The following is a 57408-nucleotide window of genomic DNA, read 5'->3' as shown; positions in this document are numbered from 1 at the left end:
GCCGCACTGGACGTCCTCGGCTACGAGCGTCCCGTACGGCTGCGTCAGCGCAGCGCCGGGCTCGTCGGGCTGATAACCCCCGAACTGGACAACCCGATCTTTCCCGCGCTCGCGCAGGTCATCGGGCAGGCCCTGACACGACAGGGCTACACCCCCGTGCTCGCCACGCAGACCCCCGGCGGGTCCACCGAGGACGAGCTCACCGACATGCTCGTCGAGCGGGGCGTCTCCGGGATCATCTTCGTCTCCGGGCTGCACGCCGACACCACCGCCGACATGACGCGCTACGACCAGCTGCGCGGCAAGGGTGTCCCGTACGTCCTCATCAACGGCTTCTCCCCCAAGGTGCAGGCCCCCTTCGTCTCGCCCGACGACCGGGCCGCGATGCAGCTGGCCGTGACGCACCTCGCCGCGCTCGGGCACACCCGGATCGGGCTCGCCGTGGGCCCGAAGCGGTTCGTGCCCGTGCTGCGCAAGATCGAGGGGTTCCAGCGCGGGATGCGCGAGCGGCTGGGGCTCTCCCCGGAGGAGTCCGAGGCGCTGATCCAGCACTCCCTCTACACCCTGGAGGGCGGCCAGGCCGCCGCCGGCGCCCTGATCTCCGCCGGCTGCACGGCCGTCGTCTGCGCGAGCGACATGATGGCGCTCGGCGCCATCCGGGCCGCCCGGCAGCAGGGGCTCCAGGTCCCCCGCGACGTCTCCGTGGTCGGTTTCGACGACTCCCCGCTCATAGCGTTCACCGATCCGCCGCTGACCACGATCCGCCAGCCCGTGCAGGCGATGGGGCAGGCGGCGGTCCGGGCGCTGCTCGAAGAGATCGGGGGCACTCCGGCGCCGCACAGCGAGTTCGTCTTCATGCCTGAGCTGGTCGTTCGCGGTTCAACCGCTTCTGCCCCGAGTCAGGGGAACCCCTGACGTCCCTCCCCCTCAGGACGGAGCGTGTGCGCCTCGAACCCGTCGGAGGGATGATCGGACGGAGGGAATGGATCTGGCAGACTCTCCCCCTATGGGTGAAGCGACCGTGAAAAGTTTGGAAGACCGGACGGCGGCCGGCCCGTCACCCATGTCGGACGGTGGCGGGGTGCGAGCCCGCCTTCGCACGCCACGACGACCGCGGATCTGGTTCGAGATCCTGCTCATCGGCGTCAGTTACTGGACGTACTCGCTCATCCGCAACGCGGTACCGGAGCAGAAGGCCCAGGCGCTGAAGAACGCCGACTGGATCTGGGAAGTCGAGCAAAGCCTCGGGCTCGCCTTCGAGGAGACCGTCAACCATGCCGTGAACTCGGTGACATGGCTGATCGTGTCGATGAACTACTACTACGCGACCCTGCACTTCGTCGTGACCATCGGTGTGCTCGTGTGGCTGTACCGATGGCAGCCGGGCCGTTACGCCGCGTCCCGTACGGTCCTGTTCGCCACCACCGGTGTGGCCCTCGTCGGTTACTACCTGTATCCGCTCGCGCCGCCCCGGCTGATGAACGGCCAGTCGTTCATCGACACGGTCCTGGTCCACCACACCTGGGGCTCGATGGCCTCGGGCAACCTCAAGCACATGTCGAACCAGTACGCGGCGATGCCGTCGATGCACATCGGCTGGTCGCTGTGGTGCGGTCTCATCATCTTCGCCCTGGCTTCGGCGCCGTGGGCGCGCATCCTCGGTCTGCTCTACCCGGCCGCCACCCTGGTCGTGATCGTGGCCACCGCCAACCACTTCTGGCTGGACGCGGTGGGCGGCATGATCTGCCTCGCCTTCGGCTTCGCCCTCTCGTACGTCTGGTACGGCTCCACTCCGAAGAGCCTGCCTAAGCTGGTGGAACCGGCGGCTCCGGTGGCCCGGGGCGGCCCACGGCGGTCCCTGGCGGTCCGCGAGGAGGAGTCCGAGACGGAGTCCGAGAAGGAGCGCGTGGCCAGATAGCAGCGGCGCCGACCGGTCACCCCCGGTGCGTGACGCGGCCGCCCGTCACCGTGAAGCGGATCGGTGCCTGTTCCGTCTCGTCGGCCGGGGCCTCGGCCGGGTCGACCGTGAACGCGGTCAGGTCCGCCCGGTGGCCGGGGGCGATCCGGCCGCCGAGCCGCTCCTCCCCCGCCGCGACCGCCGCGTGCGTGGTCAGGCCCTCCAGGGCCATCAGGCCGGTCAGCCCGTGCCGGGCGGAGGCCGCGCCGCGCGGGGCCTGGGCGGTGGCGAGGACCTGGCGGGCGTCGTAGTGGGCGATGGGCCAGTCCGAGCCGAGTGCCAGGTGGGCGCCCGCCTCCCGCAGGTCCCGGCAGCGCCAGGCGCGGTCCGCCCGTACGTCGCCGAGCCGCTTGGACCACTCGTCGGTGTGGTCGGCGCGGGTGTACGCGGTGTGCGGGGGCTGCATCGAGGCGACGACGCCGAGCGCGGCGAACCGGCCGAGCTGGCCGTCGGGAACGGTCTCGATGTGCTCGATCCTGTGCCGGGGCCCGCCGCCGCCCAGGGCCTCCACGGTGTCCAGGACGTGCCGGACCGCCGCGTCGCCGATGGCGTGCGTGGCGGTGCCGATCCCGGCCTCGTGGAAGTGGCGTACGGCGGCCGAGTAGGCGGCCGGGTCGGGCCAGAAGGCGTCCGTGCCCTGGCCGTGGCAGTCGGCGTGCTCCAGCCAGGCGGTGCCGCCCTCGACGGTGCCGTCCATGAAGAACTTCACGCCGCCGACCCGCCACAGCCGCCCGGACCGCTCCTGGAGCCGTACCAGCTCGTCCAGGTCGTCCGTCGTCGCTCCGGGCATGCACCAAGGCGCGAGCCGGAGCCGTAGCGGCAGGTCGCCCTCGGCCTCCACGGCGGTGAGCAGCCCGGGTACGTCGTGGCCGCCGAGGTCCATGACGTGCGCGCCGGTCAGTCCGGTGGCGGCCATGGCGGTCAGCAGCTCGACGAGCCGGTCGCGCCGCTCGGCGTAGGGCTGGGTGGGCAGGACGGGGGTCATGAGGTCCATCGCGGCGTGCTCGATCAGATGGCCGGTGGGCCGTCCGTCGGCGTCGCAGACGATCTCGGAGCGCTGGGCGAAGGTGCGGGGGCCCGCGATGCCGGCGGCCTTCAGGGCCGCCTCGCTCGCGAGGGCGGAGTGTCCGTCGTAGAGGCGCAGGAAGGCCGGGGCGCCGCCGAGGACGTCCTCGATGAGCTCGCGGTGGATCGGCCGGCCGCCGAAGACGTTGTGGTCGAGGGCGAAGCCGATGATCCAGCCGTCGCGGCGCTCGGCCGTCGCGAGGACCGACCGCAGCCCGTCGAGGTCGCGTACGGCGGAGAGGTCGGTGCCCGTGAACATCTCCAGGCCCCAGACGGGGTGGCTGTGGGCGTCGGTGAGGCCGGGCGTGAGGGTGGCGCCGCCGAGGTCGACCGTCTCGGTGCCGGGTCCGCGCCAGGCGCGGGCATCGGCGGCGTCGCCGAGGGCCGTGATCAGTCCGTCGTGGACGGCGACAGCGGTGTGCCCGGAGAGCTCGGGCGTGCGGACGCGGGCGTTGACGAGGACGAGGTCGGGTGCGGGCACGACGGTGTTCCTTCTTCAGGCTCGGCGGCGAAGTGGGCGTAGATCTCGGGGCGCGTGCGGCGCAGCCGGTACGCGAGGAGGAGCCCCAGGACGAAGACGGCGGGGACGAGGGCGACGAGGACGGTGTTGACGGTGGCGGAGGCACCGGTGAAGAGGGCGACCTTGGAGACCACGAGACCGATCGCCACGGCGAGCAGCAGAGCGGCGGCGACGGGGGCGACCAGGGTGCGCAGGGCGCCCTCGTGGTGCGGGGCGCGCCGGAAGTAGCGGACGACGGCGAGGGCGGCGAGCAGCATCAGCGCCATCAGCCCGATCATTCCGGGGGTGTTCACCCAGAGCAGCAGCTGCTGGTACGGGTCGGCTCCGGCCACCGCGAAGCCGAGGACGATGACCGCGCCGAGGACGGTCTGGGCGACGCCCGCCATGTACGGGGAGCCGTGCCGGGGGTGGATCCGGCCGAGTACGGCGGGCAGGACGCCCTCCTCGGCCAGCGCGAGGCCGTAGCGGTTGATCGCGTTGTGGAAGGCGAGGAGCGAGGCGATGATGCTGGTCACGATGAAGACGTGCATCAGGTCGGCCGCCCAGGCGCCCACATAGGTGGTGATGGCCGCGAAGAACAGGCCGCCGGGGTCGTCGGCCGCGGCCTTGACGACGGCGTCGTTCCCGAACGCCTGGATCACGGTCCAGACGACGAAGGCGTAGAAGAGGCCGAGGAAGCCGACCGCGATGTAGGTGGCGCGGGGGATGGTGCGGGCGGGGTCGCGGGCCTCACGGCGGTAGATCACGGTGGACTCGAAGCCGGTGAAGGCGGAGAACGCGAAGGCCAGGACGGCGGCCGTGCCGGGGACGAGCACGTTGCCAGGGGTGAAGGAGGCCAGGGAGAGCCCGTCGGCGCCGCCGTCGAGCAGGACGCCGCCGGCGAGCAGGACGAGGATGCCGGTCTCGGCGACGAGCAGGACACCGAGGACCTTGGCGCCGAAGTCGATGGAGCGGAAGCCGCCGTACCAGATGAGCAGCAGTCCGGCGAGGGAGACGGGGAGCCAGGGGACATCGATGCCCCACAGGGCGTGGGCGGTGTCGGCGGTGGCGGTGCCGAGCAGCCCGTACACGCCGATCTCCATGCCGTTGTAGCCGAGCATGGCGAGCAGGGCGGCGGCGATGCCGACGGGCTTGCCGAGGCCACGGGTGATGTACGCGTAGAAGGCGCCGCCGCTGCGGACATGACGGCTCATCGTGGTGAACCCGACGGCGAAGACCGCGAGCGTGATGCCGGCCAGGAGATAGCCGGCGGGGGCGCCGATGCCGCCGAGGACGATGGCGATGGGGGCGACGCCGGCCATGACGGTGAGCGGGGCGGCGGCCGAGACGACGAAGAAGGAGATGTCGGCGGTGGAGAGTGTGCCGGTTCTCAGCCCCTCGGGAGCGGAGGAGGTCTGTGAGGACATGGGAGGGGAAGCCCTTCCGCGACAGGAAACCTAAAGGGTTTTGGTTTCGCGCAATGTAGCCTCGCGTTCGACGATTCGGGAAGACCTGACCAGGGGGAAATCATTCATGGGCCGGCCGCGCAAGCCCCTCCTCGACCGCGAGCGCATCACCACGGTGGCGCTCGAACTCGTCGATGAGCGGGGCGAGTTCAGCGTCCCGCAGATCGCGAAACGGCTCGGGGTGCAGACCGCGTCGGTGTACCACCATGTGGACGGCCGCGACGGCATCGTGGAGCTGCTGCGCGAGCGGGTCTGCGAGGCGATCGACGGGGACACGCTGGACCTGGAGCCGTGGGACGCGGCGATGGCGGCCTGGGCGCGCTCCTACCGCGCGGCCTTCGCCGCCCACCCCCGGGCGATCCCGATGCTGATGACCTCACCGGTCCGGGCCCCGAAGGTGCTCGCCCAGTACGAGCGGGCGGTGGCCCGGCTGCTGGCCGCCGGCTTCGACAACGCCGACGTCATGACCGTGATCGTCGCCCTTGAGAACATGGTCCTCGGCTCGGCGCTCGACCTCGCGGCCCCGGCCGCCATGTGGGAGCTGCCCGACGAGATCACGACCCCTCGCCTGGCCCGTGCCCTGGAGGCGGTGGGCCCATCCCGCGCGGACGCCGCCTTCGACCTGGCCCTGGAGGCCTTCCTGGTCCATTGCCGGGCGCTCCTGGACGCGCCGGACCCTCAGGCTCCGTAGCGCAGGCCCCATAGATCAGGCCCCGTAGAACAGCTCCTCGACGACCGCCCGCGCCCGGCGCGTGATGCGGCGGTAGTCGTCGACCATCTCGCCCACGTGGCCCGGGCCATAGCCCAAGTACCGCCCGACCGCCGCCAGTTCGCGGCCGTCCGAGGGGAACGTGTCCCCGGGCCTGCCCCGTACCAGCATCACCGCGTTGCGGACGCGGGTCGCGAGCACCCAGGCCTCGTCCAGGATCTGCGCCTCGTCCGTCGGGATGAGCCCGGCCGCGTGGGCGGCGGCCAGGGCCTCGCGGGTACGCGTCGTGCGCAGGCCCGGCTCGGCCCAGCCGTGCCGCATCTGGAAGAGCTGGACCGTCCACTCGACATCGCTCAGACCGCCACGGCCGAGCTTGGCGTGGAGCGTCGGGTCGGCGCCGCGCGGCAGCCGCTCGGTCTCCATCCGGGCCTTCAGCCGCCGTATCTCGCGCACCGCGTCCTCGCCCAGCCCCTCCGCCGGGTAGCGCAGCGGGTCGATCAGATCGATGAACCGCTCCCCCAACTCCAGATCGCCCGCCATCGGTTCGGCGCGCAGCAGCGCCTGGCTCTCCCAGACCAGCGACCAGCGGCGGTAGTAGGCCTCGTACGACTTCAGCGTACGGACCATCGGGCCGTTCTTGCCCTCCGGCCGCAGATCCGCGTCGATCGGCAACGATGGGTCAACCGTGGGGAGTTGGAGGAGCCGGCGGATCTCCTCGACGACCTGGTTGGCGGCCTTGGCCGCCTCCTGCTCGTCGACGCCCTCGCGCGGCTCGTGCACGAACAGGACGTCGGCGTCGGAGCCGTAACCGAGCTCGTGCCCGCCGAAGCGGCCCATGCCGATGACCGCGAACCGGGTCGGCAGGGTGTCGCCCCAGCCCTCCCGGACGGCGGCGCGCACCGCACCCGCGATCGTGGCCGCGTTGAGGTCGGTGAGCGCCAGGCCGACCCGGTCGACCAGCGCCCCCGGGTCGAGCTCGCGGGGGCTGTCCTCCGTACCGTACGAGCCGATGAGATCGGCCGCGGCGGTACGGAACAGCTCACGGCGCCGTACGCCACGGGCCGCCGCGACCGCCTGCTCGGCGCCGTCGGCGCGGCCGACCGCCGCGAGGATCTCCTGCTCCAGATGGTCGCGCCCGCGCGGCTTCAGCCCCTCCGGGTCGCCGAGGATCGCCACCGCCTCGGGGGCGCGCAGCAGCAGGTCGGGGGCGAGCCGCCCGGCGGAGAGGACCCGGGCGAGGTTCTCGGCCGCGGCGCCCTCGTCGCGCAGCAGCCGCAGGTACCAGGGGGTCTTGCCGAGCGCGTCGGAGACCTTGCGGAAGCCGAGCAGTCCGGCATCCGGGTCTGCGGAGTCGGCGAACCAGCCGAGCAGCACGGGAAGCAGCGTCCGCTGGATCGCGGCCTTGCGGGTGACGCCGGAGGCGAGCGCCTCCAGATGGCGCAGCGCGGCGGCGGGATCGGCGTATCCGAGCGCTTCGAGCCGCTGGCCGGCGGCCTTGGGGCTGAGCCGGGTCTCGCCGGGGGTGAGCTGGGCGACGGCGTCGAGCAGCGGCCGGTAGAAGAGCTTCTCGTGCAGCCGCCGGACGACCGCGGCGTGCCGCTTCCACTCCTTGTTCAGCTCGGTGACCGGGTCGGTGCGCAGGCCGAGCGAGCGGCCGAGGCGGCGCAGGTCGCTCTCGCCCTCGGGGACGAGATGGGTGCGGCGCAGCCGGTAGAGCTGGATGCGGTGTTCCATCGCGCGCAGGAAGCGGTACGCCTCGTCCAGCTGGGCCGCGTCGGCGCGGCCGACGTAGCCGCCGGCGGCGAGCGCCTTCAGGGCGACGAGGGTGGTGCCGCTGTGCAGCGTCGCGTCACCGCGGCCGTGCACCAACTGGAGGAGCTGGACGGCGAATTCGACGTCCCGCAGGCCGCCGGGGCCGAGCTTCAGCTCGCGCTCGACCTGGGCGGCCGGGATGTTGTCGACGACCCGGCGGCGCATCTTCTGCACGTCGGGGACGAAGTTCTCGCGCTCGGCGGCCTGCCAGACCAGCGGGGAGACGGCCTCGATGTACTCGGCGCCCAGCTCCGGATCGCCGGCCACGGCCCGCGCCTTGAGGAGCGCCTGGAACTCCCAGGTCTTGGCCCAGCGCTGGTAGTAGGCGAGGTGGGAGGAGAGGGTGCGCACCAGCGGGCCGTTGCGGCCCTCGGGGCGGAGGTTGGCGTCGACGGGCCAGATGGTGCCCTCGACGGTCGTCTCGGAGCAGATCCGCATGAGGTGGGAGGCGAGCCGGGTCGCGGCCTGCAGCGCCTTGCCCTCGTCGGCGCCCTCGACGGGCTCGGCGACGAAGATCACGTCGACGTCGGAGACGTAGTTCAGCTCGTGGCCGCCGCACTTGCCCATGGCGATGACGGCGAGCCGGCAGTGGGCCGCGTCGGCGGGGGCGGCGGTACGGGCGATGGCGAGGGCGGCGCGCAGCGTCGCGGTGGCGAGGTCGGCCAGCTCTGCGGCGGTCTGGGCGACCTCGGCGGAGCCGCAGACGTCGCGGGCGGCGATGGCGAGGAGGCAGCGGCGGTAGGCGACCCGCAGGGAGACCGGGTCGGTGGCCTCGGCGAGGCCGTGCTCGAACTCGGCGATCCCGGGGTTCAGGTCGACGGCCTCGTAGGTGACCAGGGCCTGCCAGTCCCGGGGGTGCTTGGCCAGGTGGTCGGCGAGCGCCTCAGAGGCGCCGAGCACGCCGAGGAGCCGGTCCCGGAAGGGCTTGGCGGAGAGCAGCGTGGCGGTGAGCGTCTGGCGCTCCTCGTCGGGCTGCGCCTCGACGAGCCGGACCAGGCCGCGCAGGGCGAGGTCGGGGTCGGCGGTCGCGCCGAGGGCGTCGAGGAGCACGGAGTCGTCGCGCAGGGCCATCAGCTCCGGGACGTCGAGCAGCCGCTCGGCGCCGGACGGATCGGTGAACCCGTGCCGCAGCAGCCGGCTGAAGGTACTGCTTCTGCGCCCCGGCACCGTCGTCATTCCGCCGCTCCCTCCACCGCCGTTCCGCGATCGAGCCTATCCGGAGGGCGGGGCCGGGTCTCCCCGGGGCGCGAGACCGACATACCTCCGCGAAAGGGACCTTCGGTTCGTACGAGATCACACGTGATGCCTCACACATTCCTCTCTGTCCGCCGCCGATGAACCGTATTCCTTAAAGGGCCGTCTTCCCGGGCGTAAGCCCTTGTCCATCCCTTGTGAAAGCGCGCCTCTCGATGCCCGTCCGCCGCCGTCTCCGTCCCGTCTCCGTGCTGACGACCAGCGCCGTCGTCGCCGGTTCCTTCATGGGACTCCTCCAGCTGACCTCCGGCTCCGTCTTCGGAGCGGAGGCGCCCGAGAGCCGGGCGGCGGAAGCCGCACCGGTGGACGAGCATGCCGGGAAGCCGGCCACGAGGGAGCCGGGGCGGCGCGCCGAGCAGCCGGCCGTGGTGCCGGTGCGGACCCCCGACGTCTCCGTGGCGCAGATCGTGGCCCACCCGGACGACGACCTGTACTTCATGAACCCGGACACCGCGCAGTCGATCCGCTCGGGCCGGTCGCTGACCACGGTGTACCTGACGTCCGGTGAGGCGGACGGCGTCAACGCCGGCCGGGGCGCCGCCCACCGGCCCGCCCCCGACAAGGCCGGCTTCGCGGCGGCCCGGCAGAACGGCATACGCGCCGCGTACGCGGAGATGGCCACCGGCAACCGCACCAGCCCCTGGGACCGCGTCTCCATACCCACCGTCGGCGGCGGCGCCGCCGAGCTGGACACCCTGCGCGCCGCGCCGCAGATCAGCCTGATCTGGCTCCAGGTGAGCGAGGCCGGCGCGATCAGCGCCGACCGCCCGCACAGCCTGAACGGACTGTGGAACGGCCGGGTCCCGGTCCTGAAGTCCCAGCGCGCCACCGGCACCCCGGTCGCCACCGACTTCACGTACACCAAGGAGCAGGTGATCGAGGCCCTCACCACGCTCCTGGAGCGGATCCGGCCGACGTTCGTCCGGATGCAGGACCCGACACCGGGCCGGAACCCGAAGACGGGGAAGTTCGCCGACCACCAGGACCACCTGTACGGCGCGCGGTTCGCCCAGGCCGCCCTGGAGCGGTACGCCGAGCGGTCCACCCCCTCGGGGCGCCCGCACTTCGGCGTACAGAACTACCTCGGCTACCCCACGAGCTCGCTGCCGCACACCCTCGACCCCGCGTCGGCCGAGGCCAAGCTGCGCACCCTGCGGACGTACGCCTGGTCGGACGGGGTCAACGACTGCGGCGACCCGGTCGGCTGCGGTGACCTCAAGGTGGCCCAGCGGCCCGCCGGAGCGGGCTGGGCGCAGACCCTCCGGTATGCCCGGGGCACGTCCACCTCCTGGGTGCAGCGCGACCGGGACGGCGGCCTGCACGCGTTCTCGGTGCTCGACGGGCGCCTCGCGGTGTGGACGAAGGCCACGGGCACGGCCGGCGAGTGGCAGGGACCGGTGCTGCTGCCGGGCCGGGGCCTGGACAGCGGGGTGACGTCGGTACGGCTCAAGGACGAGCGGATCGCCGTCTTCGGCACGCGGACGCTGATCGGCGGCCCGGCGGGGACGTACCGCCGTGAGGTGGTGACGACCGAGCAGACCGCTCCGGGCGGCTCGTTCGGTCCATGGCGCTCGCTCGGCACGCCCGAGCGGGACGACCGCCGGGGCACCTCCGACATCAGCGCCCCGGCGGTGGCGGTGGACGGCACGGGCCGGGCCACGGTGGTCCTGCGCGACAGCGCCCACCGGCTGACGGCGCGCGAGCAGCGGCCGGACGGCACCTGGGGTGCGTGGCGGCGGCTCGGCGTGAGCGCGGCGACCACCCGGAACGGGTCGGGGGCCGGGACCCTCGGGACCGGCACCCGGGGGACGGGGGTCCTGGGCGCCCCGGCCGCGGGGATCACGGCCGTCGGCACCGTGTACGGCGATCCGGTGGCGACGACGGACGCGGCGGGCCGGATCCATGTCTTCGCGGGCACGACGAAGACCGTCCTCACCTGGTCGCAGCAGAGCCCCGGCGCCCCGCTGGGCGGGCAGCGGCCGACCGGTCTGCCGGCGACGACGCTGGCGCTGAACGCGAGCCCCTCGCCGGCCGGCGACGGCGTACGGCTCTGGTTCCGCAAGCCGTCCTCGGGCGACCTCCGCACGGCCGACCTGCCGGGCACGGGCCGCGGCCTCGCCTCGCCGGTCACCGACATCGCGGGCGGCGTCGCGGGCTACGGCCCGGTGGGAGGCGGCCCCGGGATGCTCGCGGTCCGCTCCCGTACGGGCGTCCTGGCGACGGCCCCGGAGGCGGCCGGCCGCGCCGGCCGGAACACGGTCGCGGGGAACAGGGCCGGGACCGGGCGCACGGCTGCTCAGCCGCTGTGGACGCTGCAGAACTTCCTCTTCTCGGGCGCGCCGGGCGGGGTCGTGGACGGGGTGGCCACGATGGGTCTGGACGGAAAGCTGCACTGGACGCCCGCGGTGCGATGAGTCGCGGCCGGGTCCACGGTCATAGGTACGTAGAGACGTATCTCCGGAGAGGGAACGACCATGACCCCGGAACCGACCCTGGACCCCCGTTTCAGCGACCCGAAGGCCCGGCCCGCCGAGTGGTCGGCGGCGGCCGCCCGGCTGGCCGAGGCCGAGATCTTCTGGCTGACCACCGTCCGCCCGGACGGCCGCCCCCATGTCACCCCGCTGATCGCGGTCTGGTCGGCGGACGCGCTGCACTTCTGCACCGGCCCCGACGAGCGCAAGGCGCGCAATCTGGCGGAGAACCGGGAGGTCGTCCTCACCACCGGGACGCCCTCGCTCGACGAGGGCTTCGACCTGGTGGTGGAGGGCGAGGCGACCCGGGTGACGGACGAGGCGCGGCTGCGGGCGCTGGCCGACGCGTATGTGGAGAAGTACGGGCCGGATTGGCGATTCGACGTGCGCGACGGGGCCTTCGTGGGCGACGGTGGGACCGCCCTGGTGTTCGCCGTCGCGCCGCGCACGGTCTTCGGCTTCGCCAAGGGCGAGCAGTTCGGCCAGACCCGCTGGCGTTTCTGAGGAGACCTTCCATGAACTGGACGCTCGAAGTCGTCCTCGTCCCCGTGACCGACCTCGACCGGGCGAAGGAGTTCTACGGCGAGAGGTGCGGCTTCACGATCGACCTCGACACCGAGGTCTCGCCGGGCATCCGCATCATCCAGGCGACGCCGCCGGGCTCGCGCTGCTCGATCTCGATGGTGAGCGGCATGCCGCCGATGCCCGGCACGAAGGCGATGACGCCGGGGTCCCTGCAGGGCCTCCAGCTCTGCGTCACGGACATCGAGTCGGCGCGCAAGGAGCTGGTCGACCGGGGCGTGGACGTCACCCCGATCCGCCACGTCGGCGCGACGGGCTGGGAGGACGGCAAGGGCGAGACCTGGAACTCGTTCATGTCCTTCACGGACCCCGACGGCAACGGCTGGGTGGTCCAGGAGGCCCCGTCGGAGTTGTCCGAGCGGTGACGTCCGGGTGAACAGCACGCGAGGCCATTCCCGTGTGAAGCGTGGCAGACGAGACGGAGCAAGGAGGCGGTGGCCAAGGGGACTTGACGCCCGGCTAGCGTCCGGGCGTGAATCGAACACGATCAAGACGCCGGTCGCGCGCCGGCGCGTTCCTGGCCTCGCTCACCTCCTTCGTCTCCGTCCTCGGCCTCGCCGCCGCGCCACCCGCCGCGGCGAGTGGCGTGGCGCTGTCCGACGCGAACCGCATCGGCACGCAGCAGGTCCTCTTCCGGTCCGGGACCGCCGGCTACGGCTGCTTCCGGATACCCACCCTCGTACGGACGAAGTCGGGCGCCCTGCTCGCGTTCGCCGAGGCACGCACCTCCCCCTCGTGCTCCGACCGGGGCCCCATCGCCACGGTGATGCGCCGCTCCACCAACGACGGGCGCACCTGGGGCCCGATGCGGGTGGTGCTCAAGGGCAACGAGACCGATCCCGAGGCGCCGCACGTCCGGGGCAACGCCTCGCCCATCGCCGACCTCGTCACCGGTGACGTCTTCCTGCTCTCCAACTCCGAGAAGCCGATCCCCACGCACGGCGAGTGGCGCAAGTCCTGGGTGCAGAAGAGCAGCGACGACGGCCTCACGTGGGGCGCCCCGCAGCCGGCCCCGCGGCTGACCGACGGCACCGGCTGGTTCGGCACCGGCCCCACCCACGGCATCCAGCTGAAGGAGGGCCCGCATGCCGGGCGGCTCCTTGTCGGCGCGTACGAGCGGGTCAGCGGCACCGACGCCCGGATCGGCGTCCTCTACAGCGACGACCACGGGGCGACCTGGCAGCGCAGCGGCACGGTCAACTCGTACGCGGAGGACGCGAGCGGCACCCCGACCGCCAAGCCCGGCGAGCCGACGGTCACCGAGCTGCCTGGCGGACGGGTGTACATCAGCGCCCGCAGCCCGTACAGCGCGGGCCACCGGATGCACACCATCAGCGAGGACGGCGGCACCACCGTGCCGAAGCTGACCCTCACCAGCGGCTGGACCGGCCCGGACGTCAACGGCTCGGTCCTCACCCCGGCCCGGACCTATCGCACCGCGCCCGGCGACCTGCTGCTCATGTCCGCTCCGGCGCACCCCACGAACCGCCAGGAGATGCGGATCCGCTACTCCACGAACAACGGCTCGACCTGGACCGAGGCGACCGGCGGCCTGGTGAGCACGGCGGCGACGGACCGGGCGGGCTACTCGGATCTCGCCGAGCTGTCCGAGGGCGAGTTCGGCCTGCTCTACGAGGGCGGCCCCAGCTTCTCGGCCGAGAACATCTACTTCAACCGCTTCCGCGCGTCGGAGCTCCAGCTGCCGACGACGGTCACGCACCTGGGCTCCGCGCTCCCCCAGCCGACCCCGGCCGCCGGGCGGACGACCCCGGACACAGCGGCCGAGGCGAACGACGGCTACCTCGGCTCCGGCGCCGTCCTCGGCTCCGGCACGCTCGGGCAGGGCCTCGTCCTCGACGGCGTCAACGGTTACGCCGACCTGCCGTACACCCCGTCCCTCGACCCGGGCGCGGACGACGTCACGTACTCCCTGTCCTTCAAGTACGACGCGACGGCGAGCACCCCGCAGCAGGCGCTGTTCTGGGCGTACGGGGTGGGCTCGACGAAGCCGCAGGTGTGGGTGCGGGCACAGCCCGGCCAGAATCGGATCTACGCCTGGGTGCAGGGCACGACAGGTACCGGGACGGCGACGCTGGCGGGCCCCGACCCGGCGAAGCCCGCGTTCGGCGACGGCCAGTGGCACCACCTGACGCTGGTCCGCTCCGGCGGCACGGTCACCCTCCAGGTGGACGGCGGGCAGCCGGGCACACAGCAGGGCCTGGTCGCGGGCGCGCTGGCGGGCCCGCGCACCGACAACCCGCTCGGCGTCCGCCTCGGCGACAAGCCGATCGAGGACCAGCCGGGCACGCCCACCGACGGTTTCACCGGCACGATCGACGAGTTCCGGCTCCACCGCACGGCCCTGACACAGGCACAGCGCGACCAACTGCGCACCACGACCGCGGCCGCCGTCGCCCCCGAGAAGCTGGCGGCACACCTGCCGTTCCAGGTCGTCGACACCGCCGACACGGCCTCGCTGCGGACCACCCGCATCCAGGACGACGTGTCCGGACACTGCGCCGACGGCACCGTACTCGGCACCACGTCGACGGAGAGCGCCCTGGCCGCCGGGCGGATCGGCTCCGGCGCGCTCGTCGTGAACACCGGGCTGCCGGGCGTGGAGGTGCCGTACGTCCCCGCCCTGGACAACGGCACGGGCGACTTCACCTTCTCGCTGTGGTTCCGCTACGCCGCCACCGTGGACACCAAGGACGCCGCGCTGATGTGGGCGTACGGCTCCACGACCGGCCTGCCGTCCCTGTGGGTGCGCGCGAAGCCCTCGCTGGACAAGCTGACGGTACGGGCGGAGACGGCCGCCGGCCCGGTCGAGATGGACCTGCCGGACCCCCGGACGGACCGCAGGGCGTTCGGCGACAACGCCTGGCACCTGCTCACCCTGACCCGCAGCGCCGGCCAGGCGCCGGGCTCCCGGCTCACGATGGGCGTCGACGGCATCGACGCGGGCGCCGCCGGGGCGCAGGTGGTGTCCGAGGACGGCCTGTCCGGCTCGTTCACGGAGGGCATCGCCACACCCGAGGGCTTCCGGGTCGGCTCCAAGCCGACCGGCACGGACGTGCTGACCGGTGAGCTCGACGACTTCCGCTACTACAAGCGGGCGCTGAGCGCCGCCGACGTCGCCGACATCCTCGACACGCCGTCGGGCGGGTGGAGCGCCCCGAAGGACCCGCACCTGTGGTGGTCCATGGAGCCGGGCAACACCGAGCAGCACCTCGTCATGCGGCCCGCCGACGACGCGTCCACACGGGCAACGCCCGATGCCTCCGTGCACTGCGGCCACGCGTATGTGCGCGGCGGGGCGACCGCCTCGGCCACGGGCGCGAAGTTCGGCCGCAGCCTCGGCTTCGACGGCACCGACGACGCCGTGGAGCTGCCGTACGGCGACGCGAAGGCGCTGGGGGCCGGGGACTTCACCGTGGCTGCCTGGGTGCGCTACCGGTCCGACCAGAACACCACTCCGGTACTGGCCTGGGCGTACGGCGTGGGCGGCGGCGAGCGCCAGTTGTGGATCCGGGCCGTGCCCGCCGAGAACAAGGTGACGGCGCTCTTCCAGACCGACGCGGCGACAACCACGCTGGAGGTCACGGCCCCGCAGGGCACGGTGTTCGGCGACGACACCTGGCGCCATGTGGTGCTGCGCCGTCAGGGCTCCGACCTGACCCTGTCGGTCGATGCCACGAGCAGCGTGAAGCAGGCGCCGGCGGGCTCGGTGACGTACGACGACGGCTTCGACGTCCGGGGCTTCCAGCTGGGCGCCCGGCCGAACGGCGGCACCGTCGACCGGCTGAGGGGCTCGATGGACGAGTTCACGCTCGTCCGCAGAGCCCTGTCGGACGCCGAACTGGCCGCGATGCGCTCGGCGGACACCCCCGCTGCGGCGGACACGGCGACGGCGGTCCGCCTGCCGTTCGACACGGTGACGGCCCAGGGCGCGTACGCCCGTATGTGACCGCGCGCCGTACGGGGGGGCAACACTCGGCTCCCCCGTACGGCGTGTCCGGCGCCGGGCCGGTCTCAAACCGCCCCGACACACCGTCAACCGGATTCGGTAGCTCAAGAGAACCTCTGATTCCTATGGAGGTTTCCAGCGGGTCCCATCCGATCGATCAGCGATCCGGAATTGTGTCTGCCGCTCGTCAAGTGACATGACGCCGACAAGATTCCGGGAGGGATTTTGCCAACAGGGATACCGCAACAGTCGAGTTCGCGCAGATCGACCGGGCAGCGGCTCCGTCTGATCGCCGGCGCGCTCGCCGCCGTACTCGCAGCCGAGACCGCCGTGGTCGTCGCCACCACCGGCCAGGCCGTCGCACTCTCCTCGCAGCAGCCCACCGTGCGCACCGCCGCCGCGGACGCCGCGGCCAAGGGCCCCGCCGTGGCTGAGGACGAGGCGTCCGCCCGGCTGATGGCGCGGCTGCAGAAGCGCAGGATCGAGGTCCTCTCGGCTCGCACCGAGACCTCGGCCACCTATGTGCTGCCCGACGGGCAGATGCAGACCGCCGTGTACGCGGCGCCGGTCCGCGTCAAGCGCGACGGCGGCTGGCAGGACATCAACACCACCCTCGCGGACGCCGGCGCCGATCTGAAGCCCCGGACCGCGACGGCGGACATCGCCGTCTCGGACGGCGGCGACACCAAGCTCGCCTCCGTCGCCCGCAGCGGACGCAGCTTCGCGATGGGCTGGGAGGAGAGGCTGCCCACGCCGAAGCTGAAGGGGGACACCGCCGCGTACGACCTCGGCGGCGGCGAGACGCTGACCGTCAAGGCGCTGCCCCAGGGCTTCTCGCAGAACGTCCACCTGGCCAAGGCGCCCACGAAGCCCGTCAGTTACCGCATACCTGTCGAGGCCAAGGGGCTGAAGCTGTCCCAGGCGTCCAGCGGGAGGCTGCTGCTCAAGGACTCCGCGGGCAAGCTCGTCGCCGAGGCGCCCGCGCCGATGATGTGGGACTCCTCCAAGGACCCGCGCTCGGGCGAGTCCAAGCACCTGGCCAAGGTCCCGGTGAAGATCGAGACGGCGAAGGACGGGAAGCAGACCCTCGTCCTGACGCCCGACCCGAAGTACTTCACCCAGGACCTGACCTACCCGGTCACGGTCGACCCGACCTCCACGCTCGCCGTCTCCACCGACACCTGGGTGGCCACCAACTACCCCGACTCCCAGGTGTCCTCGGACGAGCTGAAGTCCGGCACGTACGACGGCGGCACCACCAAGGCCCGCGCGTACCTGAAGTTCGACGTGTCGGCCTTCAAGGGCAAGGTCATCAACGACACCAACCTTGGCCTCTACTCGTACTACTCGTCGACCTGCTCGACCACCGGCTCCGGCACCCAGGTGCGGCGCATCACCGGTGACTGGAGCTCCTCCACGATCACCTGGGCCGCGCAGCCGGCGACCACCGACGTCGGCGCGATCACCAACACCGCCGCCAAGGGCTACAACTCCACCTGCCCGGCCGGCACCGTCGACTTCGACATCGACGCGATCGTGCAGGCGTGGGCCGACGGTCAGCCCAACTACGGTCTGCAGGTCCGGGGCGTCAGCGAGACCGACTCGCTGACCTGGCGGCGCTACCGCTCGGCGAACTACGTCAGCGGCGACCACGCCCAGGAGCCGCACCTGACGGTCACCTACGACTCGTACCCGGGTACGCCGACCGCCTCCGCGATCTCGCCGTCCGCCGTCAACGCGTACAACGGCATCCGGTACGTGACGTCGGTGAACCCGACGCTGTCCGCGAAGGTCACCGACCCCGACGGCGCCACGGTCCGGGCTCAGTTCGAGATCACCCCCGACCCCGCGTACAACGAGACGACGTACACGTACACGGGCACCAGCGCCGCCGTGGCCTCCGGGTCGACCGCGACGCTGACCATCCCCACGACCAACTCGCTGCCGTCGGGCCCGAAGCTGCGCTACCGCGTACGGGGCTACGACGGGACGTTCTACGGCCCGTGGACCGCGTACATGCCGTTCGGCGTGAACACCGCCAAGCCGGCCGCGCCCACGATCAGCTGCGAGACGTACGCCAAGGACACCTGGACCGCTCGCGTGAGCGGCGGGGTGACCTGCACCCTGGACACCTCCGCCACGGACGGCCAGGGCTTCCTGTGGGGTCTGGACGACAGCAACCTGCCGAACCGCGTGGACGACACGGTCAACGGCACCGGCGGCGACCCGCTGACCATCTCGGTCGACCCGGCCGACGGCTGGCACACTCTGCGCGCCAAGACCGTCGACTCCGGCGGCAACCTCTCCACCACCGTCACCGAGTACGCCTTCGGCGTCGGCGCCGACGGTGCCGCCGTCCTCTCTCCCGCGGACGGTGACGACACGGCGCGCCGCGTCTCCCTGGAGGCCAAGGGCAAGGCCGAGTACACCGGTGTGACGTACGAGTACCGGCGCGGCGAGACCGACGCCTGGAAGACCGTGCCGGCCGCTCAGGTGACCACCACCTCGGGCGGGGCCGTCAGCTGGCCCGCCACGGTCACCTCCGGCACCGCCCCTCCGCTGGTGTGGGACGCGGCCACCTCGCTGGCCGAGGACGGCGTGCTCGAACTGCGGGCCGCCTTCGACGCCGGCACGACCACGAAGTACTACTCCCAGGTCGTCGAGATCACCCTGGACCGGCAGGCGGGCAACGCGCCGAGCCTGGAGGTGGGCCCCGGCACGGTCAACTCGCAGACCGGCGACTTCACCTTCAGCGACACCGACGCGGAGGTCTTCGGGCTGTCCGTCGAGCGTGCGCACTCCTCGCGCCAGCCGGTGGCGGAGGACGTCCAGGAGGGCCAGGCCGCGATCTTCGGCCCCAACTGGTCCTCCGGTGTGGGCGCCGAGGACGCGGGTACCGACTGGACGGTGCTGCGCAAGACCTCGGCCACCTCGGTCGAGATCCTGGACTCCGCCGGCATCGCCACCGCCTTCACCGCGACCAGTGGCGGCGGCTGGAAGGCCGAGTCGGGTTCCGAGGACCTGACCCTGACGGGCTCCCTGACCAGCACGTTCACCCTGAAGGACACCAACGGCACCGTGAGCGTCTTCCGCAAGGTCGACGCGGCGGCGACGTCCTGGACGCTGGCCACCACCGCCCTCTCGGTCGACGACTCCACCACCACCGTGGTCTCCGAGAAGGTCACCGTCGGCACCGAGGTCCAGTCCCGTCCGAAGTACCTGATCGGCTCCACCCCGGCGGTCGACGCGGCCACCTGCCAGGCCACCCCCGCCACCAACGGCTGCCGCGTCCTGGAGTACGTGTACGCGTCCTCCACCACGGCCACGGCCACCGTGTTCGGCAACTACGCCGGGCAGGTCGCGCAGATCAAGCTGTGGGCCACCAGCCCCGGCGCGACCGCGGCCACGGCCGAGACCGTCGCCCAGTACGCGTACGACACCTCCGGGCGTCTGCGCGAGGTGTGGGACCCGCGGATCAGCCCCGCGCTGAAGACCGCGTACGGCTACGACACCGCCGGCCGGCTCACCACGCTCACCGAGCCCGGCGAACTGCCGTGGACGCTGACCTACGGCAAGGCGGGCACCGCGGTCACCGCGGGCGAGGGCATGCTCCTGAACGCCTCGCGGCCGACCCTGCAGCAGGGCAGCGCCACGGTGACCGACGGCGGCAAGGCGACCACCACGGTCGTCTACCAGGTGCCGGTGTCGGGTTCCACCGCCCCGTACCAGATGGACGCGGCCGCAGTCGCCGCCTGGGGCCAGAGCGACGCCCCGGTCGAGGCCACCGCCGTCTTCCCGGCGGACCAGGTCCCCGCCTCCAACGTCGGCACCTCGCTGACCGCGAGCTCCTACAAGCGGGCGACGATCGTGTACGCCGACGCGTCGGGCCGTGAGGTCAACACGGCGCAGCCGGGCGGCCACATCGACTCCGTCGACTACAACCAGTACGGCTCCGAGGAGCGCTCCCTGACCGCGGGCAACCGGGCTCTCGCGCTCGGCGCCACCGACGCGGCCAAGGCGGAGCTGACGCGGCTCGGCATCATCGGCGCCACCGTCGCCGAGCGCGCCGAGCAGCTCTCCACTCGCACCGTGTACAGCGCGGACGGGCGCCGTGAGACCGAGGAGTTCGGCCCGCTGCACCTGGTCACCCTGGAGCGCGACCTGGCCGGGGGCACCAGCGCGGGGACACTGCCCGCGGGCACCGAGCTCCCGGCTCGTACGCACACCGTCAACACCTACGACGAGGGCCGTCCCGCCGGCTCGGCGACGCAGGACCTGGTGACCACCGCGGTCACCGGTGCCGCCGTGCAGGGGTACGCCACCGACGCCGACCGCCGCACCACGGCGACCGGCTACGACTGGACCTCGGGCAGGCCGACCAGCAGCGTCGTCGACCCGGCCGGTCTGAAGATCACCACCACCACGGCGTACGACGCCGCGGGTCGCAAGACGAAGGAGACCTCGGGCCGTTCCACCGGCACCGACGCCCTGACCACCCTGACCGAGTACTGGACGGCGACCGGCACCGGTGTCTGCGCGGGCAAGCCCGCCTGGGCCGGTCTGGTGTGCCGCACCCGCCCGGCCGGGGCGATCACCGGCGGCGGCACCCACCCGGCCGAACTGGTCACCAAGACCTACGGCTACGACCGCTGGGGCACGGTCGCCACGGTCACCGAGACCGCCAACGGCGCCACCCGCACCACCACGGTCACCACCGACGCGGCGGGCCGGCAGACCAAGTCCGCCGTCACCGGCGGCGTGGGCACCGCGGTGCCCGAGGCCACCACGGTCTACGACCAGCAGAACGGCGAGGTCGCCTCGCAGACCGCCGCCGCGGCCACCGTGGCGTACGGCTATGACACGCTCGGCCGCCGGATCAGCACCACCGACGGCAGCGGAAACACCGTCACCACGGCGTACGACGCCCTGGACCGGCCGGTGACGGTCTCCGACTCGGCGCCGTCCACGAAGACGTACGCCTATGACACGGTCGTCGAGCCGCGCGGTCTGGCCACCAAGGTGACCGACTCGGTCGCCGGGGCCTTCGCCGCCACCTACGACGCGGACGGCGAGCTCGCCACCGAGTCCCTGCCCGGCGGCGTCACGCTGACCGTGGACCGGGACCCGGCGGGCAACACCACCGCCCGCAGGTACGCGGCCGCCGACGGCACGGCCCTGCTGTCCGACACCACCGGACACACCGCGCACGCGCAGCAGGCCGGGCACAACCAGTCCGACGGCACCGCCACGTCCACCGCGTACACCTATGACGCGGCGGGGCGGCTCGTGACCGCGAAGGACACCGCGGACGCCCTCTGCACCCGCAGGTCCTACGCGTTCGACGCCAACAGCAACCGCACCGGCCTGACCACGGCCGACTGCTCCGAGGGAGGAACCGCCTCCACCACCACCTCGCACACGTACGACAGCGCCGACCGGATCGTCGACGGCGGCTACGCCTACGACGCGTTCGGCCGTACCACCGCGACGCCGGCCGGTGCCCAGCTGACGTACTACGCCAACGACCTCGTCCAGAGCGAGACCGTCGGCGACCGCCGCCAGACCTGGAACCTCGACGCCACCGGCCGGCTGGCCGCGTGGACCGTGGAGACCAAGGGCACGGACGGCGTCTGGACGCAGACCGAGTCCAAGAGGCACCACTACGGCACCGGGGACAACCCGACCTGGACCGCCGAGGACACCCAGGGCACCGTCACCCGCTATGTCAACGGGCTCAGCGGCCAGCTGACCGCGACGACGAACAAGACCGGCGGGCTCGTCCTGCAGCTGCTCAACCTGCACGGCGACGTCTCGGTGCAGCTCCCCGCGGACACCACCCAGGCGCCCGTGGTGCTGCGCACCGACGAGTACGGCAACAAGGCCGAGGGCGCGACCACCGCGCGGTACGGCTGGGTCGGCGGCCACCAGCGCTCCTCGGAGACGCTGAGCGGCTCCACGCTGATGGGCGTCCGCCTCTACTCGCCGGCCACCGGCCGCTTCCTCCAGCCCGACCCGGTTCCGGGCGGCTCGCTCAGCCTCTACGCGTACCCCGGCGACCCGGTGAACGCGCAGGACCTGGACGGCCAGCGCTGGAAGAAGAAGAAGGTCTGGCACGTCAAGAAGAAGAAGGCCAAGAAGCTGGCCCGCGCCCTCAAGGCGGGCGCGCGCCTGGTGTCGGCCTTCGGCCGGATCGGCCTGACCATGCCGGCCTTCTGGGCCAAGATCGCCGGTCTGGCACTGGAAGCCATCGGCGGCGCGATGCGGTGGTTCGCCACCGAGATCCAGATCAAGAACGCGATGCCCAAGAGCAAGGGCGTCAAGATCACCGTCGGGATCTGGCAGCACAGCGGGTTCTGGTCATGGGTGATGTACCCGAAGATCAAGGTCAACCGCTGGAAGAAGAGGTAGCGGGCTGAGGGGAGGGGGTCGGCAACTCCGGCCCCCTCCCCGTGCCCTTCCCCCGTACCGTCCGGGTTGTCCCGGACTTCCGGAAGCGAGGACGACTCAGTGATCGTGTTCCAAGCCGCTTTCCTCCTGCTCCTGGCCGCCCAGGCCGTGCTGGTCGTGCGGCACGGCCGCGGCTGGCGGCTGGAGTCCGCCGTCACCGCAGGCTTCGCCCTGGCCTTCTTTCTGCTGCCGCCCGAAGGCAGCCCGCACCTGATGGAGACGGCGGTCAGGGTGTACGTGGCGGTGGGCGTCGCCCCACTCGTGGAGAAGGCCTTCCGCAAGGCCGGCACCGCACGCAAGGCCCTCGACAACCCCCGCTCCCCGCACTTCTGGGCGGCGGCAGCGGCCTGCGCACTGCTCGCCGCCCTGGTCGCGCGCGTTCCGCTGTAGCGGACCCCGCTGTTACAGCACCGGCAGGTTCTTCCGCAGCTCGAAGGCCGTCACCTCGGAGCGGTACTCCTCCCACTCCTGCTTCTTGTTGCGGAGGAAGAAGTCGAAGACGTGCTCGCCCAGCGTCTCCGCGACCAGTTCGCTCTTCTCCATCAGGGTGATCGCCTCGCCCAGGTTCTGCGGCAGCGGCTCGATGCCCATCGCGCGGCGTTCCGCGTCCGAGAGGGCCCAGACGTCGTCGTCGGCGCCGGCCGGGAGTTCGTAGCCCTCCTCGATGCCCTTGAGGCCCGCCGCGAGGAGGACCGCGTAGGTCAGGTAGGGGTTGGCGCCGGAGTCGATGGAGCGGACCTCGACGCGCGACGAGCCCGTCTTGCCCGGCTTGTACATCGGGACGCGGATCAGCGCCGAGCGGTTGTTGTGGCCCCAGCAGATGTACGAGGGGGCCTCGCCGCCCGCGCCCGCGCTGCGGGCCGAGCCGCCCCAGATGCGCTTGTAGGAGTTGACCCACTGATTGGTGACGGCCGAGATCTCGGCGGCGTGCTTCAGCAGGCCGGCGATGAAGGAGCGGCCCACCTTGGAGAGCTGGTACTCCGCGCCCGACTCGTAGAACGCGTTCCGGTCGCCCTCGAAGAGGGAGAGGTGGGTGTGCATGCCCGAGCCCGGGTACTCCGAGAACGGCTTCGGCATGAACGTGGCCTGCACGCCCTGCTCAAGGGCGACCTGCTTCATGACCAGGCGGAAGGTCATGATGTTGTCGGCCGTGGACAGCGCGTCCGCGTAGCGGAGGTCGATCTCCTGCTGGCCCGGCGCGCCCTCGTGGTGGCTGAACTCCACCGAGATGCCCATGGATTCGAGCATGGTGATCGCCTGGCGGCGGAAGTCCATGCCCACGTTCTGCGGGGTGTGGTCGAAGTAGCCCGAGTTGTCCGCGGGGGTGGGGCGGCTGCCGTCCAGCGGCCGCTCCTTCAGCAGGAAGAACTCGATCTCGGGGTGGGTGTAGAAGGTGAAGCCCAGGTCCGAGGTCCTGGCCAGGATGCGCTTGAGGACGAAGCGGGGGTCCGCGAAGGACGGGGAGCCGTCCGGCATGAGGATGTCGCAGAACATCCGGGCCGTGCCCGGGGCCTCCGCGCGCCAGGGCAGGATCTGGAAGGTGCTCGGATCCGGCTTGGCGATCATGTCGGACTCGTATACACGGGCGAAGCCCTCGATGGCGGAGCCGTCGAAGCCGATCCCCTCGTCGAACGCCTGCTCAAGCTCGGCGGGCGCCACGGCCACCGACTTCAGGAAGCCGAGTACGTCGGTGAACCACAGCCGCACGAACCGGATGTCACGCTCTTCCAGCGTCCGGAGCACAAATTCCTGCTGCTTGTCCATTTCCACACCCATCTTTGCTGGTCAGGCCGCCTGTTCCCACCGCCTCGGGCACATCGGGGGGCACCTGAGCATCCCACCACATGGTTTCGCGCACGTTGCACACCCATAGTGCCTGCTCGGGTGTGACTCAGGTAACGCGGGAGCGGCCGATTCCGTGCGTCTGTTCTCCCCACAGTTCCCCCGGATCCCCACTTCCGGCCCATGGGCCACTACGATCTCCGCCCATGGAGGGGCCTCAGGTCGCACACCTGTCCCGGCGCGCGCGTCCCATGGCACTGGCGAGTGCCGTGGCGACGCTCCTCGCCGCGCTCTTCGTCTGTCTCGGTGCCGGTGACACGACCCCGGCCGCCGCCCACAACGGGTCTCCCCGGGCGCATCACAGGACCGCCGTGGACGAGGTGGACGAGTTCGTCTGTCCTTACGACCGCGGCGACTGCTCCCTCTTCCCCTCGCTGAGCCCCGCGGTGCTCACCGCGCCGCCGCTCGACCCCCCGCCGCACGCGGAGGGCCGGCTCCCGGGTCCCGTAGCGGCGCACGAGGCCGGCCGGGAGCCCCGCCCCGGCGCGCAGCCCCGCGCACCGGACCTGCACGTCCTTCAAGTACTGCGGACGTAGCCGGCGGGCCGCATCCACCCGCCCGCCCCCGGCTCACGCCCGACGCCTGACGCCACCCCACATCCGAGAAGGACGACATCACCATGGCCGCCAACCGCACCGCCACCGCCGACCGCCGCGCCCGAATAGAGGAGATGCGCCGCGCCGAGCAGGCCCGCGAGCGCCGCAACCGCTTCATCACCATCGGCGTCTCCGCCGTGGTCGTCCTGAGCCTCGTCGGCTTCGGCGGATACGTGCTGAACGAGCAGTCCGAGAAGAAGGAGCAGAAGGAGGCCGCCGCGAAGGCCCCCATCAAGGACGAGAAGTCCTGGGACGCCAAGAAGCTCGGCCGCAACCACGTGACCACCCCGGTCACGTACGAGATGAAGCCCCCGGTCGGCGGTGACCACGACCAGGTCTGGCAGAACTGCGACGGCGACGTCTACACGACGAAGATCGCCGAGATGAACGCCGTCCACGCGCTGGAGCACGGCGCCGTCTGGGTCACGTACAGCAAGAAGGCCGCGGAGGCCGATGTGAAGGCGCTGGCCGAGAAGGTCGGGAAGACCCCGTACACGCTGATGAGCCCGGTCGACGACCAGACCGGCGCGATCATGCTGAGCGCCTGGGGCAAGCAGGTGACCGTGGACAGCGCGAGCGACCCGCGGGTCGACGCCTTCTTCACCAAGTACGTCCAGGGCCCGCAGACCCCCGAGCCGGGTGCGGCCTGCACCGGCGGCATCGGAGCGGCCCAGTGAGGCTGACCCGCACGCACGGGGCCTCGATCACCGCCGTCGTCCTCGCGCTGCTCTTCGCCGGGGGCGCCGTCACGGTCGCCTCCGCCGAGCGGGAGGAGACGCCGGCCCTCCCCGCGTCGGACTCGGCGGACGCGGGCTTCGCCCGTGACATGGCCGTCCACCACCAGCAGGCCGTCGAGATGTCGTTCATCGTCCGGGACCGCACCGACGACGAGGAGGTGCGCCGGCTGGCGTACGACATCGCCAACACCCAGGCCAACCAGCGCGGCATGATGCTGGGCTGGCTGGACATGTGGGACCTGCCGAAGGTCGAGTCGGGCACCGCGCCGATGGCCTGGATGGGCATGTCCGGGCACGGCGACTCCGGTCCGCTCGACGGGGCGCTGATGCCGGGCATGGCGACGAAAACCGAGCTCGACCGGCTACGGAAGGCCAGTGGCAAGGAGGCCGAGATCCTCTACCTCCAGCTGATGACCGACCACCACAAGGGCGGGGTGCACATGGCCCAGGGCTGTGTGGACCGCTGCTCGGTGGACCTCGAGCGGAAGCTCGCGCAGGGCATGGTCGACGCCCAGCAGTCCGAGATGGGGCTCATGGCGGACCTGCTGAAGGCGCGGGGCGCGAAGCCGCGCGCCTGAGAGCCCGGCGGCCGGTGCGACGGCCGGTGCCACGGCCCCCGTGATCCCAGCGGTCGCGGGGGCCGCTCCGTACGCGCACAATGGGTGACGCTCGGGGACGTACGTACAACGACGTTCTACGGAGGTACGCACCCCATGACCACGGCCAAGGACATCATGCACTCCGGTGCCAAGTGGATCCCCCGCCACGAGACGCTCGACCGTGCCGCGCAGATGATGCGCGACCTCGATGTGGGCGCGCTGCCGATCGCGGACGAGAACGAACGGCTCTGCGGCATCCTCACGGACCGTGACATCGTGGTGAAGTGTATTGCCATGGGCCACGACCCGGCGAAGGTCACCTGCGGCGAGCTGGCCGAGGGCACCCCACGCTGGATCGACGCGGGCTCCGATGTCAGCGAGGTCCTGGACGAGATGACGAGCCACCAGATCAAGCGGCTTCCCGTGATCGAGAAGAAGCGGCTGATCGGCATGATCAGCGAGGCCGATCTGGCGCAACACCTGGACGACGAACAGATCAAGGAGTTCTGCGCGCGCGTCTACACAGCGCACTGATCCTGTTTCAGAACCGCCCGGGCCACCGCGTCCGGACGGTCCAGCATCATCAGATGGCCCGACGGCTCGACCGCCTCGTAGCGGGCGTCGAGCCGGCGGGCCAGTGCGCGTTGACGGCGCGCCCAGCGGGCGGACCCGCCGGGGGCGGCGAGGACGGTGACGGGGAGGCCAGGCTGCAGCGGGAACCGCGCGCGCAGGGCGAGGAGTTCGGCCGCGACCGCGCGGTAGTGGGTGTTCTCCAGGAGTGCGCCGTGCAGCACCCGTGAGGTGGTGTAGCAGCGGCGTACGAGTGCGTCGGGTGCCGGGTCCCCGCCCGTGGCGCGGGAGAGCCGTACGGTGGCGCGGCGGACGGCCGGGCCGAGGGCTGCCGGGGCCCCGGCGGCCGAGAGCAGGGTGCCGAGGCCTCGCGCGGCGGCGGTGCGCAGGGCCGGGGCGGCGGGGGTACGGGCGTGCTCCTCGACGGAGGAGTCGACCAGCACGATCCCGGTGGTGCGGGCCGGGTGCAGCCGGGCGAAGGCCTCGGCGTGGAAGCCGGCGATGGAGTGACCGACGACGGTGGCGGGTCCGGGCGGTCCGGGCAGGGACAGCGCGTCGAGGAGGCCGGCGATGCGGTGGGCCTCGCCCGTGGCGCTGGGCGGGACGGCGGCCGGGGCGGAGAGTCCGTGGCCGGGGCGGTCGAAGCGGACGACCGTGTGGTGCGGGGCCAGCAGCGGGACGACCGGGTCCCAGTCGAACCAGCTCATGCCGAGGCCGGCGCTCAGCACACAGACGGGCCCCGAGCCCTCCACGACGACGTGGTGGGCGACGCCCCCGACCCGTACGAACACGCTCACGCTCTCTTCCTGCTCTTCCTGGCGACGGAGAAGGCGAGTACCGCGAGCCAGACTGCCACGAGGAGGACCTGGAGCCGCTGCCCGGCCCCCAGCGACCAGGTGCCCACGCCGGACTCGTACGCGACGACGGCGGCCAGGGTCCAGGCGGTGGCGGCGAGTTCGAGGACGACGAGGGCGGGGCCGGCACGGGCGAGGGGCCGCCAGATCCCGTACCGGCGGGCGGCGAGGGTCAGGGCGACCATGGCGGCCAGGGCGCCCGCGATGGCGAGGCTGGAGCTGACGGCGTGCGCGGTATGGCTCGCCGGGACGAGCCCGGCGGCCTCGCGCGCGGCGCACTCCGGGTCGGCGGTGGGCGCGCAGCTGAGCGGCAACCGCGAGTCGGCGGCGGTGGCGACCCCGAAGACCCCGAGGGCGCCCCACCCGACGAGGACGAGACGTCGTCGCCTGGGGCGCGGGGCGGGCCCCCGGTGGGGCCCCGACTCCCGGCGGGTCCCCGGCTGCCGGCGCCGGCCCGACTCCCCGCGGGTCCCCCAGAACGCCGTCGCTGCCGCCACGACGACGAGGAGGCCGGCGGCGAGGTCGGTCGCACGGAAGAGGGGGCCGAGGGGCTGGTCGGCTGCGGCGAGTTCGGAGACGTACGTCCGGAGCGGGTCGAGCCCGGTCCGCACGACGGCTTCGAGGAGCCAGGCGGTGTACGCGAGCGCGCCGAGCACGAGAAGGACGGCGGTGGCTCGCGCGGCGCTCTCGGCCCGAGAAGGGGACATAGTGGTACGGATGCTATGCGGACGCCGCTGCGACGCACCTGTCGGGGGGTGGACCCGACGCGGTACGGACACCGGTTGGGACCGGGGAGACGAAGTAGTCCCGTACACCCCAGGACACGGGACATAGCGTCGGTCTGACGATTACACTGGGCGGCGTGCCTCAACTACGCCTCGCTCTGAATCAGATCGACTCGACCGTCGGCGACCTCTCCGGCAACGCCGAGGCGATCGTCCACTGGACCCGGCACTCCGCCGAGCAGGGCGCGCATCTGGTCGCGTTCCCCGAGATGGTGCTGACCGGCTACCCCGTCGAGGACCTCGCTCTGCGCCCGTCCTTCGTCGAGGCGTCCCGGGCCGCCCTGTGGGCGCTCGCCCGGCGCCTCGACGCGGAGGGTTTCGGGGAGCTGCCCGTGATCGTCGGCTATCTCGACCGTTCGGACCGGGCCGAGCCCCGGCTCGGCCGGCCCGCCGGCTCCCCCGAGAACGCCGCCGCCGTGCTGCACCGCGGCGAGGTGGTGCTGCGCTTCGCCAAGCACCACCTCCCCAACTACGGCGTCTTCGACGAGTTCCGCTACTTCGTCCAGGGCGACACCATGCCGATCATCCGGGTCCACGGCGTGGACGTGGCCCTCGCGATCTGCGAGGACCTGTGGCAGGAGGGGGGCAGGGTGCCGGCGGCCCGCAGCGCCGCCGCCGGGCTGCTCGTGTCGGTCAACGCCTCGCCGTTCGAGCAGCACAAGGACGACACCCGCCTCGAACTGGTCCGCAAGCGCGCCCAGGAGGCCGGCTGCACGACCGCATACCTCGCGATGATCGGCGGCCAGGACGAGCTGGTCTTCGACGGCGACTCGATCGTGGTCGACGCGAACGGCGAAGTGGTCGCGCGCGCCCCGCAGTTCTCCGAGGGCACGGTGATCGTCGACCTCGACCTGCCGGCCGCCTCCCCCGACGCCCCGACGGGCACCGTCGACGACGGCCTGCGGATCGACCGGGTGATCCTCTCCGAGGAGCCGCTTCCCGCGTACGAGCCGGAGCTGACCGGCGGTTACGCGGACCGGCTCGACGACGACGAGGAGGTGTACTCGGCGCTGGTCGTGGGCCTGCGCGCGTACGTCGCGAAGAACGGCTTCCGTTCGGTCCTCATCGGCCTGTCGGGCGGTATCGACTCGGCGCTGGTCGCCGCCATCGCCTGCGACGCGGTCGGCGCGCGGAACGTGTACGGCGTCTCGATGCCGTCCAAGTACTCCTCGGAGCACTCGCGCGGCGACGCGGCCGAACTGGCCCGCCGTACCGGCCTCAACTTCCGTACGGTGTCGATCGAGCCGATGTTCGACGCGTACATGGGCGCGCTCGGCCTCACCGGTCTCGCCGAGGAGAACCTGCAGTCGCGGCTGCGCGGCACGATGCTGATGGCGATCTCCAACGAGGAGGGTCACCTCGTCCTCGCGCCGGGCAACAAGTCCGAGCTGGCGGTGGGGTATTCGACGCTGTACGGCGATTCGGTGGGCGCGTACGGACCCATCAAGGACGTCTACAAGTCGACCGTGTTCCGGCTTGCGCGCTGGCGCAACCGGGCGGCCGAAGAGCGCGGCATGACCCCGCCGATCCCGGAGGCCTCGATCACCAAGCCGCCGAGCGCCGAGCTGCGCCCGGGGCAGGTCGACACCGACTCGCTGCCGGACTACGAGGTCCTGGACCGGCTCCTCGCGCTGTACGTCGACCGCGACCAGGGCAAGGACGCGATCGTCGCGGCCGGCTTCGACGAGGAGCTGGTGACGCGGACGCTGCGGATGGTGGACGTGGCGGAGTACAAGCGGCGCCAGTACCCGCCGGGCACCAAGATCTCGGCGAAGGGCTTCGGCAAGGACCGCCGCCTGCCGATCACGAACCGCTGGCGGGAGTCCCCGAGTCACTGACGGCCGGGCTTGTCCTGCGGCGGAGTGCCCGTCAGAGTGCGATGCGCGCGGCGATCGGCAGGTGGTCGCTCTTCGTCTCCGGCAGGGTCCACGAGGACAGCGGCTCGACGCCCTTCACGAGGATCTGGTCGATCCGCGCCATCGGGAACGAGGCCGGCCAGCTGAAGCCGAAGCCGTCGCCCGACGCGCCCTGCGTGGAGCGCATCTGGGCGGTGACGGCGTTGAGGGAGCGGTCGTTCATGGTGCCGTTGAGGTCGCCGAGCAGGACGACCCGCTCGTGCGAGTCGGCGGCGATGGCCTCGCCCAGCAGATTCGCGCTGTTGTCGCGCTGGTTGGCGGTGAAGCCCGCGTTCAGCTTGACCCGCACGGACGGGAGGTGGGCGACGTACACCGCGACCTGGGCCTTGGGCGCGGAGACGGTGGCGCGCATCGCCCGGGTCCAGCCCATGCCGATGTCGACGGGGCCGACGCCGTGCAGCGGGTACTTGCTCCACAGGCCGACCGTGCCCTGCACGGAGTGGTACTTGTACGTGTCGGCCAGGCCCTTCTCGTAGACCGGGACCATCTCGCCCTTGAGCTCCTCCAGGGCCACGACGTCCACGCCGGACTCGGCGATCTGGCGGGCGGTGCCCTCGGGGTCTGGGTTGTCGGCGTTCACGTTGTGTGTGGCCACGGTGAGGTCGCCGCCCGGCTCCGACTTGTCGGTGATCAGCCCGCCGAAGAGGTTCGCCCAGACCACGGCAGGCAGGAGCAGGGCGATCAGCGCGGTCGCGGAGCGCCGCAGCAGGGCCAGGAGCAGCAGAACCGGGACGAGGACGCCCAGCCAGGGCAGGAAGGTCTCGCTGAGGCTGCCCAGGTTGCCGATCCGGTTGGGGATCTCGGCGTGGAAGACCATCAGGAGGGTGAGCAGCACCGCGCAGCCTGCCAGGACGATGCCGCGGCGCCAGATGCCCCGGTCGCCGCGCAGGCGGTCGAGCGCCGATCGGAACCGGGATCCGGAGCGCTCGTCCCCGGCGCCGCCGTTCTCGGTCTCCGCCATGTCCACCCGCGCCATCACTCAGTCCTCACTGCCTTGCGTCGTGCTGCCGTGCCCTGTACTGCCTTGCGCTGTACTGCCTTGCGCTGTACTGCCTTGCTCCGTGACCCGACGTCGACACTAGGTGATGCCGGGCCCCGCCGTACTGCCACGAGGGACGACAGCGCGGTGCGGCGGGTTCCGGAAGGTTGTGCCCGGCGGGGTGGCTGTGACAGAACGCGCACATTCGTACGTACGCCCCGAATTTTTCTGCCGCCGTGATGTGACCCGTGGTGTGAGCCGTGATGTGAGCCGTGATGTGACCCGTGCTGTGAGCCGCGCCACTTCGGCCCACTTCCCGAGCCGCCGCGGGAGGTGCCACCATGGACGTGGTCCGGGGACGCCGTCAGGGCGCCTCGAGATGACGAAGGAGCCGTTCACCATGACGCTTCAGGCTGCCCAGAAGCAGTCCCCCGACAGCAGCAAGGCGCTGTACGGAGGCAAGGGCACGCGCCGCATCACGGTCCACGACATCGCCGCCGCCAAGACCCGTGGCGAGAAGTGGCCCATGCTCACCGCCTACGACGCGATGACCGCGTCCGTCTTCGACGAGGCCGGCATCCCGGTCGTGCTCGTCGGTGACTCCATGGGCAACTGCCATCTCGGGTACGACACCACCGTGCCCGTCACGATGGACGAGATGACGATCCTGTCCGCCGCCGTCGTACGGGGCACCAAGCGCGCCCTCGTCGTCGGCGACCTCCCCTTCGGCTCGTACCAGGAAGGGCCCGTCCAGGCCCTGCGCAACGCGACCCGGCTCGTCAAGGACGCGGGCGTCGGCGCGGTCAAGCTGGAGGGCGGCGAAAGGTCTCTGCCGCAGACCGAGCTGCTCGTCCAGGCCGGCATCCCGGTCATGTCCCACCTGGGCCTGACCCCGCAGTCCGTCAACACCATGGGCTACCGGGTGCAGGGCCGCAGCGACGAGGCCGCGCACCGGCTGCTCAGTGACGCCAAGGCGGCCCAGGACGCGGGCGCCTTCGCCGTCGTCCTCGAACTCGTACCGGCCGAACTGGCCGCCGAGGTCACGCGCTCCCTGCACATCCCCACCATCGGCATCGGCGCCGGCCCTGACACCGACGCGCAGGTCCTGGTCTGGACCGACATGGCCGGTCTGACCGGCGGCAAGGTGCCGCGCTTCACCAAGCAGTACGCGAACCTCCGCGCGACCCTCGGCGACGCCGCCCGGGCCTTCGCGGAGGACGTCACCGGCGGGGCGTTCCCCGCCGAGGAGCACACCTTCCACTAAGACCTGATCCGCAGTTCACCAGAGGGTGAGCTGTGGACTGCACGCGGTGCGGGGACCGGGCTTTCCGGCGTGGTCGCGCACGGGGCGCGTCTCATCCGGGGTTGCTCGGTTCCGCTGTCCGGCGGTTCGGGGAGCAGAGGTCCCACGGCGTTGCCGTGGGACTGCCACGCGACCCGACCGCCGGGGCGGTTTCGGGCTCGGTGTGGTTGACTCCCTCAGCGCTTCTTCCAGCGCTTCTGCATAGGTGATCTGGGCGTTCCTGGACGCGGTGGTGTCCAGGTACGCGGTCTTCGGGTCGTCCACGTCGTGGAAGCGGACGAAGGCGGCGAAGGCGGCGGACACGAGGTCGCGCTTGCCGACGAGGCCGCACGCAGGGCACTTGTGCTCACGGTCGCGGAGCGTCTTGTGTACGCGCTCGCCGCACAGGCAGTGCTGGGACAGGGCCGTTGACCAGGTGGAGGCCCGTACCAGGCGGCCCCCGGCTGCTTCGCACTCGACCTTGAGGGCGGAGATCAGCATCCCCGGCGTGGTCTGCGACAGGCGCTTGCCCCACAGCCGGTACCACGTGCGGATGTCGCAGTCCTCCACGACCAGCATTGGGCCGTGGACGGCGACGATCTCACGGGCCACCAGGCGGGCGCGGTGGCGGCGGTGCTCGGCGAGCGACGCGGCGGCTTCGGCCTGTCGGGCGCGCTGGTCGCGGTAGTTGGCGGAGAGCCGGTCTCGGCGGTACGCCTGCTTCGGCACTCCATCGGAGCGTGCATCGCGGGCACCGCCGGGCACGGTGACGGCCTTGGGCTCCTGGCCCTTGGCGGCGCGGCGATCGGCTCGGCGCTGCTGCTTCTTCGACAGCCCGTACTGTCCGGCGTTCGTCGCCCTCCGGGAGCGCTCCAGCGCCCTGGCCCGGCCACGCCGCTTCTTCGCGGCCTTCTCCAGCCGCGTCCGCTCGGCGTCGGTCAGCATGATCTCGGTGGACTCGGGCTTCCCGCCGTCGAGTGCTGCGGGGAAGGAGACGATCGACAGGTTCGAGACGTTGCCGTCCACGCCGCCGATGCGGTCGAGCCGGGCGGCCTGGTCGCGCATCTCCCGTACGGCCGGGGATGCGTATCCGGGGCCGAGCACCATCAGGTGTGCCTCGTATGCCCAGCCACCGGGCGCGGACGCCTTGCGGCGGCGTACGAGGTCCACTTTGTGCCAGCGGCCGGGGTTGTCGAGGAAGTGCTCCACCCGTGCCCACTGCCCCTTGCCCTGGGGGATGCGGACGGTGAGGACGAGGTCACCGCGCTTGCCGTCGGGACCTCCGGCGAAGACGACGGCGAGGGGGCCGGTGTGGTCCCACCAGTTCGCCCGGCGGGCGCCCTTGTCGGTGGGCACCTTGCCGTCCGGCTTGACCGGCTTGGGCATCGTCCGGGGTTGCATCAGCGTGTGCCGGCCGCCGTCGGTGTAGGCCATGACGTGGCCGTGGAGGCTGCCGACCAGGCGGAACGTCTCCCACTTGTTCTCAGTCGTGTGGGAACGGGCGCGGCCCGGAATCCGGGTGAAATCGTGCCGGCGGCCGACCCTTGGCCGTCCGAAGCGCTGTCCGATGGCGTCGGGGAACAGGTGCCGGGACACGCCGTTCCACACCTCGTCCGCCATGTGCATGGCCAGGGCCTTGGAAGCGTGATGCTTCAGGTGCCCCGAGTCTTCCAAGTGCCTGTACGCGCACCGTTCCAGCGCTTCGCGTGAGAGGCCGAGGCGCTGCCGTGCGGCCTTCGCCCCGTGCTCGTTCCGCTCGTGGAATGCGCCCCAGTACGCGTCGACCTTGGCGCGGGCATCCCGCTGAACGGCCCGCTTGAGCGACCACATCGCCCCGAACAGGTTCTCCAGCCGGGCGAGGTCGGCGATGTCGGTGACGGTCAGCGGCAGCACGATCACGGAGACCTGCCCGTCGCCTGGCTTCTTCCACTTCGGGGCCTTGTTCTTGCCCCGGATCTTCCGCGTCTGGGCAGCCTGCATCGCGCGTCACCCCCGTTGCGACGTGCTCACTTACGGTACATCATCGGGTGGCACGGGTCCCGGATACGCAGACGCTCGGCAGGCGCCGGAAGACTCAAGACCGCCCAGCGCGTCTACAACCTCAACAACAACCGCGCCGCGCCGACACCGCCGACGCGGCGACACGATCAACGACACCACCCGCGCCGTCGCGGTGCTCCACAACCTCAAGATCGACTATGCGTCATTTGGGAACAGCTCTTAACTTGTTCTTTATGGCTTGAGTCGGTTTCGTTCGGTGATGCTCTCTGGTCGTTTCACGGTTTTACCCACGTCGTAACGGGTGGCGGGCCGCCGGCTTTTCGAGCCAAGTGGCCTGCCGGGTCCGGGGGTTGAGGGTTTTGGCGCGCGGGTCGGGCAGGCAGGTGCGGGCGGAGGTTCCGAAACCCCCGGCGGACTCGGGCCGGGGTGAGTCGGCCGGGCTCGGCGGGCTTCTCCCACGGCCGCCGCAAGTCGGCGGCGGCCTCGCGCAGAAGGCGGATCTGGGTGTGGGCGGTGGTGATCAGCAAGGTCCGGCGCTCGCCGGCCTTGGGGGTTCGCAGCTTCGGGCGGTCCACCCGAGGGTCTGTTTCATCAGCCGGAAGGTGTGCTCCAGGTCGAAGCGCCTCAGGAACGCCCGCCAGCGCACGTCGACGTCCTCGCAGTTCAGGCCACTGGCGAACGACCACAGCCAGAGCGGCAGCGGGTCTCCTCCACCGGGCAGCCGGTCGACCTGGAGGCGGATCAGCGTGCCCTCGATGATGGGGAGTTCGCCGGTATGGTCGATCCAGGTGGAGCGGGTGGTCAGGCGCGGGTGGATACAGTCCCAGGCCATCGCGCGGGTGGTGCCGTATCGGTCGGTGACCTGCGTCGTGGCCGCGTCCGGCTCGCCCCAGGTGTCCGGCTTGGCGAAGCGGAACGCCTTGCCGTGCTTGGGCGGTCGCCCGCCCTGGGGGTAGGCCAGGGCGTACTCCTTTAGTGAGGGCGTCGGCCGTCGCATGACGCGGTCGGAGCGCATCCGTCCCAGCACCTCGACCGGGAGGCCGTTGAGGAGGTGGGCCATGCGTGGGGCGTCGTAGCCGGCGTCGAAGACGATGAGGATGTCGCGGTCGCCGACGTGCCAGCGGCCCATCTCGATCAGCTCGGTGACCACCCGGCGGAGCTGGGAGGCGGTGGCCTCGGCGACGTCGTCCTCGGGTCCGAGGCGGACGGCATCCAGGGAGCTGGCACCAGGACGTCCGGCCCGATTCGAGGGCGGCGACGAACGAGTACGGCCAGCCAGGGATGAACTGGTCCGAGGAGCGTCCGCTGCGGCCGTAGACGTGGCAGAACAGGCGATCCGCGCTGGTCGGCGCGTCGGGGCGGAGAGCCAGTTGCTGACGTCGACGGCCAGGACCAGGCGCCCGTCGGCGGCTCGCAGCGCATCGGCAGACCGGCCAGCACCTGCCGCAACCGGGGTACGTCCACGTTCCCGTGGTTCAGCGCCTCGTACATCGCACCGTGCCCACGCAGGTGCTCGGGCCACCAGCGTCAGATCCACCGGCGACGTCACCGGGCCGTCCGCGCACAGCAATGCGTCCACGAGCTCGAACAGCTCGTCCCCGCGCACGGTCAGGCAGTCGAATAGGTCCTCCCGGAAGCGTGACGCTTGCGCGAACGCTTCCCCGGGACCGGCGTCAGGCAGCAGACTCACCTTCACGGCCTTCGTCTCGATCGGTTGCACCTTGGTCGGAGCACATGATCAGACGAAGGCCGCCCCAGCGTCCCGCGAATGCCCAGCTGGCCTACCCAGTTCGATACGCCGTTCGAAGTCAGTCAGGCAGCGCCACGGTGAGATCCACCTCGACGAGCTGTCCTGGAAAGCCCAGCTGGGCGACGCCCAAGAGCGTGCTGGCGGTGGTGAATGCCGGACCCAGGGCAGACTCGGTGAGCCGACGCCATGCGGCTCCGAGAATGTCCCTCTCATTGCTTCGCACGTAGATCACTGACCGCACCACATGTTCAGGCTGGGCACTCACCGCTGCCAGGGCAGTGAGCGCGTTCGCGACAAGCTGGTCGACCTGCGTCTCGAGGGAACCGGAACCGACGAGGTCACCATTCCGATCAAGCGGGCACTGCCCCGCCAGATAGGCGGTACGGCCTGCCTCCACCACGGTGATGTGGTGGTAGCCGGGTGTCTCATGCAGCTGCTCGGGGTTGATGCGGGTGATCTTCTCAGTCATGTCAGCGAGTCTGACCAGCGTGGTGCCAGCACGCACCGCATTTTCTCCACCGGCAAGCATTCCGCAGTCACGTGAGGTTAAAGAACAAGCTTAAAGCGTGTTGCAGAAGGCCGCGACGCGGGCATTTCACTTGTATGGGCGGGGTGTTGAGGGCTGGGTCGTTGTGGGTGGAGACGTTCACGTTCGGGTGCTCGCCGGTGCCCGGTGTTCCGGGTCATTCAGCGGCTGCGGCCGCTGCTGGCGATCGAGCCGGCCACCCGCCCCCGCCGACGCAGTCGAGCGACTGTGGGTCGTGGACGGCACCCTGGTCCCGATGTGTGACCCGCACGCCTCGCCCGAATGAAGCACTACAAGATCCTCCGCGACTGCCGGCAACGCGGCACCGGCCTCCACCACGCGGTCCAAGCCGTCGCCCACATGCACAACATCGCCCTCGCCGCGTGATCAGACCAGCCGCAACCCCGCTCTGACCTGCCAGATCACGGCCTTCTGCAACACGCTTCAGCCATCGCGGTACCACCGACAGCCCGCCGACATCCCCCATCGGCGGGCTGTCGGTCATCTGTCGGCGGATTGTCAGTGGCGGCTGGTCTCATGGGGGCCATGACGCGATCCGAACACAACGCCGTCGAGGTACGAGGCCTCGTGAAGCACTACGGCGAGACGAAGGCCCTCGACGGGGTCGACCTGGACGTCCGGGAGGGTACGGTCCTCGGCGTGCTGGGACCTAACGGCGCCGGCAAGACCACTCTCGTCCGCTGCCTGTCCACCCTGATCGTCCCGGACTCCGGGACCGCCACCGTCGCCGGCTACGACGTGGTGAAGCAGCCCCGCCAGCTCCGCCGCACGATAGGCCTCACCGGCCAGTACGCCTCGGTCGACGAGAAGCTGTCCGGCTGGGAGAACCTGTACATGATCGGGCGGCTGCTCGATCTCTCCCGCCAGGACGCCCGGCGCCGCGCCGACGAGCTCCTGGAACGCTTCTCGCTCACCGAGGCCGCCAAGCGCCCCGCGATGCAGTACTCCGGCGGTATGCGCCGCCGGCTCGACCTCGCCGCGTCGATGATCGGCCGCCCGGCCGTCCTCTACCTGGACGAGCCCACGACCGGCCTCGACCCGCGCACCCGCAACGAGGTCTGGGACGAGGTGCACAGCATGGTCGCCGACGGCGTGACCGTCCTGCTCACCACCCAGTACATGGAGGAGGCCGAGCAGCTCGCGAGCGAGCTGACGGTCATCGACCGGGGCAAGGTCATCGCCAACGGCAAGGTCGACGAGCTCAAGGCCCGGGTCGGGGGACGCACCCTGAAGGTCCGCCCCGTGGACCCGGCCGACCTGCCCGCCATGTCGGCGGAGCTGCGCGAGTCCGGCCTGGACGGCATCGCCGGCTCGACGGTCGTCCCCGACGAGGGCGCGCTGTACGTGCCGATCCTCAGCGACGAGCAACTGACCGCCGTCGTGGGCCTGCTGGGTGCGCGCGGTTTCGGCATCGCGCACATCGGCACCCATCTCCCCAGCCTGGACGAGGTGTTCCTGGCCATCACGGGCGAGAAGACGTCCGCTTCCGACACGATCCCCGAGGAGGTCGCCGCATGAGCACGACCACTGCCACCCGCACGTCCGCGCCCACGCCGACCCCGGTGAAGCGCGCGCCCGTCGACGAGGGCCGGATCGGCCTGCGGGCCAACCTCCGCCACATCGGCGCCCTGGTGCGGCGCAACGCGCTGCAGATCAAGCAGGATCCGGAGTCGATGTTCGACGCGGTCCTGATGCCGGTCATCTTCGTCCTGCTGTTCGTGTACGTCTTCGGCGGCGCGATCTCCGGCAAGGGCAACAACGACGCGTACGTCAACTACGTGGTCCCCGGCCTGATGGCGATGATGGGCATGAACATCGCCATGGCCGTCGGCACGGGAGTCAACGACGACTTCAAGAAGGGGGTGATGGACCGGTTCCGTACGATGCCGATCGCCCGGTCCTCCGTCCTCATAGCGAAGATCGTCGTCGAGGTCGGCCGGATGCTGATCGCCACCGCGATCCTGCTCGGCATGGGTTTCCTGCTCGGCCTGGAGATCAAGGGCTCGGTCCTCGACCTCTTCGGGGCGATCGGTCTGTCGATGGTGTTCGGCGCCTCGCTGATGTGGATCTTCATCCTGCTCGGTCTCACGCTGAAGACCGCGCAGGCCGTCCAGGGGATGGCGATGCTCGTGCTGATGCCGCTGCAGTTCGGCTCCTCGATCTTCGCCCCGCCGACCTCGATGCCCGGCTGGCTGGAGGCCTTCACGGACTACAACCCGCTGTCGAACCTCGCCGACGCCGCCCGCGCCATGATCAACGGCACACCGGTCGGCGACTCGGTGTGGATGACGCTCGGCTGGGCCGTGGTGATCACGGCTGTGACGGCGCCGCTCGCGGTCGCCAAGTTCCGCAAGAAGACCTGAGCGGTACGGGGGTTCAGGACTCGGCGCGCCTGTGGATCGCGTCGGCGCGTACGAGCAGGGCGGTGGCCTCCTCCAAGGAGAGGCCGCCGCCCTCGGCGTACGCGGCCTCGAACGCCTCGTCGCCGAGGACGGAGCGGGCCAGCTCCGTGGCGCGCTCCAGGTTGTCGCGCTCGTTCGGCCGTAGCAGATGGCCGTCCGGGAGCAGGCCCGCCTGAGCCCCGAGGAGCCGGGCGCCGAGCACCGCGTCGGGGCCGCCGAGACCGGCGAGGGCCCAGGCGGCGGTGACCAGATGGACCGCCGGCATCTGCGGGGCGACCATCAGCGACAGGGTGCCCAGGGACCGCTCCAGGGCCTCCCGGGCGAGGGCGAGCGCGGAGTCGTACCGCCCGTCGAGGTTGTCCAGCCAGGCCAGGCCGCCGAGGGTGAACCCGCCGAAGATCGACAGGGTCTGGGAGCTGAAGTCGTCGAGCAGCGCCGTCAGTTGTTCGCGGGCCTCGGCGGTGCGGCCGGTGCGGCCGAGCAGCATCGCGAGGAACAGCCGGGCGGCGAGCACCGGTTCGTGGCCACGGTTCTCCCCGACCTCCAGGATCTGGCGCAGGATCACCTCCGCCTCCTCGGCTCGACCGGTCACGGAGAGCATGTCGGCGTACCGGGCGCGCAGCAGCGCCATCTGGGACTGGGCGCCGACGCGCTCGGCATAGCCGATGGCGGCGGCGAAGTCCTCGGCCGCGCCCTCGAACCGGAGCTGCCGCTCGCGGGCCTCGCCGCGTGAGGAGAGGGCCTCGGCCGCGCCCCAGGCGTCGTCGAGGCGGACGAAGATCTCCAGGCTCTCCTCTGCGTCGGCCGCCGCGTCACCGGCCCAGTCGGCCCGGTTAGCCAGCACGTTGGCGCGCAGCTGGAGGGCGTTGGCGAGGTCCCAGTCGTAGCCGAAGCGGCGGCAGGTCTCGACGGTGGCGTCGAGCAGCTCGCGCATCCGGCCCGCCTCGCCGATGAGGATGACGGCGAGGACGGCGAAGGAGCCGGGCAGGCGGCAGGTCTGCGGCAGCCCGGGCCGGTAGACGGCGGTGATCCGCTTCAGCCGCTCGACACCCTCGGGCGTGGTCCAGTCGCCCGTCATGTGGTCCATGTTGAGCAGTTCGAGCAGCCGCACCCCGCGCCGGGCCTCCCACAGGTGCTCCTCGCTCAGCGGCGGGGGCGCGGCCGTGCAGGGCTCGTGGAGCGGTACGACGGGGGCGGCGGGCGGCGCGAAGGGGTCGGGGCCTAGGGCGGCGACGGCCTCGGCCCAGTGCAGGGCGTCGGCGCGGAGGTCGCGCATCTGCCAGTACCAGAGGAGGCAGTGGACGAGCATGAGCGCCTCGTGCTCGTCCCGTGCGGCGACGGCGCGGCGCAGGGCGGTGCGCAAGTTCTCGTACTCGGTCCTGAACCAGCCCATGGCCCGTACCTGCTCGCCACCGCGGAGCGCGGGGTCGGCGAGGCGGGCGAGTTCCCGGTAGTGGACGAGGTGCCGCCGCTCGGCGTCGCTCCGGTCCCCGGCCTCGTCGAGCCGCTCCCCGGCGTACTCGGCAACGGTCTCCAGAAGCCGGTAGCGCATGCTCCCGTCATCGCCGGGCGCGGCGACGACGAGCGACTTGTCGACAAGCGACCCGAGCAGGTCGAGGGCGTCGCCGGGCGACACGGCGGCGTCGGCGGGGCCGCCGGGTTCTGCCGGAACGCCGGCCGCCACGCCATCGGCGTTCGGCCGGGCGACGCCCGGCGACGTGTCGCGCGCGGAACGGACGGACTCGGCGGCGGCGTCGGGAGCACCCGGTTCCGGCGGGGTGCCGGGCGACGCCGGCGACGCGCCCGGCTCGGAAGGGAGGGGCTCGGCGCAGGCGTCGGGAGCGGGAGCACCCGGTTCTGCCCGCGCGCCGGCCGCCGCGTCGGCGGGCGTCGGCCGGCCGTCGCCCGCCGACGCGTCCAGCCCGGAACGGGCGGGCTCAGCGGGGGCGTCGGGAGCGGGAGCACCCGGTTCCGGCGGGGTGCCGGCCGCCGCGCCGTCGGCGGTCGGCCGGGCGACGCCCGGCGACGCGTCCGGCCCGGAAGGGACGGGCTCGGCGAGCGCGCCGACTTGGGTGGCACAGACGGCCTCCACCGCGTTCAGGTCGCAGCCGCCCGAGAAGACCGACAGGCGGCGCAGGACGGCGCGTTCGGGCTCGGACAGGAGGTCCCAGGACCAGTCGACGACCGCCCGCAGCGTCTGCTGGCGGGGCAGGACCGTCCGTGCGCCCGAGGTCAGCAGCCGGAACCGGTCATCGAGACGGTCGGCGATCTGCCGCGGGGACAGCAGCCGCAGCCGCGCCGCCGCGAGCTCGATCGCCAGCGGAAGCCCGTCCAGACGACGGCAGATCTCCGCGCACGCCTCCGGGTCGCCATCCGAATCGAAGCCGGGGCGGGCCGCGGCACCCCTATCCGCGAGCAGCCGCAGCGCCGACGCTTGCGGCAGCGGCTCCACCGGCCGTACGAACTCCCCCGGTACGCCCAGCGGTTCACGGCTCGTCGCGAGCACCGTCACTCCCGGGCACCGCGCCAGCATCTGCTCTACCAGCTCCGCCGCCGCGCCCACCACGTGCTCGCAGTTGTCCAGGAGCAGCAGCAACTGTCGCGGCGCGCAGTGTTCCACGAGCCGCCCGAGCGGGTCGTCCATGGTCCGCAGACCTTCGGCGCCCGCACCGCGCAGCACGGTCTCCCGCGCCCCCACGGCCCCGAGCACGGCCTCGGTGACCGCCTCCGGGTCGGTGACGGGCGCGAGTTCGGCCAGCCACACCCCGTCGGGCCACGCCCCGGCGTCGGCGGCCCGCTCGGCCGCCTCCTGCGAGAGCCGTGTCTTCCCGGCCCCGCCCGGCCCGAGGAGCGTGACGAGCCGGCTGCCGCGCAGATCCTCCTGGAGCCTGGCGATGTCCTGGTCCCGCCCGACGAAGCTGGTCAGCCGGGCTCGGAGGTTGCCCGGGCGGGCCGACACCACGGCACGGACCAGGCCGGGACCGGCCTGAGCCGCAACCTCGGGCCGCGGCTGCACCGGGCCCCCGGCCCGGCCTGCCGCATCCGCCTCCGAGCCCCCGGGTTCCCCCGCCGGAGCCAGCAGCTCCGCGTGGAGGGCCCGCAGGGCCGGGGACGGGTCCGCGCCGAGGCGGTCCGCCAGGGCGCGGCGGAAGGACTCGTACGCCGCGAGGGCCTCCGCCGCTCGCCCCGTGTCACGCAGCGCGCGGATGCGCAGGGCCTGGAGCGGTTCGTCCAGCACGTGCGCCTCGCAGAGGGCGGTCAGTTCGGGGAGGACCGAGGCCGCCTCCCCCAACGCGAGGGCCGCCCCGAAGCGGGCCCGTCGGGCGTCCAGGCGGCGGGCCTCCCAGCGGGCCGCCTCCGCCGTACGGTCCGGCAGGTCGGCGAGCGCGGGCCCCCGCCACAGGCCCAGCGCCTCGTCGAGCAGCCGCGCCGCCCGCGCCGGATCGCCCGCGTCGAGCGCCCGCACGCCGTCCCCCGCCAGCCGCTCGAACCGGTGCGCGTCCACGTCGTCGGGGGCCGCCGCCAGCCGGTACCCGCCAGTGCCCGACACGACCGCGTCCCGGCCGATCGCCCGCCGCAGCCGTCCGACGAGCGCCTGGAGCGCGGCGATCCCGTCCGCCGGCGGGTCGTCGGCCCAGACCTCGGCGACGAGGGCGCCGACCGGAACAGTTCGGTCCGCCCGGAGCGCCAGTACGGTCAGCAGCGCCCGCAGCCGCGCGCCGCCGAGGGCGACGGGGCTGCCGTCGGCTGCGTGGACCTGGGTGGGACCGAGGACGGAATAGCGCACAGGCCCTATTCTCCGTGAGCCGGGGATCACCGCAGGAACTCACCCCCGCCCCGGCACGTTTCCCGCACACACCCCGCCGCGCCCCAGGGAGTCCCACCGATGACCACGGCCACCACCCGTAGCCACGAGCGCAGGATCAGCCCGGTCTTCCTGGCGATCCTCGCCGTCATGGCGGTCACCGGCTGGGCCGTGTGGACCGGCTTCGCGGCCTCCCCCGGCCTGGCGATCTTCCTCTTCGTGACCTCGGCGTGGGTCGTCTCGCTCTGTCTCCACGAGTACGCACACGCCCGCACCGCCCTCCACGGCGGCGACATCACCGTCGGCGCCAAGGGGTACCTCACGCTCAACCCGCTCGCCTACACCCACGCCGTGCTGAGCATCATCCTGCCGGTGCTGTTCGTGATCATGGGTGGCATCGGTCTGCCGGGCGGCGCCGTCTTCATCGAGCAGGGCCGGATCCGGGGCCGCTGGAAGCACAGCCTCATCTCGGCGGCGGGCCCGCTGGCGAACGTCCTGTTCGCGATCGTGTGCACGGCGCCGTTCTGGCTGGACGCGCTGGACGGCGTCCCGCTCGCCTTCCAGTACGCGCTCGCCTTCCTGGCGTTCCTCCAGGTGACGGCCGCGCTCCTGAACTTCCTGCCGGTGCCGGGCCTGGACGGCTACGGAGTGGTCGAGCCCTGGCTGTCGTACAAGGTGAAGCGGCAGATAGAGCCGTACGCGCCGTACGGCTTCTTCGTCGTGATCGCGCTGCTCTTCGTCCCGGCGATCAACGGGGCGTTCTTCGACACGATAGACGCGCTGATGCGGGCGCTGAGTGTGCCGGAGCTCTCCCGCTACTGCGGCTCGGACCTCTACCGCTTCTGGCAGGAGACACCGGACCTCTGCCAGGTCTGACCCGGAGGTGCGGCGGCGACTCTGGACGGTTCCCGCGCGGCTTGGCAAGATCAACCCCTCATATGGCATGAACACACAATGAGTGCATGCCCGAATGTGAGGGGGACTCATGCTGTCACGCATCGGCCGACGCTTGTTCGCCGCCGGGGCCGTCCTGGCCTTGGCGGCCGGAACGCTCGGCGCCGCCGGGAGCGGGCAGGCAGCGGTCGCGGCGGAGACCGGGACCGGGTTCCGGACCGGGACCGTCGAGGTCGCCGCCGTGCCGCCGATGGGACCGGTCTTCAACGACCCGACATCCACCGACACCGCCCAGCAGAACGCCATCAAGAACCGGGTCCGCGAACTGATCGCCGCCGCCGACACCGGTTCGACGATCGAGATGGCGCTGTACCACCTGTGGGACAACACGATCGCCCAGGACCTCGCCGACGCGCACACCACCCGTGGCGTCAACGTACGGGTGGTGCTGGACGAGACCACCGCCAGCGACCCGGACGGCAGCCCCACCTCGTACAACACGCTCGTGGCGGCGCTGGGCACGGACATCGCACAGAGCTCGTACGTCACCCTGTGCCGCGCCGGCACATCGTGTCTGGGGTCCACCGGCAGCGGCATCAACCACAACAAGGTCCTGCTGTTCAGCAGCCTCGGTGGCGGTGCGGCGCAGCAGGTGGTGCTCCAGATGACGTCGAACCTGACGCCGTCGAACTACTCCCGGTACTGGAACAGCGCGGTGGGCGTCGCCGGCAACGCGGAGCTGTACGCGGCGTACACCTCGTACTTCGCCAAGCTCGCCAAGCAGGACCGGGCCAACTGGAGCTACACCTCCGCCAACGCGGGCGACTACAAGGTGTACTTCTTCCCGCGCGCGGGCACCACGGCCGACACCGACACCGTCGTCAACACGCTGGACAACGTCGGCTGCACCTGGAGCGACTCGGCGGGCACACACCGCACCGCCATCCGCGTCGCCATGCTGAAGATCACCCGGCAGGCCGTGGCCGACAAGCTGCGGGCGCTGGCCGCGGCGGGCTGCACCGTCGATGTCGTCTACAGCGAGACCGACTCCGGCACGTGGAACGCGCTGCACGGGCAGACCCGGCTCACCACGCGCTGCTACCAGCACGACGACGACGCGGACGCCACGACGCCCCGCCGCATTGTGCACTCCAAGAACATGATGATCGACGGCATGTACGCGGGCGCGCGACAGAAGCTGGTCTTCACGGGCAGCCACAACTGGAGCGGCCCGGCGTTGCGCGACAACGACGAGGCGATGCTGCGGATCACCACAGCCTCGGTGTACGACGCGTTCGAGGCCGACTTCGGGAAGGTGCGTACCGCGGCGTATCCGGGGACGGCGGACGACGTGGACGTCTGCAGGTGATCCGCTGACCCGTTGACCGATGCCGGGGACGACGCCCGGGTGCGGCGGAGCTAGCCGTTCGTCGCCCCGGCCCCGGTCCCCGCCTCGACCCTGGCGCGGCGAATGTAGTACCAGGCCATGTTCGAGGAGAGGCCGGCGAACAGGACCCAGACGACTCCCAGCCAGCTGCCCGCGGCGAAGGAGACGACGGCCGCGACGACGGCGAGGGCGCAGACGGCGAGGGCGTACAGAGCGAGGCGGGGCATGGGGTCGGCTCCTGTCCGGGTACGGCTGATGGTGCCCGTCCAGTGTCCCCCATGCCCTCGGGGGATCAGACGTCGGTGACCCGGAGCCCCGCGTGGGCCTTGTAGCGGCGGTTGACCGAGATCAGGTTGGCGACGAGGGCCTCGACCTGGTGGGCGTTACGCAGCCGGCCGGCGAAGACGCCGCGCATGCCGGGGATGCGGCCGGCGAGTGCCTGGACGATCTCGACGTCGGCGCGCTCCTCGCCGAGGACCATCACGTCGGTGTCGATCTCGTCGATCGCCGGGTCCTGGAGCAGGACGGCGGAGAGGTGGTGGAAGGCGGCGGTGACCCGGGACCCCGGCAGCAGGGCGGCGGCCTGCTCGGCGGCGGAGCCCTCCTCGGGCTTGAGGGCGTAGGCACCCTTCTTGTCGAAGCCGAGCGGGTTGACGCAGTCGACGACGAGCTTGCCGGCGAGTTCGTCGCGCAGCGCCTCCAGCGTCTTGGCGTGCCCGTCCCACGGGACGGCGACGATCACGATGTCGCTGCGGCGGGCGCACTCGGCGTTGTCTGCGCCCTCGACGCCAAGGCCCAGCTCGTCGGCGGCGGTCTGGGCGCGCTCGGCGGCGCGGGAGCCGATGATCACCTTCTGGCCGGCCTGGGCCAGCCGGTAGGCGAGGCCGCGGCCCTGGTCGCCGGTGCCGCCGAGGACGCCGACGACGAGGCCGGACACGTCTGGGAGGTCCCAGGGGTCCTTGGGGGCGGGCTTGCTGTCAGTCGTAGTCATGGCCTCGACATTACTGTCCGGTCGCGGCGGCACGTCTCCCGTACGGGTGGAAGCCTCGGCAACAGCCCCACACGGGCCGCCCGGCTGAGGCAGGATGCGACCCCATGGATGCCGTACGGGTCGCGTTGCTGCGGGAAGTGCTCGCCGGGACGGAGTGGCCGCGGGAGGCCCGCCGTTTCGCGGGTTCGCTCCGGTCCTCCGTCGTGCCGCACGGGGGCGGGCTGCTGCTGGTCGGCACGGAGGGGTACGAGCCCTGGCATCTGGCGGCGCACCTGGTGGACGAGGCGGCCTGGTCGGGGCAGCCGGAGCTGGCGCCGACGCTCGTACGGCACCGGGTGCGGCCGGGTGATCCGGCGCACCTGGCCGTGGGCCTGGGCCGCCTGGAGTCGGCGCGGCGCGGGGCGACGCTGCTGCTGGTGGCGCCGGAGCGGCCCGAGGCGGGTCTGCTCGAGCGGGTCCACGACGCGCGCAGGGCGGGGGCGACGGTGCTCTCCCTGGACGCCGGCGACCCGGAGGTCCACGGCCTGGCGCACGAGGCGCTGGCGGTGCGGGCGGGCGCGGAGGTCGACCTGGACACGGTCCAGCACCTGGTGAGCGCGGCAACCGGCGAAAACAGCCTCCCACCCCCACGCCCCCACCGCCGCCTCCGCGACCGCCTCTCCCGCCTGGCGGACCACCTGACATCACCGCCACCGACGGGCTGGTAGCGGGGGCGCCGGGGGCGGAGCCTATCCATGGCCCCGCCCGGCGTGGCGCGCTCACATGAGTTCGCTGTGCCTCTTCGTCATCCACGACTGGCAGCCCCAGCGGGCCAGCGCTCCGACAGCGACGGAGACGATGATGGCCCCCCAGTCGATGACGTGCGGGAGCCCAGGGAAGAAGGCGAAGAAAGCGAGCGTCACGACGACGCCCGCGACGAACGCGACAATCCCGGCCCGGCGCCGCCGCGTCGTCCACGCCTCGTCCTGTGTCTGCTGCTGGTCGATCATGAATGACTCACTTCGTGATGTGGTGGCACTGGCTCACGCGGCGCACCCCGTTTACGTGGAGATGCGCGCACGCCTTGCCATAACGAGGCAGGGTCTGAGGAGAGTTGTTCCGCATCGGGTTGATCTTGCACTCGGAGTGAGTCGCGCCTCGGGACGTTCGATACGTCTTGTTGTTGGTGTCGGCGTAGGTGAAGTCGATACGCCAGTTGCAGAAGCCACTGCTCAGGGCCCCGACGAAGGCGCAGTCGACGCCGGCGTTCTGGTACGTGATCTTCTTCCCTTCACCCCTGATGATGTGCGAGAACATGCAGCCGGTCGGGACCTTCATGGTCACACCACCCACGCTGTACTCGAAGGTTTGGACGGGAGTTGAGCCGACGGCGCTGGCCTGCGCCTGCGAAGGGCTTGCCAGCAGGAGCGCGACGGCGACGGCGAGAGCGGTGACGAGTCGGGGTGCGTACTGCGTGGTCACGGTGCGGTCTCTTCCGACGGAGTGTTTCTGGTGATCGGAAAACCGCACCAACGCCACCGCGGTTCTGCGCTGCAGGACGGTTCACTGCTCCGAGTGATCAAGGAATGACGTGCTGACCAGTGCCGACGCGCGACTCAACCAAGGGCCTGAGGGCGTACGAGCCGCACCACGGCGAACGTCCCCACGATGGTGTCACCAACGCGGAACCGGCGTCCGACGAGCTGGGGAGCTCGGGGCGAGCTGATCACAGTCAGCAGATCACCGGCCATAGCGCGCGGAACGAAACGGGCAGCATGGCCTGGTACGCGGTTGCGGTCGCCACCTGCGCCACCGAGCTGTCGAGAGGCACGAGGAGAGCTGGCTGCCCCACCGGCACAACGGTCCCACGCCCTCCCACAAGACCTCGCCGTCCTCCTCGGAAGACGCCAACTCGCCCGTCATCTCGTCCAGCACGTCGTCCGCACGCCCTCCCGCATCGCGCCAGACCCGTACCTCGCCATCGAGCAGCCGCTCCACAATCCGTCGAACCCCAGACGATGGACAGCGAAGCGGAGGAGCTGGAGATCGAGCCATGGCGTCGGCGGCGCGCTGAAGTTGGACGTGCACGTGGGGCGGACTGTAGCGGCGTGCAATGACGCCGGCGCGGGTATGAGCGGCGGTAGGAACGGCAGTCCCGGGAGGACAGGGGCCGGCGGCGGGTCGGCGTTGGGGAGCTTGATGCGGGCGACGGACGCATCCAGCGCGTGTCCCACCGTGGCGAGGTCGTGGATCCAGGGGTCGCCGAGTACGGCATCGAGCAGTCCGCCGTCGTATCCGTTGCCGCCGAACATCGGCTGGTCCCAGGGCATGTCGACCGCGAAGAGGTCAGCCTTGTGCTGGGCGATCCTCCCCTTGGCGGCCTCCACGTCACGAGGTTGGTGACCAGCGGCTCGTCCTGCTGCGCCTTCGCCGGTGGGCAGGTGAGGCCGACACTGTGCTTGACGTACGTCTGAAAGGCGTCGGCAGCCACGCCGGAGTGTGCCTTGCTGGCGGTCAGGGCGTAGGTCTGCGCGTCCTCCAGGAAGCACTGCATGAGCACGCCGGCGTGGCGCCAGGAGCCGGCGACGTCACGGATCGGGCAACGCGGCGGCGGGGCCCCGGGGCCTTCGCGGGGCAGCGGCGCCCCGCGCCCGCCGGTCCTAAATCGGTTGCCGGGTGCGTCGCGTGGTCGGAGCATGGCGGCTCGTGACCTTGAAGTTCTCCGACGTGTTGCCCGATCTCGCGCCCTGGCGTTCCTCGCGGGACTTCCGGCTTCTCTGGGTGCAAGGGCTCGTCGCCTTCTTCGCCAGCGCCGTGGCGATGATCGCGCTGCCGCTGCAGATCAAGGAGCTGACCGGATCACCGCTCGCCGTCGGTGCGATGGGCGCGGTCGAGCTGGTTCCCCTGGTCGTCTTCGGGCTCTACGGCGGTGCGCTCGCCGACGCCGTCGACCGGCGGAAGGTCCTCGTCGCCACCGAGTCCGGGCTCGGGCTGCTCGCCCTGCTCCTGCTCCTCAACTCGCTCCTGCCCGAACCGATGCTCTGGCCGCTGTACGTCGTCGCCGCCGGAGTCTCCGCGCTCGCCGGTCTCCAGCGCCCCGCCCTGGACTCCCTGCTCGCCCGGATCGTGCCGCACGACCAGCAGACGGCCGCCGCCGCGCTCAACTCGCTGCGCTGGCAGATGGGTACGATCGCCGGACCGGCGCTCGCGGGCCTGCTCGTGGCGTACGCCGGTCATCCCCCGGCCTACGCCGTGACGATCGCCGGTTTCCTCGTCTCCGTACTCCTGTGTCTGCGGCTCTCCCCCGCCCCGCCCGCGCACGACGCCGACAAGCCGTCGCTGCGCGGCATCGCGGAGGGCGCCCGCTACGCGTGGTCGCGGCCGGTGCTCCTGGGGACGTACGCGATCGACCTCGCCGCCATGTTCTTCGCGTTCCCGAACACGATCTTCCCGTTCCTGGCGGACGAGCTGGACGCCGACTGGTCGCTGGGCCTGATGTACGCGGCGGGCTCGGCCGGCTCGCTCGTTCTCGGCCTGACCAGCGGCTGGACCTCGCGGATCCGCCGGCACGGGTGGCTGGTCGTGTGCGGTGCCGCGGGGTGGGGGCTCGCGATCGCGGCGGCCGGCTGGTTCTCGGACATCTGGCTCGTGCTGCTCTGCCTGGCCTTCGCGGGCGCCGGCGACATGGCGAGCGGCCTGGGCCGCGCCACGATCTGGAACCAGACGATCCCGGAGGAGCTACGGGGCCGGCTCGCCGGGATCGAGGTCCTGTCGTACAGCGTCGGACCGCAGCTCGGGCAGGTCCGCGCGGGGGCCATGGCCGGCTGGACGGGCACGCGGGCGGCGATCTGGGGCGGCGGCGTGGCGTGTGTCGCCTCCGTGGGGCTGCTCTGCCTCGCTCTGCCGAAGCTGCTCCGCTACGACTCCGATGCGGACGAGGACGCGCTGCGTCACAAGGCTGCGCAGGAGGCGCGGGAGGCGGAAGAGGCCGGGACCGTGGCCCCGGCCTGACGCGCGGGAGCCTGCCGCCGCTCTAATCCTGCGTCTCGTCCGCCGACCCGGGCCTGTCGTGCCACTTCGGATCGGTCTCCCACTCCAGGTTGCGTTCCTGCGCCCTCTCCATCGCGTGGGACGCCTCCTCGCGGCTGGTGTACGGGCCGAAGCGGTTCTTGGCCGGGCACTCCGGGCCCTCCTCGACCTTCTTGTGCTCCAGGCAGTAGTACCATTCACCCGGTTTGCCCACCGTGCGCTTCTTGAACAGGGCCATCGTCGGCTCCTTCCTCTGAGGCCATGCTGCCCCAGACGCGGTCGTTAGACTCGCTGACATGTCTGGCCAGTCGCTGCTCGTACCGGGGGAGCTCTCCCCCCACCGCTCCGTTCCGGGAGCCATCCGTCGTCCCGAGTACGTCGGGAAGCCCGCACCCACCCCGTACACAGGGCCCGAGGTGCAGGATTCCGACACCATCGAGCGGATGCGGATCGCCGGCCGCATCGCCGCGCAGGCGATGGAGGAGGCCGCCAAGCACATCTCGCCAGGGGTCACCACGGACGAGCTGGACCGGGTCGCGCACGAGTTCATGTGCGACCACGGGGCGTACCCCTCCACCCTCGGCTACCGCGGTTTCCCGAAGTCGCTCTGCTCCTCGGTCAACGAGGTCATCTGCCATGGAATCCCCGACTCCACCGTCCTCAAGGACGGCGACATCGTGAACCTGGACGTCACGGCGTACATCAACGGGGTCCACGGCGACAACAACGCCACGTACCTCTGCGGCGACGTGGACGACGAGTCCCGGCTGCTCGTCGAGCGGACGCGGGAGTCCCTCAACCGGGCCATCAAGGCGGTCAAGCCGGGCCGCCAGATCAACATCATCGGCCGGGTCATCGAGTCGTACGCCAAGCGCTTCGGCTACGGCGTCGTGCGCGACTTCACCGGGCACGGCATCAACTCGTCCTTCCATTCCGGACTGATCATCCCGCACTACGACTCCCCGCACGCCACCACGGTCATCCAGCCGGGCATGACGTTCACGATCGAGCCGATGCTGACGCTGGGCACGCACGAGTACGACATGTGGGACGACGGCTGGACGGTCGTGACGAAGGACCGCAAGCGGACGGCGCAGTTCGAGCACACGCTCGTCGTCACGGACACCGGGGCCGAGATTCTCACGTTGCCCTGATTCTTTCCCCGGGTAGCGTTTTTACCGACAGGTCGTCGGGAACCAGTTGACTTAGGTAAGCCTAAGTAGCAGGATCTCAGCAGGTTCCCGTCCCATCGGCCACGGAGGCACGCCTTGGACACGCCCTTCTCGACGCTCATCCGCACGGCCTCTCACGAACAGCACACCGAGGCCGAGACGTCGACCTTCATGAGCGACCTCCTCGGTGGCCGGCTCGCCGTGGACGCCTACACGCGGTACACGGAGCAGCTCTGGTTCGTGTACCGCGCCCTGGAGGACGGCGCCGAAGCGCTGAAGGACGACCCGGTCGCCGGGCCCTTCATACAGCCGGAGCTGTACCGCACGGCCGCCCTGGAGCAGGACCTCACCCATCTGCGGGGCCCGGACTGGCGCGCCGGGCTCTCCGCGCTGCCCGCCACCGCCGCGTACGCCGCGCGGGTGGCGCAGTGCGCTCGGGAATGGCCGGCCGGCTATGTGGCGCACCACTACACGCGCTACCTCGGCGACCTCTCTGGCGGCCAGATCATCCGCGACAAGGCGGAGCGCACGTGGGGCTTCGCGCGCAAGGGCGACGGCGTCCGCTTCTACGTGTTCGAGGAGATCGCGAACCCCGCGGCCTTCAAGCGCGGGTACCGGGAGCTGCTCGACGGCGTGAACGCCGACGACCTGGAGAAGCAGCGGATCATCGACGAGTGCAAGCGCGCCTTCGACTTCAACGGCGCGGTGTTCCGGGAGCTGGGCACCGAGTTCCCGCTCAGCGCGTAGCCGCGAGCGCGGCGTCAGCGGGGCGGGGCGGGGCGGGCATCGCGGGTTCGAGTCCCGTTACTCGGGCCCGCCGCCTCAGAGCGTCAGCGTGCGCTCCAGCCTCACCCGGCCGCCCAGCTCTATGACGCCGTCGGGGCCGGGGGCCGTGAGGATCTGCGACCCCCGGCCCTGCGTGATGTTCAGGGCCCGGCCCAGCTCGGCCGTGAGCAGCAGGGCCGCCGCGCCCGTCGCCTCGTCCTCGTCGATACCGTCCCCGCGCCCCGGGAACGCCCGCGCCCGCACCCGCCCGGCCGCCTCGTCCTCCCAGGCCCAGGCGTACAGCCACTCCCCCGGCTCGGGAACCTCCAGCGCGTCGACCTCGGCGGCCGACCCGTACCGCCGCAGCGTCCGCGGCGGGGCCCACTCGGCGCGGGCCTCGATCCAGGTGAACTCCCCGTCCCCGCGCACCCACACCTCGCCGGCTGGCGGGCGGACGACCTCCAGATCGAGCAGCCAGGCCGCGCCGACGAGCGGATAGCCGGCGAACGGCAGCCGCACACCGGGCGTGTAGATGTCGACGATCCCGCGCTCCGGGTCGTCCACGAACACGGTCTCGCTGAACCCGAGTTCCTTGGCGAGCGCCTGCCGGGACGCCTCGTCGGGATGCGTACGCCCGTCCCGTACGACACCCAGGGCGTTGCCGTACCGGCCGTCGCCGGCGCAGAAGACGCGCAGGACGTCGATGTCGGTGGCGCTGCTCGTCACGGTCGTGTGCATGGCGGAATTCAAGCATCCACCGCTCCCGTTCGGCGGCCCGACCGGGAATCGGGGGCCAGGCATGCGGCAGGGCCGCACCGCCGTTTCCGGGGGTGCGGCCCTGCCTGTGGGGGGTGGCGGGTTCAGGATTCCGTCGTGCGGCGGCGGACCGCGAAGACGACGGACGCGCCCGCGAGGGCCGTGGCGCCGGCGGCGCCGAGGAGGGTGCCGGTCGGGAGGCCCGCGCCGGTGGCGGCGAGGGAGCCGGTGCCGCCGACCGTGCCGCCACCACCGGTGGTGGTCGACGAGCCGCCCGTGGTACCGCCGGTCGTCGTCGGCAGCGGGGCGTCCTTGTCCACGGTGAGGGCGACGGTCACCGGGTCGATGGCGGTGCCCGGCTGGTAGAACGCCTGGCCGCCCGGGCCCGCGAACTGGGCCGCGCCGTCCTTCGTCAGCTTGGCCGGGATGTTCGCGAGGGTCACGACACCGTTCTTCGCGGTGTAGTCGGCCTTCGACAGGTCGAGGTCGGCGAACGTCACGTCGTTCTTCGTGCCCTGGGCGGTGGCGACGTCCGCGACGAGCGTGCCGGCCGAGCCGCTGGCCTTCACCTTCACGTCGCTGATGGCCCAGTCGATGGTGTGGGCCGCGCACTCGAAGCGGACCGTGCCCGTGAAGGCCGCGTCGGCCGTGCGGGCGTTCGCGTTCCAGTCGCCGGAGCCGGAGCCGAGGGCGAAGTCGTACACCGAGCCGTTCTTCGTCGCGCCGCCGGTCGCCGTCGCCTTGCCGCCGCAGGTGCCCACGACGTACTTCCGCCAGGACTCCTTCACGCCCCAGGTGAGCTTGCCGTTCTCGACCGACGGGGTGCCCGTGGTCGGCTTGACCGTGGGCTGCGCGGTGGTCGGGGCGGTGGTCGGAGGCGCCGTGGTCTTCGTCGGGGTCGGGGTTGGGGTCGGCGTGGGGGTCTTGGTGGGTGTCGGGGTCGGCTGCGTGCCGCCGCCCGCCTTCACCGTCAGGGTCGCCGCGTCGAGCGCGTCGCCCTCCTTGTAGAAGCCGGCGAACGCCTCCGCGCCGCCCTTGGTCAGCTTCGCCGGTATGTCCTTGAAGACCATCGCGCCGCCCGCGCCCTGGCCCGGCCGCACCCCGGTCATGTCCAGCGCCGCGATCGCGATGTCCTCGCGCGTCACGAACTTCCCGTCGTTGCCCTTGGTGACGACATCGGCGGTGATCTCGCCGGTCGGCGCGGCCGAGCCCTTCGTCGTCAGCTTCACGTCGGAGAGCGTGATGTCGAGGACGCCGCCGTGCGCCTCGAAGTGGACGCTGCCCTTGAAGGCGTTGGCCGTGGCGTGCGTCCCGGTGTCGTACGTACCGGTGCCCTCCACGAAGGTGAACACGCCGTTGTCCGCGGCCTGCTTCGCGCCGCCCCCGACCGTGGTCTTCCCCTGGGCCATGGGCGAGGCGAGGTACTTGCGGAAGGACTCCTTGAAGCCCCAGTCCAGTGTGCCGTCCTTCAGCTCCATCACGGGGGCGCCGTCCGCCGCGAGGGCGGGCAAGGCGAAGACGCTCGCTCCGAGCGCTGCGGCGGTGGCGACGGCCGCGGCGAGGATGAGCGGTCGACGGGTGGGTGTGGCCATGGTCGGTGGTCTCCTACGGGAGGGAATCTGGGGTCAGTTGAAGGTGCTGCGGCGGCGTACGAGGGCGAAGGCGGCGAGCGCGGCGAGGACCAGCACGCCGCCTCCGATCGCCAGGTACGTACCGGTGGAGGAGGAATCGGAGGCGGCCGCGGTCTTCGCCGGAGCAGCGGACGCGGAAGCGGAGGCCGAAGCGGAAGGGGATGCCGAGGGCTTCGCGTCGCTCCCCAGGTCCGGCAGGGCCGGCAGCTGCGCCTTTGCGTCGACCGCTACGGCCAGCGAGACCGGGTCCATCTCCGTACCGGCCTTGTACATCCCGCCGAAGGCCTTCGCGCCGCCCTCCGTGAGGGTCGCGGGTGCCTCGGTCAGTACGGCGAGACCGTTCTTCGGCGCGAAGTCCCGGGCCGTGAAGGTGATCAGGGGTACGCCCTTCTCGGTCGTGCCGCCGCTGGTGACATCGGCGCTGAGCGTGCCCTTGCCGCCGGTCACGGTGACCGAGACGGCGCCGAGGGCGAGGTCGAGGTGGGTGCCGGTGAAGCGGACGGAGCCCGCGAAGTCCGCGTCCAGGGTCTGCTTCTCCGGGTCGTACGTGCCCTTCCCGCTCGGGAAGCGGAACAGCGCGCCGCCGTCCTGGGCGCCGCCGGACAGGGTCCACCTGCCCTGGGCGATGGAGCCGGTGACGTACTCGCGGAAGGTGCGGCGCACGCCCCAGTCGACGGCTCCGTCCCGGAAGCCTCTGGTGGCGGCGGAGGAACTCACGGACGGCTCGGGGGACTTGGTGGCCGTCGGCTCGGCGGCGGCCTTCACGTCGACGGTGAGGCTGATCGGATCGAGCGGTGTGCCGGCCGTGTAGTACCCGGCGAAGGCGCGTGCGCCCTGCGAGGTCAGCGTGGTGGGCACGTTGGTGAGGGAGATCGGGCTGCCGCCGCCGCGCATGTCGATCCCGGCGAGGTTCAGCGAGGCGAGCGGCACCTGGGAGGAGGAGGTGAGCTTCCCCGTCCCCTTGGCCTTGCTCGCCATGTCGGCGTAGAGCGTGCCGCGCCCGCCCTCGATGCGGACGCGGGGCCGGCTGATCGTCAGATCCAGCTCGTGGGTGCCGTCGCTCGTCCGGTGCCCGAGGAAGTGCACGCCGCCCGTGAATCCGGCGGTGAAGGCGCCGCTCGCGGGGTCGTACGAGCCCCGGGCGGAGTGGAAGCGGAACTGGCTGCCGCCGACGGTGGCGGCGCCGCCCGAAAGATTCCAACTGCCGTGTGCGATGGGGCCCGTGACATAACTCTGGAAAGAGGATTTGATTCCCCAGTCGAGTCTGCCACCCTGCACCGTACGGTCCGCGGCCTGGGCGGCGGTGGCCGGGAGCAGGGACCCGAGGAGCGCCGCGAAGAGCGCGACGGCGAGCGCCCGGGCCGGTCTGGACAGCAGCATGTAACCCCTCCGAGGGCTAGCAAGTGAGGTAAGGCTAACCTAAGGTATCCGGAGGAAAAACGACAGGCTGTTGCCCAGAACGAACAGGACGGTGCTTGTCCGTGCAGAGATCTCGCCTCGCGGGTGTGCTGACATCGGCACTCGCACTCGCCCTCCTGGCGACCGGCTGCGGCGACGGAAGCGCTCCCTCGAAGCCCGGGGCCCCTGCGGCGCACGCCGCGCCCGACCGGGTCGAACCCCTCGCCGGCGCACCGAAGTCCACGCTCCCGGCGACGGTGGACTCGGCGGACGGGCGCACGGTCACCGTCACGTCCACCCAGCGGATCGTCCCCCTGACCGGCTCCCTCAACGAGATCGTCTTCACCCTCGGCCTCGGCGACCGGGTGGTCGCCCGGGACATCACGGCCACCTTCGAACAGGCCGCGAAACTCCCGGTGGTGACCCGCGCCCACGACGTCTCCGCCGAGAGCGTGCTCTCCCTGCGGCCGACCCTCGTGCTCGCCGACACCTCCACGGGGCCCGCCGAGGCGATCGCCCAGATACGCGACGCGGGCGTCCCGCTCGTCGTGGTGAAGCCCGCGAAGGAACTCGCGGACGTGTCCGCCCGGATCGAGACGGTCGCCGCCGCCCTCGGCGTACCGGAGGCCGGGACCGCGCTGAAGCGGCGGACGCAGGACCGGATCGACACGGTCCGCAAGGACATCCCCGCGGGGCGGGACAAGCCGCGGGTGGCCTTCCTCTACGTCCGCGGATCGGCCGCCGTCTATCTGCTCGGCGGCGCCGAGTCCGGGGCCGCGTCGCTCCTGGAGGCGGCGGGGGCCGTGGACGCGGGCAAGGAGTCCGGCCTGAAGAAGGACTTCACGCCGATCACCAGCGAGGCGCTGGCCGCTGCCGCGCCCGATGCGATCCTCGTCATGAGCAAGGGCCTCGAGTCGGTCGGCGGGGTCGACGGTCTGGTGAAGATCCCCGGCGTCGCGGAGACCCCGGCCGGGATGGACCGCCGGGTCGTCTCGGTCGACGACGGCGTCCTCCTCAACTACGGCCCGCGCACGGACCAGGTGCTGAAGTCCCTCGTCGACCAGCTGTACGGAGCGTCGAAGTGACCGCGGTCGACGGCTCGGTGACCCCCGCGCATCCGGTCCCTAACGACGGCTCGGTGACGCCCGCACATCCGATCCCGAGCGACAGCTCGGTGACGCCCGCGCATCCGGACCCGAGCGACGGCTCGGTGACGCCCGCGCACCCGGACCCCAGCGACAGCTCGGTGACGCCCGCGCACCCGGACCCCAGCGACAGCTCGGTGACCCCCGCGCATCCGGACCCGAGCGACGCCGCGGGGGCCGTACCGGAGCCCCCCGGCCGGACGGCCGGGAACGCGTCGGGCCGGACGGCGGACGGCACGCACGCGTCGCCGGGCCCGGCGGGGGGGGGGCCGCCGGCCCGAAGGAGGTGGGAGACCCCAACCCCCCCCCCCCCCCCCCCCCCCCCCCCCCTCTGTTTCCCTTTCTTCTCTTCCCCCCTCTCTTGGGT

Annotated in this window: 43 protein-coding genes and 3 pseudogenes (1 of these 46 only partly in view); 25 read left to right on the top strand and 21 right to left on the bottom strand. The window is 71.7% G+C overall.

The window, feature by feature from the left end; genetic code table 11:
• Window positions 1-915 carry the 3' portion of a LacI family DNA-binding transcriptional regulator gene (locus ACZ4VI_RS33435; RefSeq protein WP_468005478.1) on the top strand. The gene continues 114 nt to the left of window position 1, outside the view, so 915 of the gene's 1029 nt are visible here — the last part of the coding sequence; its start codon lies off the left edge, out of view; it ends in the stop codon at window positions 913-915.
• A 91-nt stretch (window positions 916-1006) separates the two neighbouring features.
• Window positions 1007-1918 (top strand): phosphatase PAP2 family protein, encoded by a 912-nt coding sequence (locus ACZ4VI_RS33430; protein WP_468005476.1) that lies wholly within the window; start codon window positions 1007-1009, stop codon window positions 1916-1918.
• Between the two features lie 16 nt (window positions 1919-1934).
• Here the strand turns inward: ACZ4VI_RS33430 and ACZ4VI_RS33425 are convergent, their stop codons facing one another.
• Window positions 1935-3503 carry an amidohydrolase gene (locus ACZ4VI_RS33425; protein ID WP_468005474.1) on the bottom strand — a complete coding sequence of 523 codons (1569 nt, stop codon included), beginning with the start codon at window positions 3501-3503 and terminating at the stop codon, window positions 1935-1937.
• Window positions 3413-4948, bottom strand: a complete 1536-nt coding sequence (locus ACZ4VI_RS33420) for an APC family permease (protein WP_468005472.1) — start codon at window positions 4946-4948, stop codon at window positions 3413-3415. The genes ACZ4VI_RS33425 and ACZ4VI_RS33420 overlap by 91 nt, the downstream gene beginning before the upstream one ends.
• Window positions 4949-5054: 106 nt before the next feature.
• Here ACZ4VI_RS33420 and ACZ4VI_RS33415 point away from each other — a divergent pair, with 106 nt between their 5' ends.
• Entirely contained in the window at window positions 5055-5678 is a 624-nt protein-coding gene (locus tag ACZ4VI_RS33415) for a TetR/AcrR family transcriptional regulator (RefSeq protein WP_468005470.1), read from the top strand.
• A 15-nt stretch (window positions 5679-5693) separates the two neighbouring features.
• On the opposite strand, the gene ACZ4VI_RS33410 is transcribed toward ACZ4VI_RS33415, so the two are convergent.
• A complete protein-coding gene (locus ACZ4VI_RS33410; RefSeq protein ID WP_468005468.1) occupies window positions 5694-8684 on the bottom strand; it encodes a bifunctional [glutamine synthetase] adenylyltransferase/[glutamine synthetase]-adenylyl-L-tyrosine phosphorylase in 2991 nt (996 codons plus the stop codon).
• 233 nt (window positions 8685-8917) lie between these two features.
• Between ACZ4VI_RS33410 and ACZ4VI_RS33405 the strand changes: the two genes are divergently transcribed.
• The 6 genes from ACZ4VI_RS33405 to ACZ4VI_RS33380 all read left to right on the top strand — a co-directional run bounded on the left by ACZ4VI_RS33405 (window position 8918) and on the right by ACZ4VI_RS33380 (window position 22619).
• Window positions 8918-11176, top strand: coding sequence for a PIG-L family deacetylase (locus ACZ4VI_RS33405; RefSeq protein ID WP_468005466.1), 2259 nt, complete (start codon window positions 8918-8920; stop codon window positions 11174-11176).
• A gap of 60 nt (window positions 11177-11236) precedes the next feature.
• Window positions 11237-11737, top strand: coding sequence for a pyridoxamine 5'-phosphate oxidase family protein (locus ACZ4VI_RS33400; RefSeq protein ID WP_468005464.1), 501 nt, complete (start codon window positions 11237-11239; stop codon window positions 11735-11737).
• An 11-nt stretch (window positions 11738-11748) separates the two neighbouring features.
• Window positions 11749-12180, top strand: coding sequence for a VOC family protein (locus ACZ4VI_RS33395; RefSeq protein WP_468005462.1), 432 nt, complete (start codon window positions 11749-11751; stop codon window positions 12178-12180).
• A 107-nt stretch (window positions 12181-12287) separates the two neighbouring features.
• Entirely contained in the window at window positions 12288-15782 is a 3495-nt protein-coding gene (locus ACZ4VI_RS33390) for a LamG-like jellyroll fold domain-containing protein (RefSeq protein WP_468005460.1), read from the top strand.
• Window positions 15783-16007: 225 nt separating this feature from the next.
• Window positions 16008-22190: a DNRLRE domain-containing protein gene (locus ACZ4VI_RS33385; RefSeq protein WP_468005458.1), complete on the top strand. Its 6183-nt coding sequence runs from the start codon at window positions 16008-16010 to the stop codon at window positions 22188-22190.
• A gap of 99 nt (window positions 22191-22289) precedes the next feature.
• Window positions 22290-22619 carry a hypothetical protein gene (locus ACZ4VI_RS33380; protein ID WP_468005457.1) on the top strand — a complete coding sequence of 110 codons (330 nt, stop codon included), beginning with the start codon at window positions 22290-22292 and terminating at the stop codon, window positions 22617-22619.
• 12 nt (window positions 22620-22631) lie between these two features.
• Here ACZ4VI_RS33380 and glnA read toward each other — a convergent pair whose 3' ends face one another.
• Window positions 22632-23993 (bottom strand): type I glutamate--ammonia ligase, encoded by a 1362-nt coding sequence (gene glnA, locus ACZ4VI_RS33375; protein ID WP_468005455.1) that lies wholly within the window; start codon window positions 23991-23993, stop codon window positions 22632-22634.
• A 224-nt stretch (window positions 23994-24217) separates the two neighbouring features.
• On the opposite strand from glnA, the gene ACZ4VI_RS33370 reads away from it, so the two are divergent.
• The 4 genes from ACZ4VI_RS33370 (at window position 24218) to ACZ4VI_RS33355 (ending at window position 26537) form a co-directional block, all read left to right on the top strand.
• Complete coding sequence (locus tag ACZ4VI_RS33370; protein WP_468005453.1) at window positions 24218-24607, top strand: hypothetical protein; 390 nt, start codon at window positions 24218-24220, stop codon at window positions 24605-24607.
• Window positions 24608-24690: 83 nt separating this feature from the next.
• Window positions 24691-25344: a DUF3105 domain-containing protein gene (locus tag ACZ4VI_RS33365; RefSeq protein WP_468005452.1), complete on the top strand. Its 654-nt coding sequence runs from the start codon at window positions 24691-24693 to the stop codon at window positions 25342-25344.
• The gene (locus ACZ4VI_RS33360) at window positions 25341-25982 is read left to right on the top strand and encodes a DUF305 domain-containing protein (protein WP_468005450.1); all 642 of its coding nucleotides are present in this window, start codon (window positions 25341-25343) and stop codon (window positions 25980-25982) included. The genes ACZ4VI_RS33365 and ACZ4VI_RS33360 overlap by 4 nt, the downstream gene beginning before the upstream one ends.
• 135 nt (window positions 25983-26117) lie before the next feature.
• Window positions 26118-26537: a CBS domain-containing protein gene (locus tag ACZ4VI_RS33355; RefSeq protein WP_468005448.1), complete on the top strand. Its 420-nt coding sequence runs from the start codon at window positions 26118-26120 to the stop codon at window positions 26535-26537.
• Here the strand turns inward: ACZ4VI_RS33355 and ACZ4VI_RS33350 are convergent.
• Entirely contained in the window at window positions 26522-27370 is an 849-nt protein-coding gene (locus ACZ4VI_RS33350; protein ID WP_468005447.1) for an alpha/beta fold hydrolase, read from the bottom strand. The two genes, ACZ4VI_RS33355 and ACZ4VI_RS33350, sit on opposite strands and share 16 nt — an antisense overlap.
• Window positions 27367-28134 (bottom strand): DUF998 domain-containing protein, encoded by a 768-nt coding sequence (locus ACZ4VI_RS33345; protein ID WP_468005445.1) that lies wholly within the window; start codon window positions 28132-28134, stop codon window positions 27367-27369. The genes ACZ4VI_RS33350 and ACZ4VI_RS33345 overlap by 4 nt, the downstream gene beginning before the upstream one ends.
• Window positions 28135-28289: 155 nt before the next feature.
• On the opposite strand from ACZ4VI_RS33345, the gene ACZ4VI_RS33340 reads away from it, so the two are divergent.
• On the top strand, window positions 28290-30050 hold the full coding sequence (locus ACZ4VI_RS33340; RefSeq protein ID WP_468005443.1) for an NAD+ synthase: 1761 nt from the start codon (window positions 28290-28292) through the stop codon (window positions 30048-30050).
• A 31-nt stretch (window positions 30051-30081) separates the two neighbouring features.
• Here the strand turns inward: ACZ4VI_RS33340 and ACZ4VI_RS33335 are convergent, their stop codons facing one another.
• Window positions 30082-31104, bottom strand: a complete 1023-nt coding sequence (locus tag ACZ4VI_RS33335; RefSeq protein ID WP_468005441.1) for an endonuclease/exonuclease/phosphatase family protein — start codon at window positions 31102-31104, stop codon at window positions 30082-30084.
• Between the two features lie 403 nt (window positions 31105-31507).
• Here ACZ4VI_RS33335 and panB point away from each other — a divergent pair, with 403 nt between their 5' ends.
• Window positions 31508-32371 (top strand): 3-methyl-2-oxobutanoate hydroxymethyltransferase, encoded by an 864-nt coding sequence (gene panB, locus ACZ4VI_RS33330; protein WP_468005440.1) that lies wholly within the window; start codon window positions 31508-31510, stop codon window positions 32369-32371.
• 15 nt (window positions 32372-32386) lie between these two features.
• Here the strand turns inward: panB and ACZ4VI_RS33325 are convergent, their stop codons facing one another.
• From ACZ4VI_RS33325 to ACZ4VI_RS33315, 3 genes and pseudogenes are all read right to left on the bottom strand, one after another.
• Window positions 32387-34369, bottom strand: a complete 1983-nt coding sequence (locus ACZ4VI_RS33325; RefSeq protein WP_468005438.1) for a zinc ribbon domain-containing protein — start codon at window positions 34367-34369, stop codon at window positions 32387-32389.
• A gap of 252 nt (window positions 34370-34621) precedes the next feature.
• Window positions 34622-36080, bottom strand: a pseudogene (locus tag ACZ4VI_RS33320) (NF041680 family putative transposase).
• A gap of 118 nt (window positions 36081-36198) precedes the next feature.
• Window positions 36199-36609 carry a RidA family protein gene (locus tag ACZ4VI_RS33315; protein WP_468005436.1) on the bottom strand — a complete coding sequence of 137 codons (411 nt, stop codon included), beginning with the start codon at window positions 36607-36609 and terminating at the stop codon, window positions 36199-36201.
• A gap of 330 nt (window positions 36610-36939) precedes the next feature.
• Here ACZ4VI_RS33315 and ACZ4VI_RS33310 point away from each other — a divergent pair.
• The 3 genes and pseudogenes from ACZ4VI_RS33310 to ACZ4VI_RS33300 form a co-directional block, all read left to right on the top strand.
• Window positions 36940-37053 (top strand): annotated as a pseudogene (locus ACZ4VI_RS33310) (IS5/IS1182 family transposase); the annotation flags it as partial.
• 159 nt (window positions 37054-37212) lie between these two features.
• Entirely contained in the window at window positions 37213-38205 is a 993-nt protein-coding gene (locus ACZ4VI_RS33305) for an ATP-binding cassette domain-containing protein (RefSeq protein WP_468005434.1), read from the top strand.
• On the top strand, window positions 38202-39050 hold the full coding sequence (locus tag ACZ4VI_RS33300) for an ABC transporter permease (RefSeq protein WP_468005433.1): 849 nt from the start codon (window positions 38202-38204) through the stop codon (window positions 39048-39050). Before ACZ4VI_RS33305 ends, ACZ4VI_RS33300 begins: the two co-directional genes overlap by 4 nt.
• Before the next feature lie 13 nt (window positions 39051-39063).
• Here the strand turns inward: ACZ4VI_RS33300 and ACZ4VI_RS33295 are convergent, their stop codons facing one another.
• Window positions 39064-42876 (bottom strand): AfsR/SARP family transcriptional regulator, encoded by a 3813-nt coding sequence (locus ACZ4VI_RS33295; protein ID WP_468005432.1) that lies wholly within the window; start codon window positions 42874-42876, stop codon window positions 39064-39066.
• Between the two features lie 99 nt (window positions 42877-42975).
• Here ACZ4VI_RS33295 and ACZ4VI_RS33290 point away from each other — a divergent pair, with 99 nt between their 5' ends.
• Together ACZ4VI_RS33290 and ACZ4VI_RS33285 are read left to right on the top strand one after the other, a co-directional pair.
• Window positions 42976-43770 carry a site-2 protease family protein gene (locus tag ACZ4VI_RS33290; protein WP_468005431.1) on the top strand — a complete coding sequence of 265 codons (795 nt, stop codon included), beginning with the start codon at window positions 42976-42978 and terminating at the stop codon, window positions 43768-43770.
• Between the two features lie 109 nt (window positions 43771-43879).
• The gene (locus ACZ4VI_RS33285) at window positions 43880-45157 is read left to right on the top strand and encodes a phospholipase D-like domain-containing protein (protein WP_468005429.1); all 1278 of its coding nucleotides are present in this window, start codon (window positions 43880-43882) and stop codon (window positions 45155-45157) included.
• Between the two features lie 50 nt (window positions 45158-45207).
• Here ACZ4VI_RS33285 and ACZ4VI_RS33280 read toward each other — a convergent pair whose 3' ends face one another.
• Window positions 45208-45402 (bottom strand): hypothetical protein, encoded by a 195-nt coding sequence (locus tag ACZ4VI_RS33280; RefSeq protein ID WP_468005428.1) that lies wholly within the window; start codon window positions 45400-45402, stop codon window positions 45208-45210.
• A 65-nt stretch (window positions 45403-45467) separates the two neighbouring features.
• Window positions 45468-46166, bottom strand: a complete 699-nt coding sequence (gene npdG, locus ACZ4VI_RS33275; protein ID WP_468005426.1) for an NADPH-dependent F420 reductase — start codon at window positions 46164-46166, stop codon at window positions 45468-45470.
• 104 nt (window positions 46167-46270) lie between these two features.
• On the opposite strand from npdG, the gene ACZ4VI_RS33270 reads away from it, so the two are divergent.
• The gene (locus ACZ4VI_RS33270; RefSeq protein ID WP_468005425.1) at window positions 46271-46873 is read left to right on the top strand and encodes a hypothetical protein; all 603 of its coding nucleotides are present in this window, start codon (window positions 46271-46273) and stop codon (window positions 46871-46873) included.
• Window positions 46874-46924: 51 nt separating this feature from the next.
• On the opposite strand, the gene ACZ4VI_RS33265 is transcribed toward ACZ4VI_RS33270, so the two are convergent.
• The 4 genes and pseudogenes from ACZ4VI_RS33265 to ACZ4VI_RS33250 form a co-directional block, all read right to left on the bottom strand.
• On the bottom strand, window positions 46925-47155 hold the full coding sequence (locus ACZ4VI_RS33265) for a hypothetical protein (RefSeq protein ID WP_468005423.1): 231 nt from the start codon (window positions 47153-47155) through the stop codon (window positions 46925-46927).
• 7 nt (window positions 47156-47162) lie between these two features.
• Window positions 47163-47627 carry a hypothetical protein gene (locus ACZ4VI_RS33260; RefSeq protein ID WP_468005421.1) on the bottom strand — a complete coding sequence of 155 codons (465 nt, stop codon included), beginning with the start codon at window positions 47625-47627 and terminating at the stop codon, window positions 47163-47165.
• A gap of 134 nt (window positions 47628-47761) precedes the next feature.
• Window positions 47762-47914 (bottom strand): annotated as a pseudogene (locus ACZ4VI_RS33255) (DUF6093 family protein); the annotation flags it as partial.
• Window positions 47915-48064: 150 nt separating this feature from the next.
• Window positions 48065-48532: a hypothetical protein gene (locus tag ACZ4VI_RS33250; protein ID WP_468005420.1), complete on the bottom strand. Its 468-nt coding sequence runs from the start codon at window positions 48530-48532 to the stop codon at window positions 48065-48067.
• 319 nt (window positions 48533-48851) lie between these two features.
• On the opposite strand from ACZ4VI_RS33250, the gene ACZ4VI_RS33245 reads away from it, so the two are divergent.
• Complete coding sequence (locus tag ACZ4VI_RS33245) at window positions 48852-50156, top strand: MFS transporter (protein ID WP_468005418.1); 1305 nt, start codon at window positions 48852-48854, stop codon at window positions 50154-50156.
• Between the two features lie 22 nt (window positions 50157-50178).
• On the opposite strand, the gene ACZ4VI_RS33240 is transcribed toward ACZ4VI_RS33245, so the two are convergent.
• Window positions 50179-50412, bottom strand: a complete 234-nt coding sequence (locus ACZ4VI_RS33240; protein WP_468005416.1) for a hypothetical protein — start codon at window positions 50410-50412, stop codon at window positions 50179-50181.
• A gap of 58 nt (window positions 50413-50470) precedes the next feature.
• Between ACZ4VI_RS33240 and map the strand changes: the two genes are divergently transcribed.
• Entirely contained in the window at window positions 50471-51328 is an 858-nt protein-coding gene (gene map / locus ACZ4VI_RS33235; RefSeq protein WP_468005414.1) for a type I methionyl aminopeptidase, read from the top strand.
• 114 nt (window positions 51329-51442) lie between these two features.
• Window positions 51443-52093 carry a biliverdin-producing heme oxygenase gene (locus ACZ4VI_RS33230; protein WP_468005412.1) on the top strand — a complete coding sequence of 217 codons (651 nt, stop codon included), beginning with the start codon at window positions 51443-51445 and terminating at the stop codon, window positions 52091-52093.
• Between the two features lie 75 nt (window positions 52094-52168).
• Here the strand turns inward: ACZ4VI_RS33230 and ACZ4VI_RS33225 are convergent, their stop codons facing one another.
• The 3 genes from ACZ4VI_RS33225 to ACZ4VI_RS33215 all read right to left on the bottom strand — a co-directional run bounded on the left by ACZ4VI_RS33225 (window position 52169) and on the right by ACZ4VI_RS33215 (window position 55878).
• On the bottom strand, window positions 52169-52849 hold the full coding sequence (locus ACZ4VI_RS33225) for a PhzF family phenazine biosynthesis protein (RefSeq protein WP_468005410.1): 681 nt from the start codon (window positions 52847-52849) through the stop codon (window positions 52169-52171).
• 122 nt (window positions 52850-52971) lie between these two features.
• Entirely contained in the window at window positions 52972-54459 is a 1488-nt protein-coding gene (locus tag ACZ4VI_RS33220) for an HtaA domain-containing protein (protein ID WP_468005408.1), read from the bottom strand.
• 33 nt (window positions 54460-54492) lie between these two features.
• Window positions 54493-55878 (bottom strand): HtaA domain-containing protein, encoded by a 1386-nt coding sequence (locus ACZ4VI_RS33215; RefSeq protein WP_468005406.1) that lies wholly within the window; start codon window positions 55876-55878, stop codon window positions 54493-54495.
• Window positions 55879-55973: 95 nt separating this feature from the next.
• On the opposite strand from ACZ4VI_RS33215, the gene ACZ4VI_RS33210 reads away from it, so the two are divergent.
• Entirely contained in the window at window positions 55974-56981 is a 1008-nt protein-coding gene (locus ACZ4VI_RS33210; protein WP_468005405.1) for a heme/hemin ABC transporter substrate-binding protein, read from the top strand.
• Window positions 56982-57408: the final 427 nt, after the last annotated feature.

Source organism: Streptomyces sp. NPDC029169, assembly GCF_055563935.1.
This window is presented reverse-complemented; position numbering and strand designations above follow the sequence as displayed.

Bases quoted from the DNA above. Each gene is read 5' to 3' on its own strand.
- ACZ4VI_RS33430 (WP_468005476.1), top strand. From the start codon at position 1,007: ATGGGTGAAGCGACCGTGAAAAGTTTGGAAGACCGGACGGCGGCCGGC.
- ACZ4VI_RS33420 (WP_468005472.1), bottom strand. From the start codon at position 4,948: ATGTCCTCACAGACCTCCTCCGCTCCCGAGGGGCTGAGAACCGGCACA.
- ACZ4VI_RS33415 (WP_468005470.1), top strand. From the start codon at position 5,055: ATGGGCCGGCCGCGCAAGCCCCTCCTCGACCGCGAGCGCATCACCACG.
- ACZ4VI_RS33410 (WP_468005468.1), bottom strand. From the start codon at position 8,684: ATGACGACGGTGCCGGGGCGCAGAAGCAGTACCTTCAGCCGGCTGCTG.
- ACZ4VI_RS33405 (WP_468005466.1), top strand. From the start codon at position 8,918: ATGCCCGTCCGCCGCCGTCTCCGTCCCGTCTCCGTGCTGACGACCAGC.
- ACZ4VI_RS33400 (WP_468005464.1), top strand. From the start codon at position 11,237: ATGACCCCGGAACCGACCCTGGACCCCCGTTTCAGCGACCCGAAGGCC.
- ACZ4VI_RS33395 (WP_468005462.1), top strand. From the start codon at position 11,749: ATGAACTGGACGCTCGAAGTCGTCCTCGTCCCCGTGACCGACCTCGAC.
- glnA (WP_468005455.1), bottom strand. From the start codon at position 23,993: ATGGACAAGCAGCAGGAATTTGTGCTCCGGACGCTGGAAGAGCGTGAC.
- ACZ4VI_RS33370 (WP_468005453.1), top strand. From the start codon at position 24,218: ATGGAGGGGCCTCAGGTCGCACACCTGTCCCGGCGCGCGCGTCCCATG.
- ACZ4VI_RS33365 (WP_468005452.1), top strand. From the start codon at position 24,691: ATGGCCGCCAACCGCACCGCCACCGCCGACCGCCGCGCCCGAATAGAG.
- ACZ4VI_RS33355 (WP_468005448.1), top strand. From the start codon at position 26,118: ATGACCACGGCCAAGGACATCATGCACTCCGGTGCCAAGTGGATCCCC.
- ACZ4VI_RS33345 (WP_468005445.1), bottom strand. From the start codon at position 28,134: ATGTCCCCTTCTCGGGCCGAGAGCGCCGCGCGAGCCACCGCCGTCCTT.
- ACZ4VI_RS33335 (WP_468005441.1), bottom strand. From the start codon at position 31,104: ATGGCGCGGGTGGACATGGCGGAGACCGAGAACGGCGGCGCCGGGGAC.
- panB (WP_468005440.1), top strand. From the start codon at position 31,508: ATGACGCTTCAGGCTGCCCAGAAGCAGTCCCCCGACAGCAGCAAGGCG.
- ACZ4VI_RS33325 (WP_468005438.1), bottom strand. From the start codon at position 34,369: ATGCAGGCTGCCCAGACGCGGAAGATCCGGGGCAAGAACAAGGCCCCG.
- ACZ4VI_RS33315 (WP_468005436.1), bottom strand. From the start codon at position 36,609: ATGACTGAGAAGATCACCCGCATCAACCCCGAGCAGCTGCATGAGACA.
- ACZ4VI_RS33305 (WP_468005434.1), top strand. From the start codon at position 37,213: ATGACGCGATCCGAACACAACGCCGTCGAGGTACGAGGCCTCGTGAAG.
- ACZ4VI_RS33300 (WP_468005433.1), top strand. From the start codon at position 38,202: ATGAGCACGACCACTGCCACCCGCACGTCCGCGCCCACGCCGACCCCG.
- ACZ4VI_RS33290 (WP_468005431.1), top strand. From the start codon at position 42,976: ATGACCACGGCCACCACCCGTAGCCACGAGCGCAGGATCAGCCCGGTC.
- ACZ4VI_RS33285 (WP_468005429.1), top strand. From the start codon at position 43,880: ATGCTGTCACGCATCGGCCGACGCTTGTTCGCCGCCGGGGCCGTCCTG.
- ACZ4VI_RS33280 (WP_468005428.1), bottom strand. From the start codon at position 45,402: ATGCCCCGCCTCGCTCTGTACGCCCTCGCCGTCTGCGCCCTCGCCGTC.
- npdG (WP_468005426.1), bottom strand. From the start codon at position 46,166: ATGACTACGACTGACAGCAAGCCCGCCCCCAAGGACCCCTGGGACCTC.
- ACZ4VI_RS33270 (WP_468005425.1), top strand. From the start codon at position 46,271: ATGGATGCCGTACGGGTCGCGTTGCTGCGGGAAGTGCTCGCCGGGACG.
- ACZ4VI_RS33265 (WP_468005423.1), bottom strand. From the start codon at position 47,155: ATGATCGACCAGCAGCAGACACAGGACGAGGCGTGGACGACGCGGCGG.
- ACZ4VI_RS33240 (WP_468005416.1), bottom strand. From the start codon at position 50,412: ATGGCCCTGTTCAAGAAGCGCACGGTGGGCAAACCGGGTGAATGGTAC.
- map (WP_468005414.1), top strand. From the start codon at position 50,471: ATGTCTGGCCAGTCGCTGCTCGTACCGGGGGAGCTCTCCCCCCACCGC.
- ACZ4VI_RS33225 (WP_468005410.1), bottom strand. From the start codon at position 52,849: ATGCACACGACCGTGACGAGCAGCGCCACCGACATCGACGTCCTGCGC.
- ACZ4VI_RS33220 (WP_468005408.1), bottom strand. From the start codon at position 54,459: ATGGCCACACCCACCCGTCGACCGCTCATCCTCGCCGCGGCCGTCGCC.
- ACZ4VI_RS33215 (WP_468005406.1), bottom strand. From the start codon at position 55,878: ATGCTGCTGTCCAGACCGGCCCGGGCGCTCGCCGTCGCGCTCTTCGCG.